At 69.6% G+C, this 56,953-nt stretch carries 48 protein-coding genes and 3 riboswitches (1 of these 51 cut by a window edge); of the genes, 12 read left to right on the forward strand and 36 right to left on the reverse strand.

The genetic code is table 11. The features are described 5' to 3' along the window. Nucleotides 1-152 precede the first annotated feature (152 nt). The 20 genes from SB771_RS10460 to SB771_RS10555 form a co-directional block, all read right to left on the reverse strand. Entirely contained in the window at nucleotides 153-536 is a 384-nt protein-coding gene (locus tag SB771_RS10460; RefSeq protein WP_175660805.1) for a VOC family protein, read from the reverse strand. A 25-nt stretch (nucleotides 537-561) separates the two neighbouring features. Continuing rightward, complete coding sequence (locus tag SB771_RS10465; RefSeq protein WP_175660804.1) at nucleotides 562-1,524, reverse strand: hydroxymethylglutaryl-CoA lyase; 963 nt, start codon at nucleotides 1,522-1,524, stop codon at nucleotides 562-564. Between the two features lie 21 nt (nucleotides 1,525-1,545). Continuing rightward, nucleotides 1,546-2,736 carry a CaiB/BaiF CoA transferase family protein gene (locus tag SB771_RS10470; RefSeq protein ID WP_175660803.1) on the reverse strand — a complete coding sequence of 397 codons (1,191 nt, stop codon included), beginning with the start codon at nucleotides 2,734-2,736 and terminating at the stop codon, nucleotides 1,546-1,548. 558 nt (nucleotides 2,737-3,294) lie between these two features. Continuing rightward, nucleotides 3,295-3,507, reverse strand: coding sequence for a hypothetical protein (locus tag SB771_RS10475; RefSeq protein ID WP_006753449.1), 213 nt, complete (start codon nucleotides 3,505-3,507; stop codon nucleotides 3,295-3,297). Nucleotides 3,508-3,629: 122 nt separating this feature from the next. After that, nucleotides 3,630-6,218: an EAL domain-containing protein gene (locus SB771_RS10480; RefSeq protein ID WP_175660802.1), complete on the reverse strand. Its 2,589-nt coding sequence runs from the start codon at nucleotides 6,216-6,218 to the stop codon at nucleotides 3,630-3,632. A gap of 63 nt (nucleotides 6,219-6,281) precedes the next feature. Continuing rightward, a complete protein-coding gene (locus tag SB771_RS10485; RefSeq protein WP_175660801.1) occupies nucleotides 6,282-9,992 on the reverse strand; it encodes a hybrid sensor histidine kinase/response regulator in 3,711 nt (1,236 codons plus the stop codon). 71 nt (nucleotides 9,993-10,063) lie between these two features. Further along, the gene (locus tag SB771_RS10490) at nucleotides 10,064-11,140 is read right to left on the reverse strand and encodes an ABC transporter substrate-binding protein (RefSeq protein WP_244096784.1); all 1,077 of its coding nucleotides are present in this window, start codon (nucleotides 11,138-11,140) and stop codon (nucleotides 10,064-10,066) included. Between the two features lie 492 nt (nucleotides 11,141-11,632). Continuing rightward, nucleotides 11,633-12,070: a hypothetical protein gene (locus SB771_RS10495; RefSeq protein ID WP_175660799.1), complete on the reverse strand. Its 438-nt coding sequence runs from the start codon at nucleotides 12,068-12,070 to the stop codon at nucleotides 11,633-11,635. A 190-nt stretch (nucleotides 12,071-12,260) separates the two neighbouring features. Continuing rightward, nucleotides 12,261-13,184, reverse strand: coding sequence for an ABC transporter permease (locus tag SB771_RS10500; RefSeq protein ID WP_175660798.1), 924 nt, complete (start codon nucleotides 13,182-13,184; stop codon nucleotides 12,261-12,263). Next, nucleotides 13,184-14,056, reverse strand: coding sequence for an ABC transporter permease (locus SB771_RS10505; RefSeq protein WP_175660797.1), 873 nt, complete (start codon nucleotides 14,054-14,056; stop codon nucleotides 13,184-13,186). Before SB771_RS10505 ends, SB771_RS10500 begins: the two co-directional genes overlap by 1 nt. A gap of 46 nt (nucleotides 14,057-14,102) precedes the next feature. Further along, nucleotides 14,103-15,182 carry an ABC transporter ATP-binding protein gene (locus tag SB771_RS10510; RefSeq protein WP_175660796.1) on the reverse strand — a complete coding sequence of 360 codons (1,080 nt, stop codon included), beginning with the start codon at nucleotides 15,180-15,182 and terminating at the stop codon, nucleotides 14,103-14,105. A gap of 49 nt (nucleotides 15,183-15,231) precedes the next feature. Continuing rightward, nucleotides 15,232-16,398: an ABC transporter substrate-binding protein gene (locus SB771_RS10515; RefSeq protein WP_175660795.1), complete on the reverse strand. Its 1,167-nt coding sequence runs from the start codon at nucleotides 16,396-16,398 to the stop codon at nucleotides 15,232-15,234. Between the two features lie 383 nt (nucleotides 16,399-16,781). Next, on the reverse strand, nucleotides 16,782-17,168 hold the full coding sequence (locus tag SB771_RS10520) for a type II toxin-antitoxin system death-on-curing family toxin (RefSeq protein WP_175660794.1): 387 nt from the start codon (nucleotides 17,166-17,168) through the stop codon (nucleotides 16,782-16,784). Between the two features lies 1 nt (nucleotide 17,169). Further along, nucleotides 17,170-17,343 (reverse strand): hypothetical protein, encoded by a 174-nt coding sequence (locus tag SB771_RS10525; protein ID WP_164714821.1) that lies wholly within the window; start codon nucleotides 17,341-17,343, stop codon nucleotides 17,170-17,172. A 136-nt stretch (nucleotides 17,344-17,479) separates the two neighbouring features. Then, the gene (locus SB771_RS10530) at nucleotides 17,480-18,073 is read right to left on the reverse strand and encodes an RBBP9/YdeN family alpha/beta hydrolase (RefSeq protein ID WP_175660793.1); all 594 of its coding nucleotides are present in this window, start codon (nucleotides 18,071-18,073) and stop codon (nucleotides 17,480-17,482) included. A 32-nt stretch (nucleotides 18,074-18,105) separates the two neighbouring features. Beyond that, nucleotides 18,106-19,434 (reverse strand): MFS transporter, encoded by a 1,329-nt coding sequence (locus SB771_RS10535; RefSeq protein ID WP_175660792.1) that lies wholly within the window; start codon nucleotides 19,432-19,434, stop codon nucleotides 18,106-18,108. 162 nt (nucleotides 19,435-19,596) lie between these two features. Beyond that, on the reverse strand, nucleotides 19,597-20,652 hold the full coding sequence (locus SB771_RS10540; protein WP_175660791.1) for a 3-keto-5-aminohexanoate cleavage protein: 1,056 nt from the start codon (nucleotides 20,650-20,652) through the stop codon (nucleotides 19,597-19,599). Between the two features lie 116 nt (nucleotides 20,653-20,768). Continuing rightward, on the reverse strand, nucleotides 20,769-21,617 hold the full coding sequence (locus SB771_RS10545) for a TauD/TfdA dioxygenase family protein (RefSeq protein ID WP_175660790.1): 849 nt from the start codon (nucleotides 21,615-21,617) through the stop codon (nucleotides 20,769-20,771). A gap of 10 nt (nucleotides 21,618-21,627) precedes the next feature. Continuing rightward, on the reverse strand, nucleotides 21,628-22,608 hold the full coding sequence (locus SB771_RS10550; RefSeq protein WP_175660789.1) for a quinone oxidoreductase family protein: 981 nt from the start codon (nucleotides 22,606-22,608) through the stop codon (nucleotides 21,628-21,630). A 33-nt stretch (nucleotides 22,609-22,641) separates the two neighbouring features. Beyond that, a complete protein-coding gene (locus SB771_RS10555) occupies nucleotides 22,642-23,568 on the reverse strand; it encodes a universal stress protein (RefSeq protein WP_175660788.1) in 927 nt (308 codons plus the stop codon). Between the two features lie 281 nt (nucleotides 23,569-23,849). Here SB771_RS10555 and SB771_RS10560 point away from each other — a divergent pair, with 281 nt between their 5' ends. The 3 genes from SB771_RS10560 to SB771_RS10570 all read left to right on the forward strand — a co-directional run bounded on the left by SB771_RS10560 (nucleotide 23,850) and on the right by SB771_RS10570 (nucleotide 28,836). Next, complete coding sequence (locus tag SB771_RS10560) at nucleotides 23,850-26,543, forward strand: LuxR C-terminal-related transcriptional regulator (protein WP_175660787.1); 2,694 nt, start codon at nucleotides 23,850-23,852, stop codon at nucleotides 26,541-26,543. Nucleotides 26,544-26,798: 255 nt separating this feature from the next. Next, nucleotides 26,799-27,923, forward strand: coding sequence for a porin (locus SB771_RS10565; protein WP_175660786.1), 1,125 nt, complete (start codon nucleotides 26,799-26,801; stop codon nucleotides 27,921-27,923). Between the two features lie 208 nt (nucleotides 27,924-28,131). After that, nucleotides 28,132-28,836, forward strand: coding sequence for a glutathione S-transferase N-terminal domain-containing protein (locus SB771_RS10570; RefSeq protein WP_175660785.1), 705 nt, complete (start codon nucleotides 28,132-28,134; stop codon nucleotides 28,834-28,836). A gap of 193 nt (nucleotides 28,837-29,029) precedes the next feature. Here the strand turns inward: SB771_RS10570 and SB771_RS10575 are convergent, their stop codons facing one another. Continuing rightward, nucleotides 29,030-29,563 carry a MarR family winged helix-turn-helix transcriptional regulator gene (locus tag SB771_RS10575; RefSeq protein ID WP_175660784.1) on the reverse strand — a complete coding sequence of 178 codons (534 nt, stop codon included), beginning with the start codon at nucleotides 29,561-29,563 and terminating at the stop codon, nucleotides 29,030-29,032. Nucleotides 29,564-29,691: 128 nt separating this feature from the next. Between SB771_RS10575 and SB771_RS10580 the strand changes: the two genes are divergently transcribed. After that, a complete protein-coding gene (locus SB771_RS10580; protein WP_175660891.1) occupies nucleotides 29,692-30,888 on the forward strand; it encodes an MFS transporter in 1,197 nt (398 codons plus the stop codon). Between the two features lie 41 nt (nucleotides 30,889-30,929). Here the strand turns inward: SB771_RS10580 and cobM are convergent, their stop codons facing one another. From cobM to cbiE, 4 genes are read right to left on the reverse strand one after another with little or no spacing between them, the layout of a single operon-like run. Beyond that, nucleotides 30,930-31,658, reverse strand: coding sequence for a precorrin-4 C(11)-methyltransferase (gene cobM, locus SB771_RS10585; RefSeq protein ID WP_166726713.1), 729 nt, complete (start codon nucleotides 31,656-31,658; stop codon nucleotides 30,930-30,932). 43 nt (nucleotides 31,659-31,701) lie between these two features. Beyond that, the gene (locus tag SB771_RS10590; protein ID WP_175660783.1) at nucleotides 31,702-32,460 is read right to left on the reverse strand and encodes a cobalt-precorrin-6A reductase; all 759 of its coding nucleotides are present in this window, start codon (nucleotides 32,458-32,460) and stop codon (nucleotides 31,702-31,704) included. Further along, a complete protein-coding gene (locus SB771_RS10595; RefSeq protein ID WP_175660782.1) occupies nucleotides 32,457-33,545 on the reverse strand; it encodes a cobalt-precorrin-5B (C(1))-methyltransferase in 1,089 nt (362 codons plus the stop codon). The genes SB771_RS10590 and SB771_RS10595 overlap by 4 nt, the downstream gene beginning before the upstream one ends. Next, nucleotides 33,545-34,780, reverse strand: a complete 1,236-nt coding sequence (cbiE, locus tag SB771_RS10600) for a precorrin-6y C5,15-methyltransferase (decarboxylating) subunit CbiE (RefSeq protein ID WP_175660781.1) — start codon at nucleotides 34,778-34,780, stop codon at nucleotides 33,545-33,547. The genes SB771_RS10595 and cbiE overlap by 1 nt, the downstream gene beginning before the upstream one ends. A gap of 204 nt (nucleotides 34,781-34,984) precedes the next feature. Next, a riboswitch (cobalamin riboswitch) is annotated at nucleotides 34,985-35,177 on the forward strand. 106 nt (nucleotides 35,178-35,283) lie between these two features. On the opposite strand from cbiE, the gene cobG reads away from it, so the two are divergent. From cobG to SB771_RS10625, 5 genes are all read left to right on the forward strand, one after another. Next, entirely contained in the window at nucleotides 35,284-36,654 is a 1,371-nt protein-coding gene (gene cobG, locus SB771_RS10605) for a precorrin-3B synthase (RefSeq protein WP_175660890.1), read from the forward strand. Further along, on the forward strand, nucleotides 36,647-37,273 hold the full coding sequence (locus tag SB771_RS10610) for a precorrin-8X methylmutase (protein ID WP_006755632.1): 627 nt from the start codon (nucleotides 36,647-36,649) through the stop codon (nucleotides 37,271-37,273). The genes cobG and SB771_RS10610 overlap by 8 nt, the downstream gene beginning before the upstream one ends. Then, nucleotides 37,270-38,004, forward strand: a complete 735-nt coding sequence (locus SB771_RS10615; RefSeq protein ID WP_175660780.1) for a precorrin-2 C(20)-methyltransferase — start codon at nucleotides 37,270-37,272, stop codon at nucleotides 38,002-38,004. The genes SB771_RS10610 and SB771_RS10615 overlap by 4 nt, the downstream gene beginning before the upstream one ends. After that, a complete protein-coding gene (gene cobJ, locus SB771_RS10620) occupies nucleotides 38,001-39,776 on the forward strand; it encodes a precorrin-3B C(17)-methyltransferase (protein WP_175660779.1) in 1,776 nt (591 codons plus the stop codon). The genes SB771_RS10615 and cobJ overlap by 4 nt, the downstream gene beginning before the upstream one ends. A gap of 354 nt (nucleotides 39,777-40,130) precedes the next feature. After that, nucleotides 40,131-41,486, forward strand: a complete 1,356-nt coding sequence (locus tag SB771_RS10625) for a chitinase (protein ID WP_175660778.1) — start codon at nucleotides 40,131-40,133, stop codon at nucleotides 41,484-41,486. A 129-nt stretch (nucleotides 41,487-41,615) separates the two neighbouring features. On the opposite strand, the gene SB771_RS10630 is transcribed toward SB771_RS10625, so the two are convergent. The 4 genes from SB771_RS10630 to SB771_RS10645 all read right to left on the reverse strand — a co-directional run bounded on the left by SB771_RS10630 (nucleotide 41,616) and on the right by SB771_RS10645 (nucleotide 46,313). After that, the gene (locus SB771_RS10630) at nucleotides 41,616-42,359 is read right to left on the reverse strand and encodes an IclR family transcriptional regulator (RefSeq protein WP_175660777.1); all 744 of its coding nucleotides are present in this window, start codon (nucleotides 42,357-42,359) and stop codon (nucleotides 41,616-41,618) included. Nucleotides 42,360-42,419: 60 nt separating this feature from the next. Continuing rightward, entirely contained in the window at nucleotides 42,420-43,586 is a 1,167-nt protein-coding gene (locus SB771_RS10635; protein ID WP_006755563.1) for an acyl-CoA dehydrogenase family protein, read from the reverse strand. Between the two features lie 142 nt (nucleotides 43,587-43,728). Next, nucleotides 43,729-45,030: a CitMHS family transporter gene (locus SB771_RS10640; RefSeq protein WP_175660776.1), complete on the reverse strand. Its 1,302-nt coding sequence runs from the start codon at nucleotides 45,028-45,030 to the stop codon at nucleotides 43,729-43,731. Nucleotides 45,031-45,146: 116 nt separating this feature from the next. Then, entirely contained in the window at nucleotides 45,147-46,313 is a 1,167-nt protein-coding gene (locus tag SB771_RS10645; protein ID WP_175660775.1) for a CaiB/BaiF CoA transferase family protein, read from the reverse strand. A gap of 271 nt (nucleotides 46,314-46,584) precedes the next feature. On the opposite strand from SB771_RS10645, the gene SB771_RS10650 reads away from it, so the two are divergent. Together SB771_RS10650 and SB771_RS10655 are read left to right on the forward strand one after the other, a co-directional pair. Beyond that, entirely contained in the window at nucleotides 46,585-46,824 is a 240-nt protein-coding gene (locus tag SB771_RS10650; RefSeq protein WP_175660774.1) for a hypothetical protein, read from the forward strand. Between the two features lie 162 nt (nucleotides 46,825-46,986). After that, nucleotides 46,987-47,415: an NUDIX hydrolase gene (locus tag SB771_RS10655; RefSeq protein WP_175660773.1), complete on the forward strand. Its 429-nt coding sequence runs from the start codon at nucleotides 46,987-46,989 to the stop codon at nucleotides 47,413-47,415. Between the two features lie 27 nt (nucleotides 47,416-47,442). Here SB771_RS10655 and SB771_RS10660 read toward each other — a convergent pair whose 3' ends face one another. The 7 genes from SB771_RS10660 to cobW form a co-directional block, all read right to left on the reverse strand. Beyond that, a complete protein-coding gene (locus SB771_RS10660; RefSeq protein ID WP_175660772.1) occupies nucleotides 47,443-47,769 on the reverse strand; it encodes a low molecular weight protein tyrosine phosphatase family protein in 327 nt (108 codons plus the stop codon). Between the two features lie 36 nt (nucleotides 47,770-47,805). Further along, nucleotides 47,806-48,378, reverse strand: a complete 573-nt coding sequence (locus SB771_RS10665; RefSeq protein WP_175660771.1) for a DUF1993 family protein — start codon at nucleotides 48,376-48,378, stop codon at nucleotides 47,806-47,808. Between the two features lie 133 nt (nucleotides 48,379-48,511). After that, a complete protein-coding gene (locus SB771_RS10670; RefSeq protein WP_011656847.1) occupies nucleotides 48,512-48,964 on the reverse strand; it encodes a YaiI/YqxD family protein in 453 nt (150 codons plus the stop codon). 91 nt (nucleotides 48,965-49,055) lie between these two features. Further along, nucleotides 49,056-49,664, reverse strand: coding sequence for a vWA domain-containing protein (locus SB771_RS10675; protein ID WP_175660770.1), 609 nt, complete (start codon nucleotides 49,662-49,664; stop codon nucleotides 49,056-49,058). Between the two features lie 68 nt (nucleotides 49,665-49,732). Further along, nucleotides 49,733-50,827 (reverse strand): ATP-binding protein, encoded by a 1,095-nt coding sequence (locus SB771_RS10680; RefSeq protein ID WP_175660769.1) that lies wholly within the window; start codon nucleotides 50,825-50,827, stop codon nucleotides 49,733-49,735. Next, nucleotides 50,824-54,636 (reverse strand): cobaltochelatase subunit CobN, encoded by a 3,813-nt coding sequence (gene cobN / locus SB771_RS10685; RefSeq protein WP_175660768.1) that lies wholly within the window; start codon nucleotides 54,634-54,636, stop codon nucleotides 50,824-50,826. The genes SB771_RS10680 and cobN overlap by 4 nt, the downstream gene beginning before the upstream one ends. Before the next feature lie 6 nt (nucleotides 54,637-54,642). Beyond that, the gene (cobW, locus tag SB771_RS10690; protein ID WP_175660767.1) at nucleotides 54,643-55,731 is read right to left on the reverse strand and encodes a cobalamin biosynthesis protein CobW; all 1,089 of its coding nucleotides are present in this window, start codon (nucleotides 55,729-55,731) and stop codon (nucleotides 54,643-54,645) included. 340 nt (nucleotides 55,732-56,071) lie between these two features. Then, nucleotides 56,072-56,335: riboswitch (cobalamin riboswitch) on the reverse strand. Nucleotides 56,336-56,523: 188 nt separating this feature from the next. Continuing rightward, a riboswitch (cobalamin riboswitch) is annotated at nucleotides 56,524-56,689 on the forward strand. A gap of 190 nt (nucleotides 56,690-56,879) precedes the next feature. Between cobW and cobA the strand changes: the two genes are divergently transcribed. Beyond that, nucleotides 56,880-56,953: the start of a uroporphyrinogen-III C-methyltransferase gene (gene cobA, locus SB771_RS10695; RefSeq protein WP_244096782.1), read on the forward strand. It continues 676 nt past the right edge of the window; the window shows 74 of its 750 coding nt (coding positions 1-74); the start codon lies at nucleotides 56,880-56,882; its stop codon lies off the right edge, out of view.

The following is a 56,953-nucleotide window of genomic DNA, read 5'->3' on the forward strand; positions in this document are numbered from 1 at the left end:
AGCAAACGAGCAAACGAGCAAACGAGCAAACGAGCAAACGAGCAAACGAGCAAACGAGCAAACGAGCAAACGAGCAAGCGAACAAGCGAACAAGCGAGCAAGCGAGCAAGCGAGCACGACAAAGCAACACGACCAACCGCCCGACGAGCCCCTCAAATCAATTCAGAGATCTCGATCAAGTTCAAATCCGGGTCACGCACGTACACCGACCGGATCTTCTGCGTCGCCCCGGTGCGTTCGACGGGCCCTTCGACGATCGGCCATTCGACGCGTCGCAGATGCGCGATCACGTCGTCGAGCGGCACCGACGCGATGAAGCACAGATCGAGCGCGCCGGGCACCGGCATGTGCGCCTTCGGCTCGAACTCCGCGCCGCGCACGTGCAGGTTGATCTTCTGGTTGCCGAAGCGAAACGCGAGCCGGCCCGCGCCGAAGGTTTCGAGCTGCATCTGCAGCACTTCGGTATAGAAATGCTTCGTCCGCTCCGGATCGACGCAAGTCAGGACGAGATGGTCGAGGTGATCGATCAGCGCCATGTGATTCGCTCCTGTTGACGACTGTTCACGAAAAAGCCCGCTGCACCGGCATGTCGCCGGCTTCGGCGCGCGGTGCCGGATGCAGGTCCGAGCGGCGCCCGGCCTTCAGGATCTGGCTCGGCACGTCATGCCCGATCAGCGCGGGCAGCCGTGCGGCCGCGGCGAGCACGGCCGCGAGATCGATGCCGGTATCGTAGCCGTCGAGCGCGAGCATGTGCACGAGTTCCTCGGTGCATGCGTTGCCGGTCGCGCCCGGCGCGTACGGACAGCCGCCGAGCCCGCCGAGCGACGCGTCGAAGCGGTCGATGCCGGCGTCGAGCGCGGCGAGCGTGTTCGCGAGCGCCATCCCGCGCGTGTTGTGAAAATGCAGCGTGAGTTGCAGCGCGCCGAAGCGTTCGCGCGCGCGTTCGGCCAGCGTGCGCACCTGCGACGGATACGCCATGCCGGTCGTGTCGCACAGCGTGAAACCGTGCACGCCGAGATCCGCGAAGCGCTGCATCCACGCGAGCACGGTTTCGTCGCGCACGTCGCCTTCCATCGGACACCCCATCGCGGTCGACAGCGACACGTTGATCGCGACGCCGGTGCCGCGCACCGCGTCGATCACGTCGCGCAGCTGGACGAACGACTGCTCGCGGGTCATCCGCAGGTTCGCGCGGTTGTGGCTCTCGCTCATCGACATCACGAGGTTCACCTCGTCAACGCCGCACGACAGCGCGCGCTGCGCGCCGCGCACGTTCGGCACGAGCACCGTATAGACGACGCCCGGCGCGCGCACGATGCCGTGCATCACGGCCTCCGCGTCGCGCAGCGCAGGGATCGCCTTTGGCGACGTGAACGACGTGACCTCGATCTTCGCGTAACCGCAGGCGCTCAATGCGTCGACGAGCGCGATCTTGTCGTCGGTGTCGACGAACGCCGCTTCATTCTGGAAACCGTCGCGTGTCGCGACTTCGTGGATATAGAGTCGTTGGGGGTGCTGGCTCATGTCGTCGCTCCGCTGGACGGTTCAGATCACGCCGCGCGTGCGCCACGCGTCGCGTGTCGCGGCATCGATGCCGATCGATTCGAGTACCGCGTCGGTATCGGCGCCGAGCGCGGGTGCGGGACGCTCGATGCGCCCCGCCGTCGCGCCGAGCTTCGGCACGATGCCCGGCACGAGCACGGGTGTGCCGTCGGGCAGCGCGGCGTCGACGATCATGTCGCGGGCGCGGTAATGCGGATCGGCCGCGATGTCCGCGACGTCGTAGATGCGCCCCGCCGGGATGCGCGCGTCGTTCAGCGCGGCGAGCACGTTGTCGAGATCGTGCAGCGCGCTCCATTCGCCGATCGCCGCGTCGATGCGCGCGACCTGCGCGACGCGCCCGTCGTTGTGCGCGAGCGCCGGGTCGTCGCCGAGGTCGGGACGCCCGATCAGCTCCATCAGGCGCCGGAAGATGCTGTCGCCGTTGCCGGCGATCAGTGCGTACTTGCCGTCGCGGCACCGGTACGCGTTGGTCGGCGCGATGCCGGGCAGGCTGCTGCCGGCCGCCTCGCGCACCGCGCCGAATGCCGAGTATTCGGGCAGCAGGCTTTCCATCATGTTGAAGACGGATTCGTACAGCGCGACGTCGACGACCTGCCCGTTGCCGCCCTGCTGCTCGCGATGCCGCAGCGCGAGCAGGATGCCGATCACGCCGTGCAGCGCCGACAGCGAATCGCCGAGCGACACGCCGACGCGCACCGGCGTGCGGCCCGGTTCGCCAGTGAGGTGGCGCAGCCCGCCCATTGCCTCGGCGATCACGCCGAAGCCGGGCCGGTCGCGATACGGGCCGGTCTGCCCGAAGCCCGACACGCGCAGCATCACGAGGCCGGGGTTGATCGCGGACAGCGTGTCCCAGCCGAGCCCCCAGCCCTCGAGCGTGCCGGGCCGGAAGTTCTCGATCAGCACGTCGGTTTCGGCGACGAGGCGGCGCACGACGTCCTGCCCTTCCGGCGTGCGCAGGTCGAGCGTGAGCGACGTCTTGTTGCGCGACTGCGCGGCCCACCAGACCGACGTGCCGTCGTGCAGCAGCCGCCATTTGCGCAGCGGGTCGCCGACGCCGGGCGGCTCGACCTTGATCACGTCCGCGCCGAATTCGGCGAGCATCCGGCCCGCGAACGGCCCGGCGATCAGTTGGCCGAGTTCCAGCACGCGGATACCGTCCAGGGGTCGCGTCATGACTGTCTCCGATGAAATCGTGTTGTCGATGACGGCGATCATGACGGCGTTCGCGCCCGGCGAAAATCGATCGATGCTCAACCAGCCTTTCCCGAACGGAAAGGTATGGACGGCGCCGTCCCGGCAGAACGCCGCGCCGCCTTTCCTCGCGGGAAAGCGCGCTCGCGCGCGCCTGGCGTCGGCAGCGACGCGCCGGCTCGGGGGACATCAAGACAGGAAGACAGAAAGACGCAACGCCGCGTTGCGGACAACTCGCCGCAGCGGGATCAGACAACGGGAGACGGTATTGAGGCGACGCGCTGCCCGAACCGGTACGCGCGGGTGCGCGATGCGCGCCACCGACGCGTGTCGGCCATCGGCCGCGCGTAGACAGAAAGACGCAACGCCGCGTTGCGGACAACTCACCGCAGCGGGATAGGCCAATCGGGGAGACGGTATTCAGGCGACGCGCAACCCGAACCGGTGGCGCGGATGCGCGATGCGCGCCACCGACGCGTGTCGGCCATCGGCCGCGCGTCGACGGGAATCAGTGCGGAGCGGTTAGTGGACGGCCACGCTTCAGTAAGCGGACATCTCGACGCAAGGATCGACCTTGGACGGCGAGCAGATGACCGAATACTTGGCGCTTTCGCGCATCAGCGCTTCGCCTTCGTGCAGCGCGATCTTGATCTCGGGATGACGCTCGTACGCCAGGAAGGCGGAGCAAACGACCGCGGACATCACGACCAGGGAAAACACAAATTTTTCAAGGGGTTGGAAACGTTCTGGCATGGTTCGACCTTTCTTCTAGGCCGACATTATAACGAAGAATAAGGGTTTTCCCTATATTCGCGGTGGCATACCGAACATCACCCAGGTCGTACCCCTTTTATCTGTCGATTCCCATCTCCCGTTCAAGTCCGCCCAGGCGCCTGCGCCACGTCGACGGCCCTGAGCGGAGACGGATGAATGCCGAGATGGCCCGCGCCGAGGCCCACCCGATTCTGCAGGGAGCTGTGCTCGAACCGCTGGAACGACTCGGCAATATGCTTGCGCAGCAGCGCGACATCCCACGGCTTGATCAGCAATTTCTGAACGGAGCCGTTGTCGGCCGCGTCGGCGAGCGAGTCCCCTTCCCCTTCCCCATAGCCCGACAGCAGGATGCGCACGATGTCCGGGTACAGCGCCTTCACACGCTGCAGCAGGTCGATGCCGGACAGGCTCGGCATCCGGAAATCCGACACGATCACGCCGACGCGATGCTGCGCGAGCAGGACGAGCGCTTCGTCGGGATCGGTGGTGTCGAGAATCTCGTAGCCGTCGCGGCCGAGCGCCCGCCTGAGCCTGCGCAGGACCTCGCGGTCGTCGTCCACGAGCAGCAGCGTCCGGTGCAGCAATTCGCGCTGCCGGCAATGCTCGGGAAGCTGCGAGCCGGCGGACAGCATGTCGGCGATTTCATCGCCGGTGACCGGATGGCTGAAGTAGTAGCCCTGCATCGCATGGCAGCGATGCCGGTTCAGGAACGACAGCTGCGCTTCGGTCTCCACGCCCTCGGCCACCGTCTCCATGTGCAGCGACTCGGCCATCGCGATGATCGAGCGCGTCAGCGAAGCGCCTTCGGCGCTGGTGGTGACGTCGTCGAGGAACGACCGGTCGATCTTGACGACGTCGATCGGCAAGTCCTTCAGGTACGACAGGCTCGAATAGCCGGTGCCGAAGTCGTCGAGCGACAGCACGACGCCGAGCGCCTTCAGTTCGCGCAGCGTGTGCGCGATCGCGTCGCAGTCCTGCATCAGCACGCTTTCGGTGAGTTCGAGTTCGAGCGAGTCCGGCGCCAGACCGGTTTCCTCGAGCGTCGTGCGCACCATGGCGGCCACGTCCTGCTGCCGGAACTGGCGCGCCGACAGGTTGACGGCGATCCGGATCGGCGGATGGCCTTCCCGGCGCCATGCGACGGCCTGCATGCACGCGGTGCGCAACACCCACTCGCCGATCGGCAAGATCAGCCCGCAGTCTTCGGCGATCGGGATGAAGCGGTCGGGCGGAATCACGCCGATCCCCGGCCGCCGCCAGCGAATCAGCGCCTCGACGCCGCTGATCTGGCCGGTCTTGAGATCGACCTTCGGCTGGTAGTACAGCTCGAGCTCGTGGTTCGCGACGGCCTGATGCAGCGCGTTCTCGAGAATCGTCTGCTCCTCGACGCGCGCACCCAGCTCGCGTGTATAGAAGCGGTAGCAGTTGCGCCCGTGTTCCTTCGCCGCATACAGCGCGGCGTCGGCCGTTTTCAGCAGCGTTTCGGCGTTGGCGCCGTCGGTTGGACAGAGGCTCACCCCGACGCTGGTCGTCACGTGCAGGTCGTGTTCGTCGAGCGTGAACGGCTCGATGAAGGTGTCGAGGATCTTGCGGGCGATCACGTCCGCGTCCGCTTGCGTCGCCAGGTTGACCAGCATCACGACGAACTCGTCGCCGCCGAGCCGCGCGACCGTGTCGCCATCGCGCACGGAGCGCTTCAGCCGTGCGGCGACGACGCGCAGCAGCCCGTCGCCGACCGAGTGGCCGAAGCTGTCGTTGATGTGCTTGAAGCGGTCCAGGTCGAGCACCATCACCGCGACGAGCTGCCCGGTGCGGCGCGCCTGCGACATCGCCTGCTCCATCCGGTCGCTCAGCAGGTTGCGATTGGGCAGCCCAGTGAGCGCATCGTGGTTGGCAAGATATTCGATGCGGCCCTGCTGCATCTTGCGCTCGGTGATGTCCTGCACGATACCGCGCAGGATGATCGCGTGGTTCGGATCGCGTCCCGACTCCGCCTGATGCAGCACGCAGCGCTCGGTGCCGTCCGCGTGAACGAGCCGATGCTCGAGCGAGAACGGCACGCCTTCGGTGCGCAGGCTCGTGAACGACTGCACGAGCAACGGCTGTTCGTCGGCCGGCACGGCCTGCAGCAGCCGCTCGAACGTCGGCGGCGCGTGCGCCGCGTCGAGCCCGAGGATCCGGTACAGCTCCGGCGACCAGTAGCCGTCCGTGCGGCCCGCCTGGAATTCCCAGTTGCCGACATGCGCGAGCGCTTGCGCATGCGTGAGGCTGACCTCGGTGGTCGCCAGCTTTTCGACCGCCGCGGCCGCGCGCAGCAGATAGCGGATCCGGTAGCCGAGCAGCTTCCAGCGCATCGGCTTCGACACGAAATCGGTCGCGCCGGCGTCGAACGCGCTGGCGATCGATGCGTCGTCGTCGTTGCCGGTGAGCATCACGATCGGCACGCGGCGGCCTTCCGGCAACGCGCGCAGCGCGCGGCAACAGTCGAAGCCGTCGCCGCCGGGCATCTCGACATCGAGCAGCACGACGGCGGGACGATGACGCAGGAACGCTTCGATGCCTTCTTGCGGCCCCGTCGCCTCCTCGACGCGAAAACCATCGGGCTCCAGCGTTTCCACGACCAGCATCCGCGTCATCGCGTCGTCGTCGATGATCAGAATCGCCGGCAAATCGGCATGTTCGTGGTTCACGACCGTCCTCCTGTTCCTGTATCTGCCGCTTCGCGATCGCGGTGGCGATCGGCCGGCGGCCAGTCAACTTTCGACGCGCTCCGCGACCAGCGCGGCGTGCGCCTGTTCGAATTCCGCATCCGTGCCGGCGACGAGCTCGACGGCCGCGTTCACGTCGGCGGCGCGCGCCAGCCGCTCGATCTCGCGGCAGCGGGCCGACAGCAGACGCGCGCCGACGTTCGCGCTGCTCGATTTCAGCGTATGGGCGGCAAGCTTCAGCGCATCGGCATCGCCCGCTTCGACCGCCGTGTGCATGTCGCGGATCAGCCGCGGCGCGTCCATCGTGAATTGATCGATGATCCGCGTCAGCACGTCCGGGCGGCCGGGCCGCTGGAGCGCGCGCAATGCATCGAGCGCCTTGCGGTCGATCACGTTCGCGTCTTCGTCCGGCTCGGCGGCCGCCGCCGCGCTCGTTTCGATGCTTGCTTCGAGGTTCGTTTCGATACCGGTCCGGGCCACCGCGTCCGCGTTCTCGCTCGCCGCGGCCGGCACGTGTGCGCCGCCGCGAACATGGCGGGCGAGCGTCTGCAGCAGCGCATCGCGGCGGAACGGCTTGCCGAGATAGTCGTCCATGCCGGCGGCCAGGCAGCGCTCGCGGTCGCCGCTGAGCGCATTGGCCGTCAGCGCGATGACCGGCAGACGCGGCGCGCCGGCTTCGGCTTCGCGCCGACGCAGCCGCCGCGTCGCCTCGAAGCCGTCCAGCACCGGCATCTGGCAGTCCATCAGCACCACGTCGAACGCGTCTTGCTCGAGCATCTTCAATGCCTGCTCGCCATCGTCGGCCACGGCGACCCGATAGTCGGTGTCTTCGAGCATCGCGAGCGCGATCTGCTGATTCACCGCGTTGTCCTCCACCAGCAGCACGCGCGCGGCGATCTCGTCGAGCGGCCTGCCCGGGTCCGCCCCGGCTTCATCCGACACGGGCGCGGCCGACGCCAGCCGAGGCGGCAGCACGTGCACTGCGGCCGCGATCGCCGTATAGAGATCGTTGCCATGGAGCGGCTTCGTCAGCCGGGCGGCGATGTCGAGTTCGTGCGCGACCTGGATGCTGTCCATCATCTCGAACGCGGTCAGCGTGATGATCCGCAGCGCACGCAGCGATGGATCGCGACGGATGTGCTGCACGAGCGAGATGCCGTCCATGCCCGGCATCCGCACGTCGATGATCGCGAGGTCGAACGGCGCACCGTCGGCGACGGCGGCCCGCAACTGCGACAGCGCATCGTCGCCGCCGATCGCCGAGGCGACGCACAGGTGCCATTCGATCGCATGTTCGAGCAGCACGCTGCGATCGGTCTCGCTGTCGTCCACGATCAGCACCCGCAGGCCGGCGAGCGACGGCCTTCCGTGTGCCGCGACGCCGACCTCGCCGGACGCCGGCTCGAACGGCGTCGTCACGGTGAATACCGAGCCCTTGCCGGGCGTCGAGTCGAGCGCGAGCGTGCCGCCCATCATCTCGGCGAGCTGGCGGGAAATCACGAGCCCGAGGCCGGTGCCGCCGTATTTGCGCGCGGTCGAACTGTCGGCCTGCTGGAACGGCCGGAACAACTGCGCGGCGACATCGGGTGCGATGCCGATGCCGCTGTCGGCGATCTTGAACACGATGCGCCCGTCGTCCGAATGCGCGGCGCTCAGCGCGACGTGCCCGTGCTCGGTGAACTTGATCGCGTTGCCGAGCAGGTTCGTCAGGATCTGGCGCAGGCGGACCGGGTCGCCGCGCATGCGCTGCGGAACGGAATCGGCGCGCTGGTACACGAGCTCGAGCTCCTTGCGTTGGGCATTGGGCTCCATCAGCGCGACGACGTCGTCGAGCAATTGATGCAGGTTGAAATCGATGCGCTCCAGCGTCAGCTTGCCCGCCTCGATCTTCGAAAAATCGAGAATGTCGTCGATGATCACGAGCAGCGTCTGGCCGGACCGATACACGGTGTCGACAAACTTGCGTTGCTTCGACGTCAGCCGTGTGCGCTGCAGCAGCTCGGTCATGCCGAGCACGCCATTCATCGGCGTGCGGATCTCGTGGCTCATCCTCGCGAGAAAATCCGATTTCGCGGAATTCGCGGCTTCGGCCGTCGCGATCGCGGCCTGCAGGTCGACGTCGCGCCGCTCGATTTCGTCGAGCATCATGTTGAAGCCGGCGATCAGGGCTGCAACTTCGTCGCTCCCTTTATGGGACATGCGCAGCGACAGGTCGCTGCCGCTGCGGATGCGCGCCATCGTGCGCGTGAGGCTCGACAGCGGGCGCGCGATCGACGTGCCGAGCCGATGACTGATCACGAACCCGCCGATCGCGAGCAGGAACGAGACCACCACGATCATCAGGAACGCGCTCGTCACGGCGCGGTACACGTCCGACACGATGCCGCGCTGTTGCAGATCGACGCGCACCGCCTGCTGTTCCGTATAGGCCGCGAGGCGATTGGCGGTCGTGTCGACGTCCGCGACGATGCGCTGCATCGCCACGTCGTTGGCAAGCATGTCCGACTTCACCGCGACGATGCGGCGCGCGGCGCCGGCGAGTTCCGTGGTGAGCGCGACCACGGCCTGGGCGCGGTTCGCGTTGCCCTGCCCGTCCGTGGCGAGGGCGTCGCGCAGTGCGCTCGCGGACCCGGCGAGCGCGCCGGCAAGCTTGTGCAGCTCGTCGTCGGCCTGCTTCAGACGCTCGGGCGTCTCGCTTTGCGCGACCATGCGCAGGTCGAACGCCAGTGCGTTGATGCCACCGTTCACGACGGCCGACAGTGACGCAATCCGGGCGGCGCGCCGCCGGAACGCGATCGCTTCGTCGAGGCGCTGCCGTGCATCGACGATCCGCAACGCGAACGGATCCGCGATCTCCGCGAGCTTCACATCGAGCGCCTCGAGCGACTGCAGGACTTCGTCCTCTTTCGCGCGATAACGGGTCGTGACGGACGGTTGCGCGAACATGCCGGCGCGCAGCGCGACGAGACCGTCGTTGCCTTCGAGGATGTCGGCCGCCACGCGCCCGAGCGCGCTCGCGACGCCCTGCACCGTCGCGGCATCCAGGTTCGGTGCCGCGATCGCGAGCGCATTGCGAGCGCCGTCGATGGACGCCTGCATGCGCTCCCGCAGCGGCGCGAGCCGATATCGGTTCGGCGCGACGTCGATGCGGCCGACGACGGCGACGACGTCCTTGACGTTCGTGCGGACCTGGTCGAGCGCATGAATCGTCCGGTTATCGGCGGTATTGGCCGCGAGCGCGTCGTTCACCCTGGCATCGGCGTCGGTGCCCAGCCGTTCGGTTTCCTTGCCGATCTCGCTCAGCAGCGTGGTGCCGCGAGCCTGCACGCGTTCGATCAGCTGGCGTTCGGCGACGAGTTGCGCGTCGCCTCGCAGGCGCTCGTCGACGCCTTCGTTCATCGATCCGAGCATCGACCGCAGGTCGGCGGACGGCGCGTCGATGCCGCCGTGCCCGTCGATCGCGCGCACGGCCGCCGTCATGCGCGTGATGCGCTGCAATTGCGTGTCGATCTCCGACGACGACTGCTCGCGCTCCGATACGTCCCGCGCCCGCTCGAGCTCGCCGAAATTCACCGCGAGTTCTGCGTACGCGCGCTGCAGTTCGTTGCTGTGCATCTGCAGCGGCAGCGATTCCGTCGTCAGCGTGCGCACGCCGGATGCAATGCCGTGCACGGCGATCAGGCTGGTCACGGCAATCGCCACCGCGCCGAGCAGCATCAGGCTGGTGCTGGTGACGAGCTTCGCCTTGATGTCCATGCAGCCCTCCAGGATCGGGATGGCCAATCGGGATGGCCAATCGGACGGCCAGCGCGCGGCCGTCCGGCCGGTTATCTGGCCGGTGCGTCCAGCGGCGTGACCCGGCCGTGGGCGATTTCGGTGAGGAACACATCGTCGAACGCCTGATGATCGTCGGGATTCAGGTTGGCCACCAGGCCGCCCAGGTCGACATGCCGGATCGATTCGAGCGCCTGCTTCAGGCTTGCCCGGGTGGGCGCCGGGCCCGCGCGTTCCAGCCCGATCAGCGCGACCTTCGCGTCGAGGCAGCCCTCGATGTGCACCACACCCACCTGCTCGCCCGGAAAGCGCTGCTCGATCAGCCGTACGCAGTCGCGGATGACGGGGCGCTCATTGCGCGGAAGCGGCACGACCTGCGAGATCAGCGTGCCGTTTCCTTCGTCGCCGAGCAGGCGCAGCAAGTCGTCGGTGCCGACGAACGACACCGTCGCGAGCCGTGCCTTCAGCCCTTCGCGGCGCGCCGCGCGAATGAACGCGGCCACCGGCGTATACGGGCCGATCATGATGACGACGTCCGGCCGCCCTTCGAGCACGGCCGCCAGGCCGGTGTCGACCGCGGTGGTGCCGCGGCGGAACGTTCCCGTCGCGACGACGTCGAGGCCGTGGCGCTGCAGCGCGAGCCGCGTGCCCGCCAGCACCGCGAGCCCGGAGCCGTCGTCCTGGTAGAACACCGCGAAACGCCTGGCGTGATCGTGCACGAGCAAATGCTCGACGAGTGCGCGCGTTTCGTCTTCGTAGCTCGCGCGGATGTTGAACACCTCCGGCGTGACCGGCCTGCGCAGCGCCATCGCGCCGCTGAACGTGCCGACGAGCGGAATGCCGGCGTCCCTGACGATCGGCAGCACCGCGGTGGTCGTCGGCGTGCCCACATAGCCGAACAGCGCCAGCACGTTGCGCCGCTCGATCATCTCCAGCGTGTCGTCCACGGTCTGGTCGGGCTCGTAGCGATCGTCGGCGACCACGAGCTCGATCTTCCTGCCGCGCACGCCGCCGCGCGCGTTCACGTCGTCGAATACGGCCTGCGCACCCATCAGCAGCCCACGTCCGAGCCCGGCGGAATTGCCCGACTGCGCGTTGACCATGCCCAGGCGGATCGTGTCGTCGCTCACGCCGGGCTCCGCCGCGATGCACGCGGCGGGGCCGGCCATCGCGGCGCAGCATGCGATGAGGGCAAGCGCGCGTCGGTAGCCGTGACGGGCAAGCCTGTGCAACACGTTCGAAGACGAGGTACCCCAACACATCCGTGCGACAGCCTCGCTCTCGTCCATGCTGGGTTCCCCTTCGGCACCCGGTTTTGTCGATTTGATGGTGCGCCGCGCCGTTGCCGTGGTACGCGTCAATTAGTCATATATATAGGTTGCATCTATTAGGACTGCAAGGCGACGAGCGAACGATGGCGTTCGTGGTGGGCCTTGCACCGCAGCAACCGAACGCGCGCGGGCCGCGGCGGCGCCGGAATTACGCCGGCGGAATTTCGATACGGTCGTCAATGCGGGGTGTTGTTGCCGGAACCGGTTCGAGCGGGCCGGAGCCCGTCGTGCCGGCGAATCGGAAAATTCGGGAGAAGGTGCGAGAAGATGCGACTCGGCGCGATGGAAGACTTACCGCGGCGCCGAGGCGCCGCTGGCCGCATTGCCGGGCCATGCGTTGCCGATCTTGTCGATCAGCGATTTGGCGGCGCCGGTCGCGATGGCTGCGTCGACGCCCGAGGTCTGCCACGATCCATCGGCGGCCTGCACGAACGTCAGGTTCGCCCGCGACGGCGCGTAGTCGGTATTGCGCCACGTGACCACGACATCGCACGTGTAGGTGCGCTCGCCGGCCTTTCTGCAGTCGCCGTCGGGCTTCGCGGAAATCACGTCGGCAGACACGGGCAGCGGCTGGCCGAACAGCGCGTTCAGGCCGCCGTGGTTTTCCGCTTCGAGCGCGCGGCGCACCGCGGCGTCGACGTCGCTCGAGGCGGGGCCATCGTGGAGCAGATTGCAGGCAGCCAGCAGCGTGGCCGCACAGCCGAGCGTCAGCAGCGTGGGAAACTTCATGGAACTCCGTGGGTCGGGTGAGCGTCGGGTGGCATGCGGCGATGCCAGTGAACGCATCGCCGGGCCGGTACGCTGCGTAGTCTGCAATGTCGGCGCGTCGTTCGCGGTATCCATTTGTAACGAATTGCACGCAGGCTTGCGCAAGCGCGGACAGCACCGCACGGTGCGATCCCGCCGCTTTCCTTCGCGCTTACTGCCGCTCCTGCTTCACGCGGCTGACGAGTTGCGTCGGGCTCACGAACTGCAGCGCGATCACGACCCAGATCAACGTGATGGCCATGTAGATCATCGCCATCGCGTCGATCGACTGCGGTGCGCGCACGCCGGTCGAGAACACCGCGTAATACAGCGCGACGACGAGCGTCTGCGTGCTCGGGCCGGCGGTGAAGAAAGTCAGCTCGAACATCCCGATCGTGCGCACGAGCACGAGCAGCGCGGCCGCGAGCATGCCGGGCACCAGCAGCGGCAACAGCACGTAACGGAAATAGCGCCACGTGTTCGCGCCGAAGATGCGCGCGGCGGCCTCGAGATTCGGGTCGATCTGCTCGATGAACGGCGTCATCACGAGGATCACGAACGGCAGCGCCGGCACGAGGTTCGCGAGGATCACGCCCGACAGCGTGCCGGCGAGCCCGACCTTGTACATCACGGTCGCCATCGGGATCCCGTAGGTGACGGGCGGCACCATCAGCGGCAGCAGGAACACCAGCAGCGCGAAGCGCTTGCCGCGGAACTGCACGCGCGCGAGCGCATAGGCGGCCGGCACGCCGAGCGCGACCGACAGCAGCACGACCGCGCCGACCACCTCGACTGTCACCCACAGCACGCTCGCGAGCTGGAAGTCTTCCCACGCCTTCGCGTACCAGTGCAGCGTGAAGCCCTGCGGCAGCGGCGTGCCGAACCAGCGCGTCGCGACCGAGTTCACCGCGACGGTCGCGATCAGCAGCATCACGTTCAGCAGGAAGAACGCCATCAGCCCCCACACGAGGGCCTTCCATGCCCGGCCGGCGAGGTTGCTTCTCATCTTCTGCGGTGTCCTCGCGTTGACGGGGCGGGCATCGGGCGCGCCCTGCTTCGGCGGCCAGGCCGGCGCGGCATGATTGTCGGTCGCCATCAGCCCTTGCCCCCTGTCACCGGCCCCGTATAGAAGAAGCGGCGCGCGCCGAGCATCGACGCGACCACCAGCAGCTGCACGAAGCCCATCACGATCGCGATCGCCGACGCGAGCGAATAGTCGTAGCTCTCGAACGCGGCTTCGGCGGCCGCGATCGAGATCACGCGCGTCGGCCCGGCCGGCGCGCCGAGCAGCACGGCCGACGGGAACACTGAAAACGCCTGCACGAACGACAGGCACGCGGCCATCGTGAGCCCCGGCACGAGCAGCGGCAGGTAGATCTGCCGGAACTGCTGCCACGGGTTCGCGCCGAGCGTGGCCGCGGCGCGCGCGAGCGTCGGGTCGATGCCGCTGATGTACGACAGCATCAGCAGGAACGCGAACGGAAAGCCCGACACGATCAGCGACAGCAGCACGCCCCAGTAGTTGTGCGTGAGGCGCACTTCGTCCGTGTACAGGTGCAGCCCCTGCAGCGCTTGCGGGAACCAGCCGTTCGGGCCGAAGTACGTGAGCATCCCGTCGGCGACGAGCACCGTGCCGAGCGTGATCGGAATCACGAGCAGCGTCGTGACGAACTTCTGGTACGGCGAGTTGCGGCGCAGCGCGAACGCGACCGGCACCGAGATGCCGACGTTGAGCAGCGTCGCCGGCACCGCGAGCTTCAGCGTGACGAGCACGGTCGGCCACATCGCGGTGTCGGTGAAGAACTGCACGTAGTTCGCAAGCGCGCCGCCGCCGTTCATCGGCTGGAATGACAGCACGAGGCCGTAGGCGAACGGGTAGATGAACAGCGCGACGATGAACGCGAGCGCGGGCGTGACGAGCCACGCCTTCGCGTCGCGCGGCGTGCCTCCGGTCGCCAGCGTGCTCATGCGGCCTCCCGCTGGCGCGCTGCCGCGCATGGAGCGCGGCGGCCGTTCATTGCACATCTCCCGCATAGACGAGCGTGCGCTCTGGCGGCACCCGAAGCCGCAGCCGCTCGCCTTCCACGAATTCGCCGGCGACCCGCGCCCAGATCGAGCCGAACGGCGTGATCGCACGGATCAGCGAATCGCGGCCGCCGTACTCGACCGTTTCGACGGTCGCGTCGAACGCGTTGTCGGCACCGGCTTCCGCGCGCTCGATGTCGTCGGGACGCAGCGCGATCACGACGTCCTTGCGGTCGAAGCCGGCCATCGGCACGCCGGTGATGCGCACGCCGGCGGCGGCGACGTTCACGTAGTCGCCGGCCATCCCTTCGAGCGTAAATGGCAGCACGTTGCGATAGCCCATGAAGCGTGCAACGTGCAGGTTGTGCGGGCGCGTGTACACGTCCTTCGGCGACGCGACCTGCTGCACGACGCCCTCCTTCATCACGACGATCCGATCGGCCATCGACAGCGCCTCGTCCTGGTCGTGCGTCACGTAGATCGTCGCGCGTTCGAGCTGCGTGTGGATGCGGCGGATCTCGGCGCGCATCTCGATGCGCAGCTTCGTGTCGAGGTTCGACAGCGGCTCGTCCATCAGCACCAGCGGCGGCTCGATGACGATCGCGCGCGCGATCGCGACGCGTTGCTGCTGCCCGCCCGACAGTTGTCCGGGCAGCTTGCCCTCGTGGCCGACGAGCTGCACGAGTTCGAGCGCCTGCTGCGCGCGCCGCCGCGTTTCCTGCTTCGGCACGCCGCGCATCTTCAGCCCGAAGCCGACGTTGTCGAGCACCGACATGTGCGGAAACAGCGCGTAGTTCTGGAACACCATCCCGAAGCCGCGGCGCTCGGGCGGCAGCACGTCGATGCGCGTGTCGTCGAGCCAGATGCCGCCGCGCGTGAGCGGCTGCAGCCCGGCGATGCAGTTCAGCGCGGTCGACTTGCCGCAGCCCGACGGGCCGAGCAGCGCGATGAACTCGCCGCGCCGGATATCGAGATCGAGCCCGTCCAGTGCGGCGACCTGCGCCCCTTCCGCATTCGTGAAGCTGCGGCACACGCCGTCGAGCCGCAACCGTTCGAAACTGTGCTTCATTACGCGAACTCCGTCGGCGCGGGCGCCGCAGCGCCCGCGGGTTCATGCGTCATTTCGACTTCTGCGAACCGATCTCGCGGTCCCACTTCTGGAACGCGGCGACCATCGCCTGCGCATTGAGCGGCTGCACGTGCGGACGATCCGCGAGCAGCTTCGCGTATTCGGGCCGGCCGAACTTCCTGATCACCTCCTGGCTGTGCGCGGGCGCCATCTCGAGCGTCACGCCCTTCACCGCCGGGCCCGGATAGAAGTAGCCGTCGTCGTAGGTCGTCGCCTGCTGGGCCGGTTCGAGCAGGAAGTTCATCAGCTTGAACAGCGCGTCGAGCTTCTCCTTCGGCACGCCCTTCGGGATCACCATGTAGTGCGCGTCGTTGACCCACGTCATGTCGTCGAACGCCTGGATCCGGAAGTCGGCCGGCACGATGCCGAGCGCGCGCGGGTTGAGGTCCCAGCCGGTGACGGTCACGGTCATGTCGCGCGTGCCCTCGCCGAGCTCCTTCATCACGGCCGACGTGCCGCCCGGGTAATACGGGATGCAGTCGTTGAGCTGCTTGAGGAACGCCCAGGTCTTGTCCCAGCCGTTGATCGGATCCTGCGGGTTCTTGTCGCCCAGCACGTAAGGCAGCCCCATCAGGAACGTGCGGCCGGGGCCCGAGTTCGCCGGGCGCGCGTAGATCAGCTTGTTCGGATGCGCCTTGCACCATGCGAGCAGTTGGGCGGGCGTCTTCGGCGGATCGCTGACCTTCGCCGGGTTGTATTCGAGCAGCGGGCCGGCCGGCATGTACGTGACTTCGAGGCCGAAGCCTTGCGCGACATCCTGCATCTTGCGCGGGCCGGGCGCGTACTTGTCGAGCACGCCGGGGAAGGCGCCCGCGTTGTCGGGCAGCAGCTTCATCCACAGGTTCTGCTCGATGCCGGCGGCGAGCGCGTCGGTGCCCGTCAGCACGAGGTCGATATCGGAGCGCCCCGCCGCCTGCATCGCCTTGATCTTGCCCGGCAGTTGCGGCGCGGGCGCGTTCGTGAACGTGACGTTCGACACGAGATTCGGGTTCTTCTCCTTGAACGCCTCGATGGCGCCGCGCGTGAGCTGCAGGTTGCCGGCGACGTCGACGACATTCAGCGAAACGGGGGCCGCGACGGCGGCCGCGGCCGACAGCGTCAGGCCCAGCGCCATGGTGATCCGGCGGACACGGCGCGCGATCGTGGTGGTGTTCATGTCTCCTCGCTTCGGTCGGTGGATGGGACCTTTCTTTCGGGGAATCATGACGGCGTTATACGATGTCGGTCAACAAAAAACCGAGCGGCGCGGGGCGGGAATTTCCCTAACAGAAACCCTTCGTACAGATGGAATTAGACCGTCGAACGATATGACGCGGGGAATGTCCTTCGATGAGGGGCGGTCTTGCGACGTCATATGTCCAGGGGACTTGCCCCGGAGTGAGCAACTCGACGGGCAGCCGGCTCAATCAGTCGCAGCCGAGCGGAACCGCCGAATATGAACTGACCAATGACGCGTACGGCGCGGGCCTGCTTGTCCGTTGGATTTCAGGCGACCTGTATAAGGGACGACTACAAGAGAAAGCGTGGTTTGGCGCGCGCTCAGTCGGACTGGGACATTTCCCAGACAGCACTGAAATATTCGGCCAGTTCCTCGCTCGTGACACCGCCATCCGCCACGTCGACCATGAGGTCTTCGAGGTCGGCAAGACGAGGAATCGAGATGCCCTGCCGCTCCATGTACGTCAATGCGCAAGTGAGGCCGGTACGTTTGTTTGCATCGTTGAACACATGGCCGCGCGCGATCGCGACGGCATAGGTCGCGGCAATGCCGAATACGTCATCCAGGCCCGCGTAATGGACATGATTCTCGACGCGATGCAGGGCGGCCTCGACGCCGCCCCGGCCGGCGTGCGCAAAGCCACTGAGACCGCCCAGATCCCTGATGATCTCGTCGTGGATCGTGATGACGTAGTCGAGATCCAGCAAATCACCGATCCTTCAGTGCGATCAGTACATCCCGGTGTTCGGAAATGACTTTTCGTGCCGCGCGAAGCACGTCACCTTTCTCGGTTTCGGTCGAAGCCTTGACCTCCGCCGTGGGACGGATGATCGTGCGGGGTTTCAACTCAACCCCGTACAGCACCTTTCGTTTGGGAGCCATGATAGCGTTTCACTCTAAAAAACGATAACAATCAACCGCTTATATCGTATTTGGACGCAGCGGCAACATTACCTTCAATCATAGCATCCGACCCACCGCTGAAGATGACCCAAAGCCGGTGAACGATGCCGGAATGTCAATCTTTCCGGGCGGAACAGCCTTCGCCGAGCGCCGCCACCTCCCCGATCAGCCGCTCCGCGTCGCGCCACTCGCCATACCCCGACGCCGGGTTCAGGTGCCCGACCTCGCCGAGATCGACGAGCTTGCTGCCCCACCCCGCCGCGAACGCCTCGGCGCGTTCGAAGCGCGCAAGCGGATCGTTGCGGCTCGCGGCCACGATGCTCGGGAATGGCAGCCGCTGCGTTGGCACCGGCGTCCAGCCGTGCGCGTCGAGCGCATCGGGTGTCGGATAGCCTTCCGGCATCGGAGTATCGAGATCGGCCGGCGCGGCGAGCAGCGCGCCGTCGATCGTACGCGTGGCCTGCAGCGCCCAATGCGCGACGATCATCACGCCCGCGCTGTGCGCGACGAGCATCACGGGGCCGTCGATCGCGGCCAGCGCCGCATCGAGCGCCGCGACGCGCGCGGCGCGGCTCAGCTTGTCGGCTTCGAGCGGCGCGACGGCGCGCGCATTCGGCAGGCGTCGTTGCAGATGCGTCTGCCAATGGTCTTCGACGTGATCGCGCAAGCCAGGCACGATCAGGATGGTGGGTGCGGTCGCCAAGGTCATGCAGCCTCCGGGAGGGTTCGGTTCAGGAAGGTTCAGGAAAGACGGGATGCGCGCCGTTCGCGTTCGACGCGCGCGATATCGGCCGAGTAGCTCGCGCGTCCGATCGCGAACAGCACGGCGGCCGCGAGCGGCACGGCGGGAATCCACTGCAGTGCGCCGACGAGACCGGCGCGATCGGCGACCCATCCCGTCAGCAGCGGGCCCGGCGCCATGCCGAGCAGGTTGTTGGCCAGCGTGAGCGTCGCGAACGCCGACGCATGGATCGCGGCCGGCGTCAGGTTCGCGACCATCGCGCCCGACGCGCCGGACGCCCCCGCGCCGACCAGCATGCCCGCGCAGATCAGCGCGAGCTGCAACGAACCGGGCGGCAGCCGGAACGCGATCGCGAGGCACACGCCCGTCAGCACGCAATACGCGATCGCGGTCAGCCATTTGTGCGCGCCGTCGGCACGCCCGACGCGGTCGGTGACGATCCCGCAGCCGACCATCCCGACGCCCGACAGCAGCACGAAGCCGGCCGCGAGCACGGCGGCGCGGTCGGGCGCCATCGCGTAGTAGCGGTTCAGGTAGCTCGGCAGCCACGCGAACAGCGCGCCGGGCACGAACAGGTGCAGCCCGCTGCCGACATACGCGCAGATCACCGAACGCGACGCGAACAGCCCCGCCATCAGCACGCGCACGCTGCCGCGCAGGTCGCGCGGCGCATCGGGATGGGGCCGGCACGGCTCGACGCGGCACGCCGCGAGCCGCCGTTCGGTGACGACGCCGCGGTACGCGACAAGGAGCACGATGCCGAGCGCGGCCATCACGCCGAACGACCAGCGCCAGCCGAGATGCGCGCCGACCAGCCCGCCGAGCGCCATCCCGAACACCGAGCCGAACGCGCCGCCGGCCATGAACGCGCCGGTCAGCGTCGCGCGCAGGCGGGCCGGAAAGATGCTGAGGATCAGTGCAACGCCGACGCTGCCGTACGCGGCTTCACCGAGCCCGACGAGGCCGCGCGCGACGAGCATTTCCGCGTAGTTGGCGGACAGCGCGCAGCCGAGCGTCGCGACGCTCCACAGCGCGGCCATCAGCACGATGCTGCGCACGCGCCCGAAGCGGTCGGCGAGCACCGACAACGGAAACGTCAGCAGCCCGACCAGCAGCGCGACGACGCCGGACAGCGAGCCGAGCTGCGTGTCCGACAGCCCCCACGCGTGCTTGAGCAGCGGAAACACGGCGTTGAGCACCTGCCGCGACATGTAGTCCGACAGCAGCAGGCCGACGGTCAGCCCGAACACGAGCCAGGCATAGGCCGGCGCGCGCCGGCCGGTGGCGGCCGCCTCCTGAAGCGACGGCTCGACGTGATGAATCAGCATGCGTGTCTCCTCCGGCACCGGAGCGGTCGTGCTCCGGCGCGGCTTGCGTGGCCCCGCTCCGTTGACCGGAGTCAGCCCCCGCGCCGTGCGCAGGGGTGGGTGCCACGCCACAACGATCGGCGGGCGGCGGCCACCAACGCCGCTACCCAGCTGCGCGGCGCGTCAGGCCGCGCGCAGCGGCACGCTCGCCTGACCGGGCCGGCGGTTCGGCGCCATCCCGAGTTGCGCGAGCGTCTCGTCGACGCCGTCGTACTGCACGCCGATCTTGTAGATCGCCTTCGCTTCCTTGCCCGTCGCGATGTCGCGGCCGAGTTCGCGCGCGATCCGCACGCACTGCTCGACCTGCTGCACCGAGGTCATCCGGTTGCCCTTCTGGTCGATGATCGTGTCCTCGATCCCGCAGCGCGGATGCAGGCCCAGCGCCATCGCGACCGTGTTGATCGGCAGCACGTTCTTCATCAGCGATTCGAACGTGATGCACGCGCCGTCCGGGCAGCGCCGCACGAATTCCATGAAGTTATACGGATTGGGGCCGTCGAAACCGCCACCGATGCCGACCCACGTGACGTTCAGCGGGCCGCGATAGACGCCGCGGCGGATGATCCGTTCGAGCGTCTCGAGCGCATGCATGCCGGTGAGCTGGAAATGCGGCTGGATGCCGGCTGCCTGCAGCCGGCGCAGGTGTTCGTCGACCCAGCCGGGGCCGGCCGGCACCGTCATCTCGCGGTACGCGTCCCACAGCGCGGGTTCGTTCAGCGACGTGCCGGCGATGTCCTGGCGGTTCATCAGCTCGGTGATGTTCATCTGCACGGTGTTGATCGCGACCGTCACCTGGTCGGGCTTCGGCGTCAGCTCGGCGAGCATGTGGCGGGTGTCGTCGGACAGCCATTTCGCGTCGGCGCCCTCGCCTTCCGGCGCGAATGAAATCGAGCCGCCCACCTGCAGGATCATGTCGGGCACGGCCTCGCGCAGCCGGCCGAGCAGTTCGTTGAATTTCGACAGCCGCTTGCTGCCCTTGCCGTCGAGTTCGCGCACATGCATGTGCAGCACCGTCGCGCCCGCGTTGTAGCAGTCGACGGCCTTCTGCACGTGCTCGTCCATCGTCACCGGAATGTCTTCCGGAAAATCGGCGGGCATCCATTCGGGGCCGTACGGCGCGACCGTGATGACAACCTTGTCCTGGTTTTCCGGGTGCAGCGAATCGTCGAAAAATTGCATGTCGTCCTCCAGTGGAAATCGTTGTGTTCGGGCGTACGGGCGTGCGTATCCCGCCGTGCCGGGCGGCGAACCCGGCACGTTGTATCGGTTGCGAATTGGTTACGGTGCGCGCGTGCTCAGAACGGCACGTCGCCGACGATGCCCGCGCGCTCCATCCGCCGCACGCACGGCGGGTAGTCCATCACCGCGTAATGCTGGGTGGCGCGGTTGTCCCAGATCGCGACGCTGTTCTTCTTCCAGCGCCAGCGCACCTGGTATTCGGGGATCGCCGCCTGGCTGATCAGGTAGTGCAGCAGCTGGCCGGCGCCGGGGTTCGCGTCCTGCCCGACGCGCACGCGCGCGGGTGTGTGGAAGTTGGTGAAATGCGTGGTGAACGCATTCACGTACAGCACCTTCTCGCCCGTTTCGGGATGCGTGCGCACGACCGGATGCTCGGCATCCGGATACTGCGCCTTCAACGCGAGGCGCTTGTCGATCGGCATCGCCGCGCCGAAGCTCGCCTCGATGCTGTGGCGGGCGCGCAGGTCCGCGATCTGCTGCTTCACATGGTCCGGCAGGTTCTCGTATGCGAGCACCATGTTCGCCCACATCGTGTCGCCGCCAACCGGCGGACCGTCGATGCAGCGCAGCACACAGCCGAACGGCGGCGCCACGCGCCAGCTCGCATCGCTGTGCCACGCATTCTCGTAGCGGTCGTTCGGCTGGTCGGGCGACTTGTAGATCCGCACGAGCCCGGGGTGCTCAGGGTCGCTGCCGGCGACCGGGTGATCCTCGAGTTCTCCGAAGCGGCGCGCGAATGCGACGTGCTCGGCACGCGTGATGTCCTGGTCGCGCAGGAACAGCACGCGATGGCGCAGCAACTGCGTGCGGATCTCGGCGAACAGGCCGTCGTCGTGCACGGCGTCGGCGAGGCTCACGTCCAGCAGTTCCGCGCCGATCGCACAGGTCAGGGGTTCGACTCGCATGCGCGTCTCCTCAGACGATGAATACCGACGAGCCGGTCGTCTTGCGCGACTCGAGATCGCGGTGCGCCTGCGCCGCGTCCTGCAGCGCATAGCGCTGGTTGATTTCGATCCGGATGCGGCCGGCCGCGACATGCGCGAACAGTTCGCCGGCCAGGTCGTTCTTCTCGGCCGGATCGGCGATGTAGTCGGCCAGCGCCGGGCGCGTCAGGTACAGCGAGCCCTTCATAGCGAGGCGCTGCGGATCGAACGGCGGGATCGGGCCCGACGCGGTGCCGACGCAGACCATCAGCCCGCGCCGCTTCAGCGAATCGAGCGAGCCTTCGAAGGTGTCCTTGCCGACGCTGTCGAACACGACGTCGACGCCGGCGCCGCCGGTCAGTTCGCGCACGCGTTTCGCGACATCCTCGCGGCTGTAGTCGATCGTGTGGTCGCAGCCGTGCGCACGGGCAACCGCCGCCTTGCGTTCGCTCGACACGGTGCCGATCACCGTGAGCCCGAGCAGCTTCGCCCATTGCGACACGATCAGCCCGACGCCGCCGGCTGCCGCATGCAGCAGGATCGTGTCGCCCGGCGCGAACGCATGGACGCGGCGCAGCAGGTAGGCCGACGTGAGCCCGCGCATCGTCATCGCCGCGGCCGTTTCGCATGCGATGCCGGCCGGCAGCCTGACGAGGGGTGCGGCCGCGATCAGCCGCTCGGTGCTGTACGCGCCGAGCGTATTCAGGAAGCCGGTGTAGGTCACGCGGTCGCCCACGGCGACGTTCGTCACGCCGGGCCCAAGAGCCTCGACCACGCCGGCCGCCTCGACGCCGATGCCGGCCGGCAGCGCGACCGGATACAGGCCGCTGCGGAAATACGTATCGGCGAAGTTCAGGCCGACCGCCTCGTGCCGCAGGCGCACCTGGCCGGGGCCCGGATCGCCGACGTCGACTTCTTCCCAGCGCAGCACGTCGGGGCCGCCGGTTTCGTGGAATCGCACTGCATATGCCATGTTGTTCTCCGTAGGTATTCAGTCGGATGCGCGTCACGCATCGTCGGGTTCGTCCGCGGCCGGCGGCGTCGCAGTGGCGCTGCTCGCCGGGGGCGCGTCCAGTTCGTTCCAGTCGGCGTCGACCAGATAGCGCCGCGCGGCCGGGAAAATCACGCCTTCCATGCGTCCCATCTGCTCGAATGCGCCACGCGCATAGACGGCGAACGCGGCATCGAACGCGCTCGACGGCAATCCGTCGGCGGCGAGCCGCGCCAGCGCGTCGAGCGCGTGCGCATCGCGGCGCCGCTGGCGATCGAGCTCGTCGAGTTCGGCCGCGGTGCTCTGCGCCCGGATGCGCAATGCCGCGCAGAGACGGGCTTCGGCGCCGGTGCCGAAGCGTGCGTGCTGCAGCGCCGCGAGCGATGCCAGCGCGGCCAGCGTGCGTCCCGTGTCGGCCGTCGGGTGCTCGGCAGCGTCGGGGCCTCCGCTTGCCATCATCAGCGCCTCCAACCGCTCGCCGAGCGCACGATGCGCGGCGAGACAGCGGGCCATCACGCGCGCCTCGGCCGGCCCATGCCGCGCCGGGCATACGAGCACCGGCACGCTGCTGGTCGCGAGCAGTTCCAGCCGTTGCGCGGCTGCCGCGGCATCGGCGTCGTGCGGCAGCGCCGCCACGCCGATCAGGTCGCAGCCGAGCTGGCCGGCGAGCGTGGCGGGCGACTTGTCGCTGGCCCCCGGGTGGCCGCCCCCCGGTTGGCCTGCCCCCGCGATCACATGGGAAAGGCCCTGCGCCCGCGCGGCGGCTTCCACTTTCGCATCGTGTCGCGGCATCCGCGCTCCGGATAAACGCGAGTCGGGCACGGCGCCCGACAGCACGAACGTGACCCGCGCGCCGACCGCACGCGCCAGCTCGAGCGCATGGCCGATCGCGTCGATGCCGCCGGGCACGCCGTCGACCGTCACGAGCAGATGGCGATACATCGTGCCGCTCCGCTTATCCGGCGCTCGGCACGCTGGGTCGCGCGCCGGTCGATACGATGTTCATGGTCCACTCCTCGTTGCATGGTTGAATTGCATTCGTCAGTTGCATGGGTCGGTTGCGTTCGCCATGCTTCGGAACCCATGCTATCGACCGCGCGGCGGCGCGGCCCCACTCGTCGCGGGGGGGATTGACGCGCGAGCGCGGTTCGACCGATCCTTCCCCCCACGCCCACCCCGGACGCTGGCCCGCACGGCATCGCCGGAATCCCACTGCTGCCCCGATGGCCCACCTACCCGATCGCGCCGACGCGCCCCCCACCGAACTCGTGCTGAAGACGACCGCGCCGCGCGTGCCGGCGCAGTTGCTCGCGCGTGCGCGGCTGAGCCTCGCCGCGCCGGCGTTCGACGCCCGGCCCGTGATGCTCGTGCAGGCGCCGGCCGGCTACGGCAAGACGTCGCTGCTCGCGCAATGGCGCCGCGAATCACTCGCGCTCGGCCGCGCGGTCGTGTGGCTGTCCGCCGACGAGCGCGACGACGCGCCGCGCCTGCTGCAGGGGCTCGTGCAGGCGGTGCGCACCGGTTGCGCGCGGCCCGGCTTCGGGCGCCTGATCGCGGGCGGCGCGGCGCGCGCGCTCGAGGGGCTGACCGCGTGGCTGGCCGAAGTCGCGCAACTGTCGATCGACGCGCTGTTGATCGTCGACGACGCGGAGCGGCTGCCGGCCGCTGGCCTCGACTCGCTGACCTATGTGCTGCACAACGCGCCGCAGAACCTGCGGGTGATCTTCGCGGGCCGCCGCGGGCTCGATCGCGCGGCCGGCGACCTGCTCGCCGGCGGGCAATGCACGCTCGCGGGCCCCGAATGGCTGCGCTTCACGCTCGACGAGACGATCGCGCTGGTCGGTGCGCGCTTCGCGCAGCGGGTCGACGCCGATGCGTGCGCGCGGCTGTTCGAGCGCGTCGACGGCTGGCCGCTCGGGCTGCAGCTCGCGATGGCCGCGATGGCGCGTTCGGCCGATCCGCGCCAGGCCGTCGACGCGCTCGCCGCGCGCATGGACGGCACCCGCGACCGGCTCGTCGAGTTGCTGCTCGCGAACCTGTCCGCCGACGACACCGCGTTCCTGACGCGCACAAGCATCGCCGACCGCCTGCATCCGTCGCTGTGCGCCGCGCTGCTCGACGATGCGGATGCGCCCCACCGGCTCGCGCGGCTCGCGCGCGATACGCCGCTGTTCATCGCATCGGATGACTCCGACTGGTGCCGGCTGCATCCGCTCGTGCGCGATACGCTGCGCGACCGGCTGGCGGCGGGCCCGGCCGCGGCGCGCGGCGCGCTGCATGGACGCGCGGCCGCATGGCTCGATGCGCACGGGATGACGGAGGAAGCCGCGCGCCATGCGTATGCGGCCGGCCAGGTCGAGACCGCGTACGCGCTCGCGCAGCGCTGCCTCGAGGATGCGATCAAGCAGGGCCGAATCAACGACGTGCTCGACTGGCTCGCACTGCTGCCCGATGCGGAGCTCGACAAGCGTCCGACGCTGCGGATCGCGGTGGCCTGGGCGCTGGCGTTGGGCGAGCGCCATGTGGAGGCGCAGCGCCAGATCGCCGGCATCCTCGCCGACGCCGACACGCCGGCCGCGATGCGCTACGAATGTGCGCTGATCCTCAGCGCGGCGGCCTATTACGCGGACGAAATCGACCGCTTCGTCGAGCTGTTCGAGCCGTGGGCCGACTTCACGCCGCCCGCGGCGACGTGGCTCGCGCAGATGCATGCGAACCGCCTGTCGGCACGCGCGATCATCGTCGGCGAACCGGCGCAGGCGCGCCGCTACCAGCAGGCCGCGCCGCGCGATGGCACTGCTGCCGGGTTCGGCTACGTCGCGCGCTGGGGCGAGCTGATCACCGGCCTGAGCTACCTGTGCGAAGGCCAGATTCGGCTCGCGGACGACGCGTTGTCGCCGGCACTCGCGCGCGCGGAAGCCGACCTCGGGCGCCGCCATCCGCTGACCTGCATGTTGGCGGCGATGTGCGCGGCGATCGCCTACGAGGCCGATCGCGTCGACCAGGCCGCCGCGCTGCTCGCGAACCGGCTCGACGTGCTCGAGCACGCGGGCACGCCCGACACCGTGCTGCTCGGCTATCGGACGGCCGCGCGCATCGCGTTGCTGCGCGGCGTCGAGCATCGCGCGATCGACCTGCTCGAGGCACTCGACGCACTGGGCGTCGCGCGCCGGCTGCCGCGGCTGTCGGTGGCGAGTCTCGCCGAGCAGGTGCGCATTCACGCGGCGCGCTATCGCGAGGCGACCTGCCATGCGCTCGTCGAACGGATCGATGCGATCGCCGCGGCCGAGTTTCCGTCGCACGGCCCGCTGTGGCGGCGCCCCGTCGTGCTGCTGCAGGCGATCGCGCATGCGGGCGCCGCGCTTGCCGCGCGCCGCTGGGACGATGCGTGCGCGGCGCTCGACGAAGCGGCCGTGCTGGCCCGCGAGATGAGTCTCGGGGGCGCGCGCATCGAGATCATGGCGCTCGGCGCGTTCGCGCTCGAACAGTCGGGGCACGACGGCCGCGCGCGGCTCGACGAGGCGATGAACCTCGCGGACATGTTCGGCCTGACGCGCACGCTCGCCGATACGCATCCGGCCGTCGCCGACTGGGCGCGCCGCATCGGCGACGAGGCGATCGAGCGCGATGCTCCGGCGAGGTCCGCGCAACCGCAGCCGCGCATCGTGCCGCCCGCGCCGCGCAGCACGGCCAGCCCGCGCGCGGTGCCGAGCGTCGTGCTGACGCCCAAGGAGCGCGCGATTCTCGAGCTGCTCGCGCGCAGCCTGTCGAACAAGGAGATCGCGGTGGCGCTCGCCGTCGGCGAGGAAACCGTGAAGTGGCACCTGAAGAACCTGTTCGGCAAGCTCGACGCCAGCTCGCGCAAGCACGTCGTGCGCCGCGCGCTGGTACTCGGGTTGCTCGAAAGCGCGCCTTGATCGCTGCGTAGGCCGGCGTTGCCGGCTGTTGCGCCCGTTGCGACTGTTGACGCCGGCATCGGCGTCGATCCCCTTTCGATTCTCCGCAACCCTGCCCCCCGCGCATGGGGGGGAGCGGCCGCGCGCCGTTGCGTAGTCTTTCCGCACGGCTCGCACCGGCGTCGCCTCGCGCGCCTTCCCGCCTGCCTCGATGCTGCCCCGCTTCACCCGCCCGGGCTCGATCCCGTGCGGTCCATTACGATCCTGGAGACTTCGATGAAGACGAAACTGGCCGCGCTCGCGGCGCTTGCCGGCTGTTCGGCGCTCGCGCAGGCGCAATCCTCCGTCACGCTGTACGGCGTGGTCGACACGGGCCTGCTGTACCAGAGCACGTCGGCCGCTTCGTTCCGCCCGAACGCGCCGAACACCGGCAAGGTGTTCCGGATGAAGGACGGCGGCATCTACTCGAGCTTCTGGGGCATCAAGGGCAGCGAGGACCTCGGCGGCGGCTACAAGGTCAACTTCAAGCTGCAGGGCTCGTTCGACAGCGGCACCGGCCGGCTCCAGCTGAGCGACACGCCGGGCGCCGTCGCGATCTTCAACCAGATTGCGTCGCTCGGCGTATCGGGGCCGTTCGGCACGGTGACGGCCGGCCGCCAGATCGTGCCGATGATCTACGCGATGGCCGACACCGACGTGCGCAACGCGCAGTTCTTCGGCAGCGTGCTGACCGCCTGGCTCGGCCTGAACACCGCGGCCGGGTGGCCGGCCACGAGCACGAACGGCGCGATCGGCGCGCTGTACGACAGCAATGCGCTCGTCTATCAGTCGCCGACGTTCGCGGGCGTGTCGCTCGCGCTCGAATACGCACCCGGCGGCGTCGCCGGACAGTTTCAGGGCGGCACGCGCGAATCGGTCGTGCTCCGGTATTCGAACTACGGGCTCAATGCATCGGCCCTCTACTACAACGGCCACGACACGAATCCGGCACCGGGTGTCGCGCCGACCGGCGTCGACAACAACCGCTTCGTCTACGTCGGCGCGAAATACACGATCCGCGATTTCTCGGTGTCGGCGTCGTACGGCAACGGCCGGAATCCCGCGCATGCGGACCAGGTGAACCTCGACATGCTGTCGGCGGGTGTCGGCTATCGCTTCACGCCCGCGCTGCAGGTCGCCTCCGCTGTGTACTACCTGAAGGACCGCAACCGCGCCGCGAACCGGTCGACGGCCGTCGTGCTCACGGCCGACTACAGCCTGTCGAAGCGGACGATGGTCTATGCGCAGGCCGGCCACGTGAACAACCGCGGCACGATGGACCAGATGCTCGTGTACGGGCAGCCGGTCGCGCCCGGGGTCGGCACGACGGCCGCGATGGTCGGGCTGCGGCACAACTTCTGACGACGAAGTGGCGCGCGGCGGCACTCGCGCGCGACGCGCGGCGGCCGTCTGCAACGATCGCGGGGATCGGCTACAGTGGGCGTTTTCGGCGCGGCCCGCCCGCCTGCCGATGCGCCTCGTCCCGCCCCAGCCGCCGTGCCGGGGGCGCTTGGCGGCGCACGGCCGGCCCGGCGGATCGCGGATCCTCCACGTTGACGAGCGAACCTCCATGCCCGACCTGTCCGCCTTCCCGATCACGAAAAAATGGCCGGCCCAGCATCCCGACCGTCTCCAGCTGTACTCGCTGCCGACGCCCAACGGCGTCAAGGTGTCGATCATGCTCGAGGAGACCGGCCTGCCGTACGAGCCGCACCTCGTGAGCTTCGACACGGACGACCAGATGTCGCCCGAATTCCTGTCGCTGAACCCGAACAACAAGATCCCGGCGATCATCGATCCGAACGGCCCCGACGGCCGGCCGCTGCCGCTGTTCGAATCGGGCGCGATCCTGATCTATCTCGCCGACAAGACAGGCCAGTTGATCCCGAAGGACGCCGCAGGCCGCTACGAGACGATCCAGTGGGTGATGTTCCAGATGGGCGGCATCGGCCCGATGTTCGGCCAGGTCGGCTTCTTCCACAAGTTCGCCGGCCGCGACTACGAGGACAAGCGTCCGCGCGACCGCTACGCCGCCGAATCGAAGCGCCTGCTCGCCGTGCTCGACGCGCATCTCGCGAACCGCAAGTGGATGATGGGCGATACGTACACGATCGCCGATATCTCGATCTTCCCGTGGGTGCGCAACCTGGTCGGGTTCTACGAGGCGGGCGATCTCGTCGGCTTCGGTGAATTCCGCAACGTCAAGCGCGTGCTCGACGCGTTCGTCGCGCGGCCGGCCGTCGCGCGCGGGCTCACTATTCCGGCACGCGGCTGATTCGCGGCAGCGGGCGCGCCGGGTGCGGCCTGCTGCGTGACTGGCTCGACGCCTGTCCGGCCCGCCGCCTTGCGCGGCGGGCGGTTTGCTGGTTACCGTTCTGCTTTCCTGCTTTCCTGCTTTCCTGCTTTCCTGCTTTCCTGCTTTCCTGCGTTCTGCGTTTCTGCTTTCCGCGCGTCGCGTTCAGCGTGACTCAGCGTGACGAGCCGCGCCGCTGTTTTTCGGCCGGCGTCGGCTTCCCTTCCTCCAATCCCACCAGCAGCTTTTCCAGCAGCGCCGACAACTGCGTCTGCTCCGCCTCCGACAGCACGGCCAGCATCGCGCGCTGATTGTCGACGTGCGCGACCACCGCCTCGTCGATCAGCGCGCGGCCCGCGTCCGTCAGCGCGACGAGCGTGCCGCGGCCGTCGGCCGGATTCGGCCGGCGCTCGACCCAGCCGGCCTTGTGCAGCCGGTCGATCCGTGCGGTCATCCCGCCCGACGACATCATCAGCGCGTCGTACAGCGCGGTCGGCGTCAGCGCGAACGGCGCGCCGCTGCGCCGCAGCGTCGCCAGCACGTCGAATTCGCCCGGCTGCAACCCGTAGCGCGCGAACAGCGGATTGAGACCGTCGCGCGCGATCACGAGCGCGGCCTCCTGCAGCCGTCCCATCACGAGCATCGACGACGCATCCAGATCCGGGCGCTCGACGCGCCATTGCGCGAGCGCATGCGCGGCTCGATCCATTAACCCTCCTCGGCTCACCAGTTATCTTGACGTCGAGATAAATGCCGATTTATCTTGATGTCGAGATACTTTACATGAAAACGCACGACACGCCGACGGCGGTGTCGCGCACCGATATCGAGGACTCCATGAATCGCTGCATTTCCCCCGGCTGGCGGCTTGCCGCCATCGTGCTGGTCGGACTGAACCTGCGGCCGGCGCTGGCCGCGATCGGTCCGCTGCTCGACATGATCCAGCGCGCGACCGGCATCGGCGACGGCGCAGCGAGCCTGCTGACCACGATCCCGATCCTGCTGATGGGCGTGGGCGCGCTGAGCGCGCGGCGGCTGCAACGCGTGACGGGGATCGCTGGCGGCGTGTGGCTCGGCGTCGTGCTGATCGGATTCGCCTGCGCGTCGCGCATTGGTGCGCAGCATGCGTGGGTGCTGCTGGCGAGCGCATGCTGCGCGGGCATCGGGATCGCCATGGTGCAGGCGTTGCTGCCGGGGTTCGTGAAGACGCATTTCGCGACGCGGATCGGCGGCGCGATGGGTGTCTATTCGACGTCGATCATGGGCGGTGCGGTGCTCGCGAGCGTCGTCGCGCCGTTCGCCGCGGCCCGCTGGGGCTGGTTCGTCGCGCTCGCGGGCTGGGCGCTGCCGGCCGCCCTTGCGGCGCTCGCGTGGCCGCTGGCCAGTCGTGACGGCGACGCGCCGGCGTCCGGAGCGCTGCCGGCGTCGGCCGCGACATCGATGGCGCATGCGCGGCCGTCGCGCTCGCCGCGCGCATGGCGGCTCGCGGTGTTCTTCGGGATCGCGACGGGCGCCTACACGCTCGTGCTGGCGTGGCTGCCGCCGTACTACATGCGGCTCGGCTGGTCGCCGACCGCGGCCGGCAGCCTGCTCGGCGGCGTGACGCTCGCGGAAGTCGTCGCGGGGCTGACGATCTCCGCGACGATCGACCGCCTGCCCGATCGCCGGCCCGCGCTGCACGCGGCGATCGCGTCGCTGCTGGCGGGGCTGCTGGTGATGCTGGCCGCGCCGCAGGCGCTCGCGTTGCCGGCCGCGCTGCTGCTGGGTGCGGGCATCGGCGCGCTGTTTCCGCTGTCGCTGATCGTCACGGTCGATCATGCGGCGACGCCGGCCGATGCCGCATCGTTGACCGGGTTCGTGCAGGGCATCGGCTATCTGGTCGCGGCGCTGTTTCCGTTCGCGGCGGGCATCGTGCGCCAGCATCTCGCGGATCTGTCGCCCGCGTGGGTCGCGATGGCTTGCCTGTGTGTCGTGCTGTTCGCGCTGGCGGCAGGTTTCGCGCCGCGGCTTGCGCGGCGCGTCGCGCGTGCGTAGAGCGTGTGCCTCGGCCCGCATCGCGTTTCGCTTACGCGCAATCAGCCGCCGCTCGCATACAGCGTCGAATCCGCGAACCCTTCCGCATCGAGCACGCGCCCGACCAGAATCAGCGCGGTGCGTTCGATCTGCGTGCCCTGCACCTTGCCGACGATGTCGGCCAGCGTGCCGGTCACGCGTTCCTCGTCGGGCCAGCTCGCGCGATAGATCACCGCAACCGGGCAGTCGGGTCCGTAATGCGGCAGCACTTCGTCGACGATCCGCGCGAGATGGCGCACGCCGAGATGGATCGCGAGCGTCGCGCGGTGCGCGGCAAGCGCGCCGAGCGCTTCGCCTTCCGGCATCGTCGTCTTGCCCGCGAAGCGCGTGAGGATCACCGTCTGCGCGACACCGGGCAGCGTCAGCTCGACGCCGAGCGTCGCCGCGCACGCGGCCGTGGCCGTCACACCCGGCACGATTTCATACGGAATCCCGAGCGCTTTCAGCCGGCGGATCTGTTCGCCGATCGCGCCGTACAGCGACGGATCGCCCGAATGCACGCGCGCGACGTCCTGCCCTTTCGCATGCGCATCGGCGAGCAGCGCGACGATCGCATCGAGATCGAGCTCGGCAGTATTGACGACCTGCTCCGCGCGATGGCCGTCGAGCACGGCCGGCGGCACGAGCGAGCCCGCATACAGGATCACCGGGCACGTGCGCACGAGGCGCTGGCCCTTCACCGTGATCAGTTCGGGGTCGCCAGGGCCCGCGCCGATGAAATACACCGTCATCCAGAAATCTCCATCCATTCATTGGGCAACCGGTCGCGCGGCATCACGTGCGCGCGGCCGGGTCGAGCGTATCGAGCGTATCGAGCGTATCGAGCGCCTCGAGCAGCGCGGCGGCCGAGTCGAACGCGCGGTCGGCGTCGGGTAGCGGCGGCCGGCGCAGCATCACGACCGGCAGCCGTCGTTCGCGCGCGACATCGAGCTTGGCCTCGGTCGCGGCGCCGCCGCTGTTCTTGCTGACGACGACGTCGATGCCCGCGAGCGCGAACAGCGCGCGTTCGCCGTCGAGCGTGAACGGCCCGCGCGTCGCGACGATCTGCGCGCGCGCGTTGCCGGGATGCGCATCGAGGCAGCGCACCAGCCAGAACTGGTGTGGCGGGATCTCGTCGAGATGCGCGAGCGGTTCGCGCCCGAGCGTGAACAGCGGCCGCCGGAACGGCGCGAGCGCGGCCTCGATCCCGGCCCAGTCGTCGACCATCCGCCAGTCGTCGCCGGGGCGTGGCGTCCACGGTGCGCGACGCAGCGCCCACAGCGGCACGCCCGCATCGCGCGCGGCGGCCGCCGCGTTCGCGCTGATTTGCGCGGCATACGGATGCGTCGCGTCGATCACGAGACCGATGCCGGCGCTGCGCAAGTAGGCGGCAAGCCCCGCCGCTCCGCCGAACCCGCCGACACGCACGTCGCAGCGCAGGTCGTCGGGCACCTTGCCGAGGCCCGCGAGGCTATAGACGTGCCCGGGGCCGAGCGCGCGCGCGATCTTCAGCGCGTCGCCGGTGCCGCCGAGGAGCAGGATGCGTACGCTCATCGCGCACTTCCGACGAAACGGCCCTGCCGATCAATCGCGAACATCTCGACGGCCACCGAGGCCGGCACGATGTCGCGCGCGACCCGCAGCGCGTGCGCACAGACGAGGTCGCCGAGCGGCACGCCGTCCGCGAGCGCGAGCTTCAGCGCTTCCTGGCTGGTGTTCGCCGCGCGCATCGCGGCCTGCAGCGCGTCGCTCGCACCGGCCTCGGCCGCCCACTGCGCGAGCAGCGGCAGGTCGATGCTCGAATGGCGGCTGTGCAGGTCGAGATGGCCGGCCGCGAGCTTGCTGAGCTTGCCGAAGCCGCCGCACATCGACAGGCGCGCGACCGGCGCGCGGCGCAGGTGCTTGAGCACCGCGCCCGCGAAATCGCCCATTTCGATCAGCGCCATGTCGGGCAGGCCGTAGTGCGCGCGCATCGCATCCTCGCTCGTGTTGCCGGTGCACGCGGCGATGTGCGCGACGCCGTTCGCGCGTGCGACGTCGATGCCCTGATGGATCGACGCGATGTACGCCGAGCACGAGAACGGCCGCACGATGCCGGTCGTGCCGAGGATCGACAATCCGCCGACGATGCCCAGGCGCGGGTTCATCGTCTTCAGTGCAAGCGCCTCGCCGCCCTCGACGCCGATCGTCACGTCGAAGCCGCCTGCGTAACCGTATTCGGCCGCGAGCGCGTCGAGGTGCGTGGTCATCATCTGGCGCGGCACCGGATTGATTGCCGGTTCGCCGACCGGCAGCGTGAGCCCCGCGCGCGTGACCGTGCCGACGCCCGGCCCCGCATGAAAACGCACGCCCGGCGCGGCAGACAGCGCGACGCGCGCGAACACCAGCGCACCATGCGTGACGTCCGGATCGTCGCCGGCGTCCTTGATGGTGCCGGCCTCGGCACCGTCGGCGGTGGTCCGGCAGAACTCGAGTCGCATCATCACGCGCTGCCCCTTCGGCAACACGATCTCGACCGCATCGTCCGCGTGGCCCGCGAGCAGCAGTCGCGCGGCGGCGAGCGACGTCGCGGTCGCGCAACTGCCGGTCGTATAGCCGAACCGCAGTGGCGCCGCTCGTTCGGGGGTTTCGTCGCGCATCACGCGGGGCCCGCGAATTCCGTTGCCGCGGGATCGGGCTTGCGCCCGTCGTACAGCGTGACCGGCAACGGCTGCCGCCACGTGTCGAAGCGGCCGAGCGGCTCGGCATGCGCGAGCGACACGCGCGTGAGCGTGCCGCCATGGGCGTCGCGCCAGGCCGCGAGCGCCAGTTCGCCCTGCAGCGTGACCGCGTTCGCGACGAGCCGGCCGCCGGGCTTCAGCGCCGACCAGCACGCATCGAGCACGCCGGGTGCGCTCGCGCCGCCGCCAATGAAGATCGCGTCGGGCGCGGCGAGCCCCGCGAGCGCGTCGGGCGCACGCCCCGCGACGAGTTGCAGCCCCGGCACGCCGAGCGCGTCGCGGTTGTGCTCGATGAAGCGCTGCCGTTCCGCATGCGACTCGATCGCGATCGCCTGGCACGACGGATGCGCGCGCATCCATTCGATGCCGATCGAGCCGCTGCCCGCGCCGACGTCCCACAACAGTTCGCCGGGTGCGGGCGCGAGCCGCCCGAGCGTCAATGCGCGCATGTCGCGCTTGGTGAGCTGGCCGTCGTGGCGGTACGCGTCGTCGGGCAGGCCGGGCGTGAGTGCGCGGCGCGGCGCATCGGGGCCGGCCCGGCAGTCGAGCGCGATCAGGTTGAGCGCGGCGGTTTCGGCGATGGGCCAGTCTTGCGCGAGGCCGTCGACACGCCGCTCGAGCGGCCCGCCGAGATGCTCGAACACGCTGATGCGGGTCGGGCCGAAGCCGCGCGCCGTGAGTTCGGCGGCGACCGTGGCCGGCGTGCGCCCGTCGGCGCTCAGCACGAACAAGCGCCGGCCCGGCAGCAGGTGGCGCACGAGCGTCGCGAGCGGCCGGCCGACGAGCGACACCGCGCCGACGTCCTGCAGCGCCCAGCCGAGCCGTGCGGCCGCCAGCGACAGCGACGATGGTGCAGGCAGCACGCGCCATTCGTCAGGGGATAGCTCGCGCGCGAGCGTGGCGCCCACGCCGAACAGCATCGGGTCGCCGCTTGCCAGCACGCAGACGGGCGCGTCGCGTCGCGCGAGCAGGCCCGACACGTCGAACGGCGACGGCCATGGCTCGCGCACGGCCCGCAGCCGCGCGGGCAGCATGTCGAGATGCCGCTTCGCGCCGACGACCCGCGTCGCGTCGAGCAGCGCGCGGCGCGCGCTGCGTCCGAGCCCCGCGTAACCGTCGTCGCCGATGCCCACTACCGTCAGCCACGCCGTCATGCACCCTTCCCCATCGTCCGATTCCATCGAGTCGCCGCACGGCGGCCGTGAAGGCGCCGGTGCGGCCGTCCGCGTTGCGAAAGTCGGCATGGTACCGTGTTCCACCGCGCGTTTCATCTGCGGGACTGCCCGCGCCGGGCCGCGTTTCGCTTCGGTCACGGCGCCCGATCGACGGTCGCGAAGCGCCGGTGAAATCGGGTATCCTACGGCCGTTCGTTCGCCGGTGCCCTTCGGGGCCGAAGAGGGAACACAGGGCGCGTATCGCGCCGCTGTGGCTGCCCCCGCAACTGTAGACAGCGAGCCGATCTCCCCCCTCATGCCACTGGTTTCACCGGGAAGGCCGGGAGCCGGCGCCGACCTGTCAGCCAGGAGACCTGCCGGCCTGAAAGTGCGTGCGTGCCAGTCGGCGTCGGGCGGGGTGTACCGATGCGTTGGCCGCGGCGCCACACTGCCCCGGTATCCCGTTGAGTTCCGCCCCCGTTTCGATTCCTGCGTTGCCCGTCGTGCGCCCGTCGGCTTGCCCGGGGCTCGTGCGCGTCGTCGCGGCCGCCGACGGCGGGCTGTGCCGGATCAAGCTGCGGGGCGGCCGGCTCGACGCGCGGCAGGCGCGCGCGATCGCCGCCGCGGCGCGCAGCTACGGCTCCGGCGCGATCGACGCGACCAATCGCGCGAATCTCCAGCTGCGCGGCATTCGCGACGGCGCGGGCGATGCGCTGGCCAGTGCCTTGCTCGATGCGGGCCTCGGTCCGCGTGCGAGCGCCGCCGATGCCACCGATGCCGCTCACGATAAGGCCGCGCTCGCCGCGAGCGACGACGTCCGCAACCTGATGCTCAGCCCGCTCGCCGGGCTCGATCCCGCCGCGCTGCTCGACAGCCACGCACTCGCACGGCCGTTGCTCGACATGCTGACGCACGAACCCCGCCGCGGCGAACTATCGCCGAAATTCTCGATCCAGCTCGACGGCGGCGAATCGGTCGCGGCGCTCGATCATCCGCACGATATCTGGCTTGCCGCGCGGCGTCGCGGCGACGGCGCGCTGCGCATCGCCGCCGGCCTGGCCGGCTGTCCGCCGGTCTCGTCCGACGATTCGCCCGCTTCGTTCGACGTGGCGCCCGACCAGGCCGTCGCGCTGGTGCGTGCGTTGCTGCTCGCATTCCTCGATCTTGCGCCGGCCGACGTCACGCGGATGCGCGGGTTGCTCGCGACGGGCGGCGAACGCGCACTGCGCGAGCGCGCGCAGCACTACGCACCCTTCCCGCTCGCGGCCGATCCCGCGCTGGCCGACTGGCGGCGCATGCCCGCGGATGCCGCGCTGCGTTTCGGCGCGCGGCCGTCGCTCGATGCGGCGCGCTGCAGCGTCGGCGCGCAGTTCGTGCTCGGCCGGCTCGACGCGACGCAACTGGAACGGCTCGCGGCACTCGCCGACGCCGAAGGCGACGCCACGTTGTCGATGACGCCGTGGCAAGGCGTATTCGTGCACGGCGTGCGGCGCGAACGCGCGCCGGTCGTGCTCGATGCGCTCGCGTCGCTCGGTCTCGTGTGCACGCCGTCCGACCCGCTGGCGGCGCTGGTTGCCTGCACCGGCAGCGCGGGCTGCGCGAAGGCGCGCGCCGATACGAAACACGATGCGCTCGCGCTGGCCGCGCGCGTCGGCCAGCCGGTCGACGTGCACCTGACCGGCTGCGAGCGCCACTGTGCGCTGCCGCACCCTGCGACGTACACGCTCGTCGCGGTTGCGCCCGCACGCTACGACCTTTACCGGCGCGACGCCGCCGCGGGCCTCGGCGCCCCGCTCGCGCGCCATCTGACGATTGACCAGGCCGCGGCCCGACTGACGGGCACGCGGCACAGCCAGGACACCACCGATGCTTGACTACATTCGCGACGGGCAGGAAATCTACCGCCAGTCGTTCGCGACGATCCGCGCCGAGGCCGACCTGTCGCAGGTTCCGCCCGATCTCGAGAAGCTCGCGGTGCGCGTGATCCACGCGTGCGGGATGGTCGATGTCGTCTACGACCTGCGCTTCTCGGCCGGCGCCGGCACGGCCGGTCGCACGGCGCTCGCGGCCGGTGCGCCGATCCTGTGCGACGCGCGGATGGTCGCCGAAGGCATCACGCGCGCGCGGCTGCCGGCCGGCAATCGCGTGATCTGCACGCTCGGCGAGCCGGAGGTGCCCGACCTCGCGCGGCATCTCGGCAACACGCGTTCGGCCGCGGCGCTCGAACTGTGGCGCCCGCAGCTGGCAGGCAGTGTCGTCGTGATTGGCAACGCGCCGACCGCGCTGTTCCACCTGCTCGACATGATCGACGCCGGCGCGCCGCGCCCCGCGCTGATCCTCGGCTTTCCGGTCGGCTTCATCGGCGCGGCCGAATCGAAGGCGATGCTCGACGCCGAGAGCCGCGGCGTACCCTACGTCACGCTGCTCGGCCGGCGCGGCGGCAGCGCGATGGCGGCCGCCGCCGTCAACGCACTCGCGACGGAGGCCGAATGACGGCCCCGCGCGGACGCCTGTTCGGGGTCGGCGTCGGCCCGGGCGATCCTGAACTGATGACGATCAAGGCGCTGCGTGTGCTGCAGGCCGCGCCGGTGGTCGCGTATTTCGTCGCGAAGGGCAAGAAAGGCAATGCGTACGGGATCGTCGAAGCGCACCTGCTCGACGCGCAGACGCAACTGCCGCTCGTCTATCCGGTGACGACCGAGGCGCTGCCGCCGCCGCTCTGCTACGAGACGGTGATCGCCGACTTCTACGACACGGCCGCCGAGATCGTCGCGGCGCATCTCGACGCCGGTCGCGACGTCGCGGTGATCTGCGAAGGCGATCCGTTCTTCTACGGGTCGTACATGTACCTGCATGATCGCCTCGCGACGCGCTACGACACCGAAGTGATCCCGGGCGTGTGCGCGATGCTCGGCGGCACGGCCGTGCTCGGCCAGCCGCTCGTCTATCGCAACCAGAGCCTGTCGGTGCTGTCCGGCGTGCTGCCGGAGGACGAATTGCGCACGCGGCTCGCGCAGGCCGACGCGGCCGTCGTGATGAAGCTCGGCCGCAACTTCGACAAGGTGCGGCGCGTGCTCGACGAACTCGGGCTCGCGAAGCGCGCGCTGTACGTCGAGCGCGCGACGATGGCGGCCCAGCGCATCGTGCCGCTCGACGAAGTCGATCCGATGGCGTCGCCGTATTTCTCGCTGCTCGTCGTGCCGGGGGAAAGATGGCAAGGATGACGACTCCGCCCGCGATCGTGATTCTCGGCGCGGGCGCGCTCGATACCGCGCGGCGCATCCAGGCGCGTTACCCGGGCGCTCGCGTGCATGGGCTTGCGTCGCGCGTCGAGGCCGACGTGCCGTTCGACGAACTCGGCGCGCACCTGCGCGCGCTGTACGCGCGCGGCCTGCCGATCGTCGCGCTGTGCGCGGCCGGCATCGTGATCCGTTGCGTCGCGCCCGCGCTGGCCGACAAGGGTGTCGAGCCGCCGGTGCTCGCGGTCGCGGAAGACGGCTCGGCCGTCGTGCCGCTGCTCGGCGGACTGACGGGCGTGAACCTGATCGCGCGCGAAATCGCAGAATGCCTCGGCGTCGCACCGGCGATCACGACGAGCGGCGAACTGCGCTTCGGCGCGTGCGTGCTCAACCCGCCCGACGGCTATGCGCTCGCCGATCTCCAGCAGGGCAAGCGCTTCGTGTCCGACCTGCTCGCGGGCGCGGCCACGCGCATCGACGGCGCGGCGCCGTGGCTCGACGACGTCGCGCTGCCGCGCGACGACGCGGCCGCGCATGCGATTCGCGTGACGCCCGATACGTGGCGCGGCGCGCGCGACGAACTCGTGATCCATCCGCGCAGCGTGGTGGTCGGCATCGACGCGCGCGGCGTGCAGGCCGACGCATCGCCATCGCTCGCCGAACGCATCGAGGCGCTGCTCGATGCACACGGCCTCGCGCGGCTGGCGCTCGCCGCGCTCCTCGCGCCGACGACGTTGCTCGGCGATGCGCGGGTCGAAGCGGCGGCGCACGCGCTGGGCGTGCCGCTGCGCTTCGGCGATGGCGAAGGCGTTGTCGAAGGCGAAGGCGAAGGCGTTGTCGATGGCGATGGCGATGGCGATGGCGAAGATGATCGCAACACCGATGCCGCCGCACTGCTCGCCAGCACGTTGCGCGTCGCGCACACGCTGCGCGCAACGTCCGACGGCCTCGCCTGCGCGGTCGCGGCACAACCCGTGGATCCCGCGACGCTCGGCCGCGCGCGCGGCCGCCTGACGGTGTTGGGCCTCGGCCCGGGCGATGCGGCATGGCTCACGCCCGCCGCACGCGACGCGCTCGCGCAAGCGACCGATATCCTCGGCTATACGACCTACGTGACGATGGCCGGCCCGTTCCGCGCGGACCAGCGCGTACACGGCACCGACAATCGCGAGGAAATGCAGCGTGCGCGCCACGCTTTCGAACTGGCGGCCGAGGGCCGGCGCGTCGCAGTGGTGTCGTCGGGCGATCCGGGTGTGTTCGCGATGGCCGCGGCCGTGCTGGAAGCGCTCGACGAAGCGCGCGACACGCGCTGGGCGGCGGTCGAGCTGCGCGTCGAACCCGGCGTATCGGCATCGCTCGCGACCGCCGCGCAGGCCGGTGCGCCGCTCGGCCACGATTTCTGCGCGATCTCGCTGTCGGACAACCTGAAGCCGTGGGACGTGATCGAGATGCGCCTGCGGCATGCGGCGCAAGCCGATCTCGTGATGGCGTTCTACAACCCGATCTCGCGTGCGCGGCCGTGGCAGCTCGATCGTGCGCTCGGCGTCGTGCGCGCGCACCGCGCGGCCGATACGGTCGTCGTGCTCGGCCGCGATATCGGCCGGCCGGGCGCGACGCTCGCGACGACGACGCTCGGCGCGCTGCGCAGCGACCAGGTGGACATGCGCACGATGGTGATCGTCGGTTCGTCGACGACGCGGCGTTTCGCGATCGGCGACGGCCGCGAGTGGGTGTATACGCCGCGCTGGTATCGCTGAAGACCGCTGCGCACGGCGCGGCGTGTCCGCGCACGGCATGCCGGCCGACGTTGCCGGTGCCGGAGCGACTCACCGACGCACGCATCGGCCGCGCGCCGTGGGCACGATATCGAGCGTCCGGCGCTTGTACTTCATCGCACGACCAAGCGGACAAATCGCCCGCATTACGTTTCGATATTCGCTCGAATCGGCAAGATTGTTACTTATATACAGTGCAATAATAAAAAGAACGCACAACCGTTCATTGTTCAGAACTAATCCTTCAAGATGTGCATGCCGCCGGGCGGGCTGCTCAGCCGCCCGCCCGGCGGTGATACGCGGGCCAGCGTATCCCTCTTCCACTTGGAGAAAACAATGAACAACACCGTGTTGTCGCGATTCAACCCGCGCGCGCTCGTCGCGGGCTGCCTGCTCGCCGTCGCGAGCGTGTCCCACGGCGCCGGCGTCTATGCGCCGTTCGTCGACGTGACGCTCTACCCGACGCCGCTCGTCGACCGGATCGGCGTCCAGCAAGGCATCCAGCAGTTCACGCTCGCGTTCGTGACTGCGGGCAACGGCTGTGCGCCGTCCTGGGGCGGCGTGCAGCCGATCGGCAACGGTGCGAGCGGCGATCTGCTCACGTCGCTGTCGACGTCGATCGCAAGCTATCGCGCGAAAGGCGGCGAGATCGCGGTCTCGTTCGGCGGCGCGAACGGCACGCCGCTGATGCAGGCGTGCTCGACCGTCCCCGCGCTGAAGACGGCCTATCAGACCGTGATCGACACCTACGGCCTCACGCATGTCGACTTCGACATCGAGGGCGCATCGCAGCAGGACAGCGCCGCCGTCGCCCGCAACTTCCAGGCGGTTGCGCAGCTGCAGTCCGACTACGCGGCGAAAGGCCGGCCGCTGCACGTCACGCTGACGCTGCCGACGATGCCGACCGGGCTCACGCAGGATGGCGTGAACGTCGTGACTGCGGCCATCGCGAACAAGGTCGCGTTCGACGCGGTGAACCTGATGACGATGGACTACGGCCCCGCGAACATCGACATGGGCGCGGCGGCGATCAGCGCCGCGCAGGCGCTCTACGCGCAGCTCGACACGGCGTTCAAGTCGGCCGGCCAGCCGAAGACCGGCGCGCAACTCTGGCAGATGGTCGGGGTCACGCCGATGATCGGGATGAACGACGTGCAGGGCGAAACCTTCACGCTCGCCAATGCGCAAAGTGTGCTGAATACCGCGATCAACAACGGTTATGGTTTCTTCGGCAACTGGTCGGTCGCCCGCGACCAGCCGTGCCCGAACAACGGCGCGTATGTGTCGCCGACCTGCTCGGGTATCGCGCAGCAGCCGTACGCGTTCGCGTCGATCTTCCGCAAGCTGGACGGCAAGTGGGGCGCGGGCGTCACGCAGGATCCGAACTACGGCGGCGGCTCGAACGGCGGAACGCCGCAGCCCGGCGCGCCCTGGTCGGCCGGCCAGGTCTATACGGCCGGCGCGACGGTCACCTATCAGGGCACGACGTACCAGGCGCAATGGTGGACGCAGGGCGACGTGCCGGGCCAGGCGAGCGTGTGGAAAGCGATCGGCGGCGGCACGGCGACGTGGTCGGCAACGACCGCGTACCAGGGCGGCACGTGCGTGATGTATCAGGGCGCGAAATACTGCGCGAAATGGTGGACGCAAGGCGACAACCCGAGCGCCGGCGGCGTGTGGGTGAAGTCGTGAAGTCGTGACGTCGTGAAGTCGTGACCGCCGGCGCGTGACGGGCCGGCCGCGGCCGTTCCCCGGCGCGCTGTCCGGCGCGACGGCGAACGGCCGCCGAAGCAGGCGCTGCGCGCTGCTTCGCGGCCTTGGCTAGCCGCGCCCCTGCTCGGCCAGCAACCGCACCTTCGCGTCGACCAGCAGCGCCGCGTGCGAGTCGCGATGCTGGCGGATCCGCTCGGTCGGGCCGACGACCGACAGCCCGTACCAGTCGCCGTCGAGCGTCAGCGCAACGGCGATCGCCGACAGCTCGGGCGCGCTTTCGCCGAAATTCTCGGCCCAGCCCAGTTCGCGAAACCGCGCGGTTTGCGCGACGAGCGCCGGCAGGTCCGCGACGCTCGCGTCGGTGAAGCGTTCGAATGACAGCTGCGCGCCGAGCGCCTGCTGCGCCTCGCTCGCGAGCTCCGCGAAGATCGCCTTGCCGATCGAGTTCGCATGCAGCGGGCGCAGCTCGCCCGGCTGGCGCGTATAGCGGATCGCCTGCTCGGATTCGACGACGTCGAGATACGTGACCGACGTGCCCTGGATCTTGCCGAGCACGGCCGTCTCGCGGCTCGCATCGCGCAGCGCGACGAGATGCGGATGCACGATGTCGACGACCGGATCGGTCGCGTCGATTGCCGCGGCGATCGTCTGCAGCCGCCGCGTCGGGTAGTAGCCGCCGCGCTTGCGCACCTCGTACAGATAGCCGCGGCTCACGAGCGTGCGCGCCATCGCCAGGCAGCTCGACGCCGGCACATTGAGCAGGCGCGCGAGCTCGGTGAGCGGCAGCGGCCGCCGTTCGGCGGCGAACAGCTCGAACAGGTCGAGCGTGCGGGCAACGAGTTTGACGTCCATGTCGAGCGCTTGATTCGGAACGGGAAGCCGCGCGCCGGGCGAGCCGCCGGGCCGGTACGGTCAGTACGACTTCGGCAGCCCCAGCACCTTCTCCGCGATGTAGCAGAGGATCAGTTGCGGGCTCACGGGCGCGAGCCTCGGAATCATACACTCGCGCAGGTAGCGCTCGACATGGTATTCCTTCGCATAGCCCATCCCGCCGTGCGTCGCGATCGCCGTCTGGCACGCGTGGAACGCGGCTTCCGCGCCGAGGTACTTCGCGGCGTTCGCCTCGGCGCCGCACGACTGCCCCGCGTCGTAGCGCGTCGCGGCCTTCATCACCATCAGCCACGCGGCCTCGAGCTGCATCCACGCCTGCGCGAGCGGATGCTGGATCGACTGGTTCTGCCCGATCGGCCGGCCGAACACGACGCGCTCGCACGCATACTGCGTTGCGCGCCGCAACGCGGCCTGCCCGAGGCCGATCGCCTCGGCGGCGATCAGGATCCGCTCGGGGTTCAGCCCGTGCAGCAGATAACGGAAACCGTCGCCCTCGTTGCCGATCAGGTCGTCGCGCGGCACGCGCAGGTTGTCGATGAACAGCATGTTCGAATCGACGGCCTTGCGGCCCATCTTCTCGATCTCGCGCACCTCGACGCGCGACCGGTCGAGGTCGGTATAGAACAGGCTGAGCCCGTCGGTCGGCTTCGCGACCGCATCGAGCGGCGTCGTGCGCGCGATGATCAGCATCTTGTTCGCGACCTGCGCGGTCGAGATCCAGATCTTGCGCCCGCTCAGCACGTAGTGGTCGCCGTCGCGGCGTGCCTGCGTGCTCAGGTGCGTGGTGTCGAGGCCCGCGTCGGGCTCGGTCACCGCGAAGCAGGCCTTGTCGCGCCCGGCGATCAGCGGCGGCAGGAAGCGCGCCTTCTGCGCGTCGTTGCCGAACACCTGCACCGGGTTCAACCCGAAGATGTTCATGTGGACGGCCGATGCGCCCGACAGGCCGGCGCCCGACGCGCTGATCGTGCGCATCATCAGCGCGGCCTCGGTCATCCCGAGGCCGGCGCCGCCGTGGGCCGGGTCCATCGCGATGCCGAGCCAGCCGGCCTCGGCGAGCGCCGCGTGAAAGTCGGACGGAAAGCCGCCCGCGCGATCGCGTTCGAGCCAGTAGTCGTCGCCGAAGCGTTCGCAGATTTTCTCGATCGCGCTTTCGATCGCGCGCTGGTCGTCGGTCAGGTCGAACTGCATGGATTGCACTCCTCGAAATAGGCGAGCGGCCGCGCCGCTCTCAGCAACACGCCGGATGGCGCCAGGGCTTGCGCGTCGAAAAGCGTCCCTTTGCGGGATGGACCACGCGGAACATTGGCGCGAAGCGGCACGTCCGGCGCGCTCACAACGGAAACACGCCCACGATCACCGCGGCGAACACCATCAGCACGGTGGCGGCGAACAGGAACGGAATCGTGAATTTCTGATGCTCGGCCAGCTCGACGCCGGTCAGGCCGACGATCAGGAACGTCGCCGGCGTGAGCGGGCTGACCGGAAAACCGGTCGTCATCTGGCCCAGCAGCGCGGCCTGCGCCATCTGAATCGGCGGCACGCCGAGCAGCTTGCCGCTTTCCGCGAGCACCGGCAGCACGCCGAAGTAGAACGAATCGGGATCGAACAGCAGGCTGAGCGGCATCGACAGCAGGCCGAGCACGAACGGCATGTGGCGCGCATGTTCGACCGGCACGTGCGCGACGACGACCTCGGCCATCGCCTTCAGCATCCCGGTGCCGGACATGATTCCGGTGAACGCGCCGGCCGCGAGCAGCACGCTCGCCATCATCAGCGCGGCCTTCGCGTGCGCGTCGATCCGCTCGCGCTGCGCCTGCACGTCCGGATAGTTGATGACGAGCGCGGCGACCGTGCCGAGCATGAACATCACCATCGGGTCGACGATGCCCGACACCAGCGTGCCGAGCACGACGAGCGTCAGCGCCAGGTTGACCCGGAAGCGCCCGGGCCGGCGCAGCGCGCGTTCGGCGTCGGTCAGCTCGCGCGGCACGACCGCGAGCGTCGCCGCGCCGGCGCGATCGAGCCCGAGCCGCTTCGCCTCGCGCACACCGAGCACGTACGCGGTGCCGAACACGAACACGAGGCCGACGATCTGCACCGGGATCATCGGCATGAAGATCGCCGAGCCGGGAATATGCAGCGCCGCGGACGCGCGCAGCATCGGCCCGACCCACGGCAGGAAGTTGACGCCGGCCGCCATCGACGCGACGCACGCGAGAATTCGCCGATCCATCCCGAGCCGCGTATAGAGCGGCATCATCGCGGGCAGCGTGACGAGAAACGTGACGGCGCCCGAGCCGTCCAGATGGATCAGCAGCGCGAGCAGCGCCGAGCCCATCACGATGCGCGGCGGATGGCAGCCGATCACGCGCAGCACGCCCGCGATGATCGGGTCGAGCATCCCCGCGTCGGTGAGGATTCCGAAAAATAGAATCGCAAAAACGAACATGCCGGCGATCGGGCCGATGTTCTGCACGCCGTGCACGATGAACTTGCCGGTCGAGAGTCCGAAGCCGGCCGCGAGCGACGCGGCCACCGGCACGATGATCAACGCGACGAGCGGCGACAGCCGCTTCGTGATGATCAAGCCGAATAGCGCGACGATCGCGATCGCGCCGATCCATGCGAGCATGACGTGTCTCCTCTGGCGCCGGCGCGCGTCGGGCGCGGCCGGCGTGATGTCCGAAGCGGTGTGAGGCCGTGCGGCAGCGTGCGACGCCACCGCTCGGCCGCCGGCCGCGATGCGTGTCAGTCGCCGTGCTTGCCGGCGTCGTCTTGTTCCGCGTCGACAAACACCTGCGCCGCGTGTTCGTTCAGCGCGGGCGGCGGCCGTCGGTACGTGGCCGGCGTGCGACCGAGCTTGATCGGCGACGCGATGCCACGATGCCGGCCCAGTTCGACCTTCATCTGCCGATGCGCGACGTGCGGATGGTCGAGCGCCGCATCGAGCCCCAGCACGGGCGCGCACGGCACGCCGCGGCGCATCAGCTGCTCGGCGAGCGCCGCGCCATCGTGTGCGGCCAGCGCCGTTTCGAGCAGCGCGCGCAATGCGGCGCGGTTCGCGCTGCGCGCGCGGTTGTCGGCGAAGCGCGGGTCGTCGGGCCAGTCGCGCGTGCCGAGCACGTCGCACAGCGCGGCGAACTGCCCGTTGTTGCCGACCGCGAGAAAGATGTCGACGCTCGCGGTCGGAAAGCTGTCGTACGGCGTGATGTTCGGATGCGCGTTGCCGGTGCGCACCGGCGCCTTCCCGGAGTGGAAGAAATTCGGCGTATGCGGATGCAGGATCGACAGCGCGCAGTCGAACAGCGTCGATTCGACGAACTGGCCGCGCCCGCTCGCATCGCGTTCGCGCAGCGCCATCAGCACGCCGAGCGCCGCGTTCAGCCCGGTGACGAGATCGACGATCGGCACGCCGACGCGCAGCGGCGCGCCGCCCGCTTCGCCGTTCACGCTCATCAGCCCGGCCAGCGCCTGCACGGCCGCGTCGTAGCCGGGCAGCCCGCCGAGCGGGCCGTCCGCGCCGAAGCCCGACACGCGGCAATAGACGAGGCGCGGAAAGCGCTCGTGCAGCGCGTCGAAGCCGAGCCCCCAGCGTTCCATCGTGCCGATCTTGAAGTTCTCGACCAGCGCGTCCGCGTGCTCGAGCAGGCCAAGCAGCCGTTCGCGATCTTCCGGCTTCGTCAGGTCGAGCGCGATGCCGAGCTTGTTGCGGTTCACGCCGAGGAAATACGACGCGGTGTCGCCGTCAAACGGCGGGCCCCAGGTGCGCGTCTCGTCGCCCGACGGCGGTTCGACCTTGATCACCTCCGCGCCGTGGTCGGCGAGAATCTGGGTCGCGTACGGGCCGCCCAGCACCCGCGACAGATCGATGATGCGCAACCCCGCCAACGCGCCCTGCTGCTCCAGCTCCGCCATGCGTCTCGCTCCTGCTTCCGGTTGTTCGGACCGCCGGGTTCCGCCATGCCGACTTTGCGGCGCGGTTTTCCTGGCTCGAATAATAATTCTTGTGTGTGAATTTATATTCACACTGGAGAATTTTATTGTCAAGCCGGATATACGCCCGCAATCCTGCGGAGCACGCGCCAGCCTGCCAGTGGGGACGATTTCGAACGCGCGCCGATTGCCGCGCCGGGCCGCGGTTCGCTAAGCTGCGGACGGTGCTCATCGGAACCAAGGCGGAAATTTCATGAAACGCATGCTGCTCGCGGCCCTCGTGCTCGCGTCGACGTTGGGCGTCGCCCGCGCGCAAACCCAGACCTTCCATTTTGGCGAGGGACAATCACAGCCGCGGGCCGCCGCGCCGACGGCACGGCCCGCGCCCGCGCATCGGCACGTGACGCCGCCGCGTCACCGGCATGCGCTGCACAAACGGCGCCACGGGCAGTCCGGGAAGCCGGCACGCCCGGTGATCCAGACCCACGTGTGACGCGTTGCGCGTGGCGCGCGGCGACGCACGGAACTGTCACGAACGGCCGGTATGATCGGCGCGGCGGCTTTGCATGCCGTCGTGCCCGAGCATCGGGCGACTGGCCGGCAACGCCGGTCGACGTGCATTTCACTCCACGATTCAGTACCTGTTTTGCCGAACATGAATACCGGGCCGGATACCGTCGCCAGCATCAAGGAGCGCGCCACGATCGTGTGCCGCCAGCGCAGCAGCGTGCTGCTGGTCGCGCGCACCGCGGCGCGCTGGACGCTGCCGGGCGGCACGATCCGGCGCGGCGAGACACCGCTGGAGGCCGCGCAGCGGGAGCTGGCGGAGGAAACGCGGCTCGAAGGGCTCGCGCTCGACTATGCGGTGCAGTTCGGCGGTCTCACGAAGCTCCATCACGTGTTCGTGGCCGACGTGCCGAAACATCTGATCCCGCGCGCGAGCAACGAGATCGCGCGCTGCAAGTGGTTCGACGTCGAACGCCTCGAGACGCTGCGCGCGAGCGTGCCGACCCGCAAGATCATCGAGCTGCTGCACCTCGACCGCTTTTCCCCGCTCGCGGACGGCCCGCTTCATCTGCGCTGAAGCGGCCCCGCATCGGTCACGCCTCGGTCACGCGCGCAGCAACGGCCCGGCCTTGCGTTCGAGCAGCGCGATCAGCGCGGGCTGCATGTACGTATAGCGGTCGGGAATGTCGAGGCAGACGATCTTCTTGTGCTTCAGTCGGGCGCCGAACCGGGCGGCCAGCTTCGCCTTGTGCGCGCGCTCCATCACGAACACGATCTCGGCCCATTCGAGCTGCTCGATGGACACTTGCGTGTCGGCGTCGGGCGCGAGCCCCGCGGAGTCGGTTTCGACACCCGGCCATCCCGCGAACACCGCCTCGGCGGTCGGGCTGCGCAGCCGATTGCGGCTGCAGATAAAGAGCGCCCGCGTCATGCCGGCGCGCCGCGACCGGCTCGTCCGGTCATTCGTTCAACCTTGCGGAATCGTGTCGGGGCGCACGTACGCCAGCATGTGCGGCACGTAGTCGGCCTTGCCGAGCTCGACGCCGTAATGGCGCAGGATCGCGTATGCGGCGATCGCGTGAAAGTAGAACTGCGGCAGCGCCCAGTCGCGCACGTACTGCTCGCCCGTCATGTCGAACGCGGTGCCGTTCGGCAGCTCGAGCGCGATCGGCCGCGCGGCGCCGCCATCGAGCGCGTCGGGCGCGAGTTCGCCGAGGAACGCGATCGTGCCGGAGAGGATCCCCTGCGCGTCGCTCACTGTGCCCGGCTGCGCATCGGCGTGCCAGCCGGCTTCGCGTAGCGCGAGCAGCGCATCCGGCAGCGGTTCGCCGCGCAGCCGGTAGATGGGCTCCATCGCCTGGAAGCACGAGAACCGCACCTGTGCGGCGAGCGGATACATGTCGGGCGCGAGCTTCAGCGTCAGCAGCGCATCGGGTGCGTCGCCGGCGGCCTGCCGGTGCGCGACGGCCTTGTCGAGCCACGCGGATTGCGCGCGCAGCATCTGGGTCAACGTCGGAACGAGAAGTTGGGTTGGTGACATCCATGCCCTCCGGTGGTTCGTTGGCGCAGCGATACCCATGTCGCGGCGAATCCGTATTCTGCCGCAGCCGACGATTCGACGCGAAACCGGTGACGCATCGCACGCCGCACGACCGGCGCCGGGGGCGCGGGCCTTAGGGCTTGCCGTGGCGTGCCAGGAACCGGTCGAGCTGCGACGCGAACGCCTTGCCGTCGCGTGCGCTGAACGGGGCCGGGCCGCCCGTGTCGACGCCCGAGCTGCGCAGTTGATCCATCATCGCGCGCGTCGACAGGCGCTCTTCGATGTTCTCGCGGCTGAACCAGTTGCCGCGCGGGTCGAGCGCGTGCGCGCCCTTGTCGAGGACGGCTGCGGCCAGCGGGATGTCGGCGGTGATCACGAGATCGCCGGCTTGCGCGAGTTCAACGATTCGCGCATCGGCGACGTCGAAGCCGGCCGGCACCTGCACCGACTTGATGAACGGCGACGGCGGCGTACGCAGGAACTGGTTCGCGACCAGCGTCACGCAGATCTCGGCACGACGCGCGGCGCGAAACAGCATGTCCTTGATGACGGCGGGACACGCGTCGGCATCGACGAGTACTTGCATGGCAGACATTCCGGTGAGCAGAAACCGCGATCATAGCGCAGCGCCGGCGATCGTCCCGCACAGCGGCTGACCCGATCGGCCAGTCAGTTGGTCAACCTGTCAGCCCGGCGCACAGCGACGCGGCCGTCGTCCATTGCGCGCCCCATCCGTCGGCGAGCCGCCTGCCCTGCCCGATCCGCACGGCCGCGTCATCGAAATCGACGAACACGACATGATCGGCGGCCGCCGGTTTCGGCGCCGTTTCGCGCGTGCGTCCATCGGACAGCACCCACAGCCAGCGCTGCTGGTCCGGCGTACGCCGTGCCGCGCGCGCGAGCAGTTGCGCGGCGGCCGCGATGCCGTCCGCGAGCGGCGTGCCGCCGCCGCCGTCCACCGGCTCGAGCCAGCGCGCGTTCCACCACCGCGGCACGGCCGGGCCGAAACGCCGCGCGGCGCCGTTGCCGCCGAAGCAGATCAGCGCGGTTTCCACGCGGTCGCGCGCGGCCTGGTCGAAGTACGCGACGATCAACCCTTTCGCGAGCGCGAGCCGTTCGTCCGACAGCATCGACGCCGAACAGTCGAGCACGAAGCAATGGAGCGCGCGCGGGGCGCCGGCCTGTTTGCGAAAACGCAGATGGCCGGCGTCCAGCGGGCCGCCGCGCTTCGCGGCGAGCGTCGCCGGCCACGCAACGGCCGTGCCGGCGCGTGCCGTCCCCGGCACACGCGCGGCAGCGCCTGGCTGCCATCGAGGACCGCGAACGGCGTTCGCGGCGGCGTCGGCTCGATGGCTCAGCGTTTTTTTAGCGGCAGCGGCACCACGCTTTTCACGTCGCGCAGGCCGGCCGGTTCGGGCGGCAGGTAGCCCCACTCGCCTTGCGATGAAGGCGCATCGTTGCGTGCCGCGCCCGGTCGATCGTCGGGCTGGCGGCGCGTGTCCGGCGGCAAACGGTCGTCGCGGTCGTGGTCGTGCTCGCCGTCGCCGCGCGATGGCGACGCGCCCGACGACGGCGACGTGCCCGCATGACGCCGATGCCGCAGCACCGCGTCGGCCACGCGTTCGACATGCGACACCGTCACCGCATCGGCCTGCTCCAGCGCCGCGAGCGCGCGCGCGGCGCGCAGCATCACGAGGTCGGCACGCAGGCCGTCGACGGCCGCGTCGATGCACAGCGCGCTCACGCGTGCGTGAACCGCATCGTCGAAATCCAGCGTCGACAGCCGGGCCCGCGCCGCATGAATCCCGTCGCGGAGTGCTCGCTGCGCGCTTGCGTGACGCGCACGAAACGCATCCGGATCGAGATCGAACGCGAGGCGAGCCTTGACGATCCCTTCGCGCTGCGCGGCGTCGAAGCAGTTCTCGAGTTCGACCATCAGCCCGAAGCGGTCGAGCAGTTGCGGGCGCAGTTCGCCCTCCTCGGGATTCATCGTGCCGACCAGCACGAAGCGTGCATCGTGCGCGTGCGACACGCCATCGCGCTCGACCACGTTCACGCCGCTCGCGGCGACGTCGAGCAGCGTATCGACGAGCCCGTCGGCGAGCAGGTTCACTTCGTCGACGTACAGCACGCCGCGATGCGCGCGGGCGAGCAGGCCCGGCCGGAAGCGCACGCCGTTGGCGGCGAGCGCATGGGCGAGATCGAGCGTGCCGGTGACCTGCTCGTCGCTCGCCGATAGCGGCAGCGTGACGAATTCGCCTTCGGGCAGCAATTCCGCCAGCGCGCGCGCGGCGGTCGATTTCGCGGTGCCGCGCGGCCCGCTGACGAGCACGCCGCCGAGCGACGGGTCGATCGCGGCGAGCAGCAGCGCCTGCTGCAGCGGTTGCTGCGCGACCAGTGCCGCGAACGGGAACACCGCGCGTGCGCGGGGCGTCGTCGGATCGGTCATCGCCGTCCTCCTTCCTGGAGTTGTTCGCTGTCGAGCCAGACCGCTTCGATCCGCTCGCGATAGTCGCCCGGCTGCTGCCACAGCCCGCGCTGCATCGCTTCGACGAAGCGTTCGCAGATGCCGTGCAGCGCCTTCGGGTTGTGTCGTTCGAGAAACGCGCGCGTGTCGTCGTCGAACAGGTACGCATCGGCGACGAGCGCGTACTGGTGGTCCGACAGCACGCGGGCGGTCGCGTCATACCCGTACAGGTAGTCGACGGTCGCGGCCATTTCGGCCGCGCCCTTGTAGCCGTGACGCTTCACGCCGTCGAGCCATTTCGGGTTGACGACACGCGAGCGGATCACGCGCGCGATCTCCTCGCGCAGCGTGCGCATCTTCGGCGCGACCGGGTTCGCATGGTCGCCGTGGTAGATGCTCGGCTGCTGGCCGGACAGGTGACGCACGGCCGCCGTCATCCCGCCCTGGAACTGGTAGTAGTCGTTCGAGTCGAGGATGTCGTGTTCGCGGCTGTCCTGGTTCTGCACGACGACGTCGATCGTCGCGAGCCGCTCGCCGAACACGTCGGGGGCCGCGTCGCCCGCGCTGTTCTGCGCGTACGCATGGCCGCCCCACTGGCGGTACGCGTCGGCGAGATCGGCGTCGGTCTGCCAGCGGCGCTGGTCGATCATGTCCTGCAGGCCGGCACCGTAGCTGCCCGGCCGCGCGCCGAACACGCGCCAGCCGGCGCGGCGTCGCGCTTCGTCGGGCGCCACGCCCCGCTCGATCCAGGTCGCGCGTTCGCGCTCGATGCGCGCGCGGATCGGGTTCAGCGCCTCGGGCTCGTCGAGCGCGGCGACGGCCTGCACGGCCGCGTCGAACAGGTGCATCAGGTTCGGAAACGCGTCGCGGAAGAAGCCCGACACGCGCAGCGTCACGTCGATGCGCGGCCGGTCGAAGATCTCGATCGGCAGGATCTCGAAGTCCGTCACGCGATGACTGCCGTGCGCCCATTTCGGCCGCACGCCGAGGAGCGCGAACGCCTGCGCGATATCGTCGCCGCCGGTGCGCATCGTGGCCGTGCCCCAGACCGACAGCCCGATCGCGCGCGGATAGTCGCCGTGATCCTGCAGATGACGTTCGATCAGCTGCTGCGCGGATTTCAGCCCGAGCGACCACGCGGCCTGCGTCGGCACCGCGCGCGTATCGACCGAATAGAAGTTGCGGCCCGTCGGCAGCACGTCGGGACGGCCGCGCGACGGCGAGCCGCTCGGCCCCGGCGGCACGAAGCGGCCATCGAGCCCGCGCAGCAGCTGGCGCAGTTCCTCGCCGCCGCACGCGTCGAGCGCGGGCAGCAGCGTCGCGCGCACGCGTTCGAGCACGGCGAGCGTGTGCGGCCATGCCCCCGGCGGCGTCGCATCGATGCCGGGGTCGCCGTCGACATTCGCACAGCACAGTCCATCGAGCCACTGCTGCGCGAGCCGCTCGAGCCGCTCGCGCGTGTCGCCCGCATGGCGCCACGGCGACGCGTCGAGCGCCTGCAAAACGGCCGGCCGCGGGCCCGTCCACGGCGCGGCCCAGTCGGCCGCGAGCGGATCGAAATCGTCGCCGAGCGCGAGATCGCGCGCGAGCGCGGCGATCAGCCCCGCGCGTTCGCCCTTGCCGTCGCCGACCGGAAAGCGTGCGAGCGCGAGCAGCGTATCGCGCCGCTGACGGTCGATCGGCGACGCGCCGAACACGTGCAGCCCGTCGCGAATCTGCGCTTCCTTCAATTCGCACAGCCAGGCGTCGACGCGCGTGAGCAGCGCGTCCTCGTCGCCGGCGTCGCGCGGCGGCGACACGCTCAGCTCGTCATGCAGCCGGTGTTCGGCGATCGTCGCGAGGATCGTCTTGCGCAGCAGCTTCGCGCGCCGCGCATCGACCATCAGCGCTTCGTAGTATTCGTCGACCTGCCGTTCGAGATCCTGCAGCGGGCCGTAGTTTTCCGCGCGCGTGAGCGGCGGCATCAGGTGATCGATGATCACGGCCTGCGCGCGGCGCTTCGCCTGGCTGCCCTCGCCCGGATCGTTGACGATGAACGGATACAGGTGCGGCAGCGGCCCGAGCGTCAGGTCGGGCCAGCACGCGTCGGACAGCGCGACGCTCTTGCCCGGCAGCCATTCGAGGTTGCCGTGCTTGCCGAGGTGGATGACCGCGTCGATGCCGAACGCATCGCGCAACCAGAAATAGAACGCGAGGTACGCGTGCGGCGGCACGAGGTCCGCGTCGTGGTAGCTCGCATAGTCGTTCTCGCCGCGCGAACGCGACGGCTGGATGCCGACGAACACGTTGCCCGCGCGCCAGCCGGCGATCGGGAAGCGCCCCTGGCGCAGCGTCGGGTCCGCGTCGGGCGGCCCCCAGCGCTCGTTCAGCGCCTCGCGCACGGCGGCCGGCAGCCGCGCGAAATGCGCGACGTAATCGGCCAGCGCGAAACTCTGGAACGCGGGGCGCAGTGCGCGCATGGCCGGGTCGTTGGTCACGCCTTCGGTGAGCCGCGCGATCAGCGCGTCGCCGTCGGCCGGCAGGTCGGCCACCGCATAGCCCGCGTCGCGCAGCGCCGCGAGCACGCGCAGCGCGGACGCCGGCGTGTCGAGCCCGACGCCGTTGCCGATCCGCCCTTCGCTTTGCGGATAGTTCGCGAGAATCAGCGCGATGCGCTTGTCGGCATTGTCGAGCGTGCGCAGCCGGCACCAGCCGCGCGCGAGCGCCGCGACGAACGCGATCCGTTCGGCGTCCGGCTGGTAGCGCACGACGTCGACTTCGGTGTGCGGACACCGATACGCGAGCCCCTTGAAGCTCACCGCGCGCGTGACGATGCGCCCGTCGACTTCAGGCAGCGCGATGTGCATCGCGATGTCGCGCGCATGCAGCCCCTGGTTGTCGGCCACCCATGCGTCGCGGTTGCCGCCGGACAGGATCACCTGCAGCACCGGTGCGTCGCCGGCGAGCACGTCGGGCTCGGGGCTGTCGATCGCGCCGGCCGCGAAGGCCGTGGTGTTCAGCACGAGCGCGACGTCGTGCGTATCGCAGAGCTGCGTGATGACCTCGCGGCTCACCGCGTCCTTCAGCGACGTGACCGCGATCGGCAGTGGATTGAGCCCTTCGCGCACGAGCGCATCGGCCAGCGCGTCGAACACGGCCGTGTTCGCGGCCTGCCAGTGCGCGCGATAGAACAGGATCGCGACCACGGGTGCGCCGGGCGTCCAGCGCGCGCGCCAGTCGTCGACGCTCGCCGGGTCGCGCGCCGGGTGATACAGCGCGGCGGCCGGCAGCGGGCGCGGCGGCTCGGGTTCGTCGCCGAAGCCGAGCGTATGGAATGCGATGCTGCGCAGCAGCGCTTCGGCGTTGTGCATCCCGCCGTCGCGCAGGTAGCGCCACCACAGCCGGCACAGCGCCGGCGCGACCGTGCTCTTCGCGACGAGGTTCGGGTCTTCCTGCAGGTCGCCCGAGAACATCGCGAGCTGCTGCTTGCGTTTGGACGCGAGCGACACGGCCTGTTCGATCCCGTACGGCCAGTACGCTTCGCCGCCGAGATGATCGATCACGACCGTCTTCGCATGACGCAGCACGTCGTCGACATAGAAATCGACCGACGCCGGCTGCCGCAGGAACGTGACGTTCGCGAGCCGCACGCTCGGAAAGCCGGCCGGCAGCTTCGGCACGACGCTGGCCAGCAGCGACAAGGTCGTATCGGCCGAACTCAGGATCACGATGTCGGCCGGCTGCTGGTCGATCCGGACGACGCCCTGCGTATCGTCGACGAAGCCGCCCGGCGTGGTGCGCAGCAGATGCATCGCGCGTTACGCCTGCTGCATCTGGGCCGCGCACGCGGCATCGAACGCGCGCTGCAGTTCGGCCGCGTCGAGATCCTCGCCGATCAGCACGAAGCGGCTCGCGCGCGTTTCGCCGTCCTGCCAGCGACGGTCGAAATAGCTGTCGAAGCGGCGGCCGACACCCTGGATCACGAGCCGCATCGGCGCATCGGGCAGCGCCGCGAAGCCTTTCGCGCGGTAGATCGTGTGCGTCTCGACGACGCGCTGCAGCGCGGCGATCGTCGCTTCGCGCGAGCCGGCGTCGCCCGACACCACCACCGAATCGAAATCGTCGTGATGGTGGTCGTGATCGCCATCGTCGGCCGAGCCGTGATGGTCGTGCCGCAGATGGATCGTTTCCTCCGACGCCGATTCGAGCCCGAGCAGCATCGCGAGATCCAGTTCGCCGCGCGTCGCGCGCACGATCTTCACCTGCGGCGGGATCTCTTCGCGGATCGCGGCCTCGACTTCGGCGAACTGCGCGTCGGCGACGAGATCGGCCTTGTTCACGATCACGAGATCGGCGGACGACAGCTGGTCGGCGAACAGCTCGTGCAGCGGCGATTCGTGGTCGAGGTTCGGATCGGCGCGGCGCTGCGCGTCGACGGCCTGCGGGTTCTCCGCGAACTGGCCGCTCGCGGCGGCCGGCCCGTCGACGACGGTCACGACCGCGTCGACCGTGAAGCTGTTACGGATCGTCGGCCAGTTGAAGGCCTGCACGAGCGGCTTCGGCAGCGCGAGGCCCGACGTCTCGATCAGCACGTGGTCGATGTCGGCGCGGCGCTCGACGAGCGCTTCCATCACCGGATAGAACTCTTCCTGGACGGTGCAGCACAGGCAGCCGTTCGCGAGTTCGTACAGCTGGCCCGATGTTTCACCCTGCGCGCCGTCGGTATCGTCGCAGCCGATCCCGCAACCCTTGAGGATTTCGCCGTCGATGCCGAGCTCGCCGAATTCGTTGACGATCACCGCGATGCGGCGGCCTTCCGCGTGCTGCAGGATGTGGCGCATCAGCGTGGTCTTGCCGCTGCCGAGAAAGCCCGTGACGATCGTGACGGGAAGCTTGCGTAGGGTCATGGTAGGTCCTGTGGCGAAAGTGGAATCAGGCCGGGATCGTCGCGTCGAATGCGGCGCGGCATGTCGTCGGGCGGATCGCGGGGATGGCGCGGCGCAGTCCGGCCGGACGGCCGCACGACGCACGGAACGACGAATCGGACATGACGCTTCCTTGTGAACGGTCGGCATGGTCAATGCCGGCACGGCTGCCGCCGGCCCTGCCCGCGCCGCCTGCCGTTCATCGCGCCGGCCCGGCGCGGCGCGGCGCGCGTGCGGCGGCGGGCGGATCGGCGGAGGAAGCGGGAAAGGCTCGGGTGTCGGGCATGCTGCGGCCGTGGACGATGCGCCGCCTCCCCGCGGCGCTGAACCCCAACGTTTCGGCCGGTATCCGGGCTGACGAACACGCCGCTTCGCCTTCCCGGATGCGCGGCATCCAGTGGCGGTCGTCCGCATGCGGCAGGCATGCGGCGAAGCGGCGCTGCGTCGCGCTGGGCGCGACGCGTTCGCTTACCGTTGCGGGGGCAGCACAGGTTGGCTCGACTGCGGCGCAGGCAGGCTCCCTGTTTCCCGTTTAACTGCGCGCGCCGGAGGAGCGCGCGCGAGCACCAAAACGCGTGCGAGTGTAGGCGGCGGTGCGGGGAGCGTCAAGGTGAAACGGGCCGCCGCGGGATGTCCGGCATGGCCGCGGCAGCGCGCCCGGGGCCATATCCGGGGCTACCCCGGGCGCCCGCGCGGCGGGTTCGCGCGGGCCAGGCGCTGTGCTATCGTATGCGCCGCGTTCGGTGCTCGCGCGCGCTCCTCCGGCGCGCGCAGTTAAACGGGAAACAGGAGGCGGAAGTCCGCCCGGCCTGTGCTGTCCCCGCAACGGTACGCCGCCCGCGCGTCGCGGTTCCCCGCACGCGCCCAGGCCGCCCGCGATGCCACTGCCCTTCAGCGGGCGGGAAGGCTGCGGCCTGGCAAGCGGCCAGCCCGGATACCGGCCGACGCAAGGGGCGAGCCCGATGCTCGCCGAACGCCCGATCCGCGGGGGACGGATGGGGTGCGCTTTCCGCCCGCGCTCGCGCGGGCTTCGCTCGATCCGTCATGCATTGCCTGTCCGCCGGCCGCCGATGTGCCGCTCGCTGTCCCCTTTCCACTGCCACGACACGGTGCGCGCCGTGCCGCGCCCGATGAGCCGCGCATGGCTCGTCGGCGCCGGCCCCGGCGACGCCGATCTGCTCACGCTGAAGGCCGTGCGCGCAAT

This window comes from Burkholderia sp. SIMBA_051 (genome assembly GCF_046534915.1).
Taxonomy (GTDB): domain Bacteria; phylum Pseudomonadota; class Gammaproteobacteria; order Burkholderiales; family Burkholderiaceae; genus Burkholderia; species Burkholderia ambifaria.

What these genes read in the sequence shown, in the direction of transcription:
- SB771_RS10515 (WP_175660795.1), bottom strand. Translation starts at nt 16,398, where the DNA reads ATGAACACCACCACGATCGCGCGCCGTGTCCGCCGGATCACCATGGCG.
- SB771_RS10495 (WP_175660799.1), bottom strand. Translation starts at nt 12,070, where the DNA reads ATGAAGTTTCCCACGCTGCTGACGCTCGGCTGTGCGGCCACGCTGCTG.
- SB771_RS10540 (WP_175660791.1), bottom strand. Translation starts at nt 20,652, where the DNA reads ATGCAATTTTTCGACGATTCGCTGCACCCGGAAAACCAGGACAAGGTT.
- SB771_RS10625 (WP_175660778.1), top strand. Translation starts at nt 40,131, where the DNA reads ATGAACAACACCGTGTTGTCGCGATTCAACCCGCGCGCGCTCGTCGCG.
- cobW (WP_175660767.1), bottom strand. Translation starts at nt 55,731, where the DNA reads ATGACCCTACGCAAGCTTCCCGTCACGATCGTCACGGGCTTTCTCGGC.
- SB771_RS10670 (WP_011656847.1), bottom strand. Translation starts at nt 48,964, where the DNA reads ATGCAAGTACTCGTCGATGCCGACGCGTGTCCCGCCGTCATCAAGGAC.
- SB771_RS10460 (WP_175660805.1), bottom strand. Translation starts at nt 536, where the DNA reads ATGGCGCTGATCGATCACCTCGACCATCTCGTCCTGACTTGCGTCGAT.
- SB771_RS10580 (WP_175660891.1), top strand. Translation starts at nt 29,692, where the DNA reads ATGAATCGCTGCATTTCCCCCGGCTGGCGGCTTGCCGCCATCGTGCTG.
- SB771_RS10545 (WP_175660790.1), bottom strand. Translation starts at nt 21,617, where the DNA reads ATGCGAGTCGAACCCCTGACCTGTGCGATCGGCGCGGAACTGCTGGAC.
- cbiE (WP_175660781.1), bottom strand. Translation starts at nt 34,780, where the DNA reads ATGACGGCGTGGCTGACGGTAGTGGGCATCGGCGACGACGGTTACGCG.
- SB771_RS10595 (WP_175660782.1), bottom strand. Translation starts at nt 33,545, where the DNA reads ATGCGCGACGAAACCCCCGAACGAGCGGCGCCACTGCGGTTCGGCTAT.
- SB771_RS10570 (WP_175660785.1), top strand. Translation starts at nt 28,132, where the DNA reads ATGCCCGACCTGTCCGCCTTCCCGATCACGAAAAAATGGCCGGCCCAG.
- SB771_RS10500 (WP_175660798.1), bottom strand. Translation starts at nt 13,184, where the DNA reads ATGGCGACCGACAATCATGCCGCGCCGGCCTGGCCGCCGAAGCAGGGC.
- SB771_RS10535 (WP_175660792.1), bottom strand. Translation starts at nt 19,434, where the DNA reads ATGCTGATTCATCACGTCGAGCCGTCGCTTCAGGAGGCGGCCGCCACC.
- SB771_RS10475 (WP_006753449.1), bottom strand. Translation starts at nt 3,507, where the DNA reads ATGCCAGAACGTTTCCAACCCCTTGAAAAATTTGTGTTTTCCCTGGTC.
- SB771_RS10680 (WP_175660769.1), bottom strand. Translation starts at nt 50,827, where the DNA reads ATGACCGATCCGACGACGCCCCGCGCACGCGCGGTGTTCCCGTTCGCG.
- SB771_RS10560 (WP_175660787.1), top strand. Translation starts at nt 23,850, where the DNA reads ATGGCCCACCTACCCGATCGCGCCGACGCGCCCCCCACCGAACTCGTG.
- SB771_RS10640 (WP_175660776.1), bottom strand. Translation starts at nt 45,030, where the DNA reads ATGCTCGCATGGATCGGCGCGATCGCGATCGTCGCGCTATTCGGCTTG.
- SB771_RS10530 (WP_175660793.1), bottom strand. Translation starts at nt 18,073, where the DNA reads ATGACCTTGGCGACCGCACCCACCATCCTGATCGTGCCTGGCTTGCGC.
- SB771_RS10550 (WP_175660789.1), bottom strand. Translation starts at nt 22,608, where the DNA reads ATGGCATATGCAGTGCGATTCCACGAAACCGGCGGCCCCGACGTGCTG.
- SB771_RS10470 (WP_175660803.1), bottom strand. Translation starts at nt 2,736, where the DNA reads ATGACGCGACCCCTGGACGGTATCCGCGTGCTGGAACTCGGCCAACTG.
- cobJ (WP_175660779.1), top strand. Translation starts at nt 38,001, where the DNA reads ATGACGACTCCGCCCGCGATCGTGATTCTCGGCGCGGGCGCGCTCGAT.
- SB771_RS10555 (WP_175660788.1), bottom strand. Translation starts at nt 23,568, where the DNA reads ATGTATCGCCATCTGCTCGTGACGGTCGACGGCGTGCCCGGCGGCATC.
- SB771_RS10505 (WP_175660797.1), bottom strand. Translation starts at nt 14,056, where the DNA reads ATGAGCACGCTGGCGACCGGAGGCACGCCGCGCGACGCGAAGGCGTGG.
- SB771_RS10615 (WP_175660780.1), top strand. Translation starts at nt 37,270, where the DNA reads ATGACGGCCCCGCGCGGACGCCTGTTCGGGGTCGGCGTCGGCCCGGGC.
- SB771_RS10635 (WP_006755563.1), bottom strand. Translation starts at nt 43,586, where the DNA reads ATGCAGTTCGACCTGACCGACGACCAGCGCGCGATCGAAAGCGCGATC.
- SB771_RS10510 (WP_175660796.1), bottom strand. Translation starts at nt 15,182, where the DNA reads ATGAAGCACAGTTTCGAACGGTTGCGGCTCGACGGCGTGTGCCGCAGC.
- SB771_RS10590 (WP_175660783.1), bottom strand. Translation starts at nt 32,460, where the DNA reads ATGAGCGTACGCATCCTGCTCCTCGGCGGCACCGGCGACGCGCTGAAG.
- cobN (WP_175660768.1), bottom strand. Translation starts at nt 54,636, where the DNA reads ATGCATCTGCTGCGCACCACGCCGGGCGGCTTCGTCGACGATACGCAG.
- SB771_RS10465 (WP_175660804.1), bottom strand. Translation starts at nt 1,524, where the DNA reads ATGAGCCAGCACCCCCAACGACTCTATATCCACGAAGTCGCGACACGC.
- SB771_RS10610 (WP_006755632.1), top strand. Translation starts at nt 36,647, where the DNA reads ATGCTTGACTACATTCGCGACGGGCAGGAAATCTACCGCCAGTCGTTC.
- cobM (WP_166726713.1), bottom strand. Translation starts at nt 31,658, where the DNA reads ATGACGGTGTATTTCATCGGCGCGGGCCCTGGCGACCCCGAACTGATC.
- SB771_RS10665 (WP_175660771.1), bottom strand. Translation starts at nt 48,378, where the DNA reads ATGTCACCAACCCAACTTCTCGTTCCGACGTTGACCCAGATGCTGCGC.
- SB771_RS10660 (WP_175660772.1), bottom strand. Translation starts at nt 47,769, where the DNA reads ATGACGCGGGCGCTCTTTATCTGCAGCCGCAATCGGCTGCGCAGCCCG.
- SB771_RS10485 (WP_175660801.1), bottom strand. Translation starts at nt 9,992, where the DNA reads ATGGACATCAAGGCGAAGCTCGTCACCAGCACCAGCCTGATGCTGCTC.
- SB771_RS10565 (WP_175660786.1), top strand. Translation starts at nt 26,799, where the DNA reads ATGAAGACGAAACTGGCCGCGCTCGCGGCGCTTGCCGGCTGTTCGGCG.
- SB771_RS10655 (WP_175660773.1), top strand. Translation starts at nt 46,987, where the DNA reads ATGAATACCGGGCCGGATACCGTCGCCAGCATCAAGGAGCGCGCCACG.
- SB771_RS10630 (WP_175660777.1), bottom strand. Translation starts at nt 42,359, where the DNA reads ATGGACGTCAAACTCGTTGCCCGCACGCTCGACCTGTTCGAGCTGTTC.
- SB771_RS10575 (WP_175660784.1), bottom strand. Translation starts at nt 29,563, where the DNA reads ATGGATCGAGCCGCGCATGCGCTCGCGCAATGGCGCGTCGAGCGCCCG.
- SB771_RS10650 (WP_175660774.1), top strand. Translation starts at nt 46,585, where the DNA reads ATGAAACGCATGCTGCTCGCGGCCCTCGTGCTCGCGTCGACGTTGGGC.
- SB771_RS10525 (WP_164714821.1), bottom strand. Translation starts at nt 17,343, where the DNA reads ATGGCTCCCAAACGAAAGGTGCTGTACGGGGTTGAGTTGAAACCCCGC.
- SB771_RS10645 (WP_175660775.1), bottom strand. Translation starts at nt 46,313, where the DNA reads ATGGCGGAGCTGGAGCAGCAGGGCGCGTTGGCGGGGTTGCGCATCATC.